This window comes from Streptomyces sp. NBC_01237 (assembly GCF_035917275.1).
GTDB lineage: Bacteria > Actinomycetota > Actinomycetes > Streptomycetales > Streptomycetaceae > Streptomyces.
Window position 1 is genome coordinate 57,672 of the sequence record NZ_CP108509.1, and the last position, 57,671, is coordinate 115,342.

Sequence of the window (57,671 nt, forward strand, 5' to 3'; positions counted from 1 at the left end):
TGGCTGCGGGACTCCGCGCTGATGGCCGAAGCGCTCCTCGCCTGCGGATACATCGAGGAAGCCCGGGCGTTGATCGGCTGGTTCCAGCGGGTCCTCGACGATCGGCCGGAGCACCTTCAGATCATGTACGGGGTCGGCGGTGAGCGCGAGCTGCCCGAGATGGAGCTCGACTGGCTGCCCGGCTTCGCCGGCTCCGCTCCCGTCCGGATCGGGAACGCGGCGGCCGGACAGCTGCAGATCGACGTGTACGGCGAAGTGGTCGACGTCCTGTTCAAGGCTCAGCTGCACGACCCGGGGCTGGCACCTGCCGCCACGTCGCTCGTTACCGGCCTGGTCGCCAGTCTGGAGACGCTCTTCGAGCAGCCGGACATGGGGATCTGGGAAATCCGTGGCCCTCGCCGGCACTTCGTCCACTCCAAGATCATGGCCTGGCTCGCCTTCGACCGCGCCGTCCAGCTGGTCTCGGCCGGACACGGTGACGGCCCCGTGGAACGGTGGCGGCGGACCCGTGACGAACTGCACCGCGAGGTCTGCGAGCGCGGGTACGACCCGGTGCGCAACACCTTCACCCAGTTCTACGGCTCCACCGAGCTCGACGCCGCGCTGCTGCACATCGTCACCAGCGGATTCCTCCCGCCGAGCGACCCCAGGATCACCGGCACCGTCGAGGCCATCCAGCGAGAGCTGTCCACCCAGGGCGGCTTCCTGTTGCGCTACCCCACCGAGGGCACCGACCTCGGCGTGGACGGCCTTCCCGGGGACGAGGGCTCCTTCTTGATCTGCATGGGGTGGCTGATCACTGCCCTGTCCGCGATCGGCCGCCACGAGGAGGCGGGGATCTTCAAGGACCAGCTCCTGCAGGTCCGCAACGATCTGGGGCTGCTCGCCGAAGAGTGGGACGCCGACGCGGGCCGGCAGTTGGGGAACTTCCCGCAGGGTTTCTCCCACATTGCCATGATTCAGGCAATTTTGGCGGCCGGCCCCGCGACGTCCACCGCGGTCACCAGGCAGAACGAGGTGATCGCGACGTGAGCGCCGGGCCCACCACCGTCGCCGGTCTCTTCCCGACGGCGTCGACCGCCAGTGCTCCGTTCCCTGTAGCGATCGGCTTGTTCTTCAACGTCCTCACGATGCCCGCCGACCTTGCCCGGGTCGTCTTCTCCCGCAGTAGCCGGTTACGCGGCCAGTACCTGGGAGCTGTCATCGCCGGCGATGGGGAGTGCACTCTGATCCTGCCGCCCGGCTCACGAGCCGGGATGGACTGGGGCCCGCTGGTAGAGGTGCGTGACCGCGGAGACTTGATGGTGCCTTCCGAAGCCGCCACCGCCGATCAGCAACTGCACTGGGCACGCCTCGGAAACCGGCACGGACGCGCATTCACCGCCCCGCTGTGGATCTGCCCCCTGGTGGGCGCGCAGATCGCCAGCGACAGCCGGAAGGCTGAGGAACCGACACGCCACGATGGCGGAGAGGCGAAGGCAAGGCCGCTCAAGGCATTGTGGTCGTCGTCCGTGCTGGGGCAACGCGATCCGGTGCTCGCCTTCGGCCCGGGGCAGCGCGTGGCCCCTGCGAGCCTTGGGGCTCTATCGGCTGTCCGCGTCCCGCCAGTAGTTCGCGAGCATCTCGCTGGGCCAGGCGGGCTCCTGGACCGGTCCGCGCGGGCCCATATCCGTGAACCAGGGGGCGATGTCGATGACGGGGGTGCCGTGGACGGCGTCGAGGTCGGTGACCAGCAGGGCGCGGCCGTCGACACTGAGCAGGCGCGGGTAGCTGATCGCGAGCTGGTTGGGTCGCCGATGGTTGCGGTGGACAAACGTCCCGGTCGCCGGCCACCGGTCATCGCCACGCGGACTGCGGGCGTGCAACTGCACGGCTTCGGGGCCGGACCTGCTGAAATGCCAGGTGACGGTCAGGTGGGAGAACTCCTCGATCCCCTGCAGCGTCTCGAGCGGGAAGTCCTCGCGGACCCGGATGATGGACTCGACGCCGCCCTGGTAGTCGTCCTGAACCTCGGTATGACCGCCGACGACGGTAGCGATCGGGGTGATCTGGATCGGTTGCTGAGCAGTCAACGCTGTGTTCTCCCTGCATCGATGCTCCCCAGCCCAGGGAGCTCCGGGCGGGGTGCTGATTCGTGGACGCGGTCAGCCTATGGTGCGCAACATCTCGCGGGCACGCTGGTGGAGTTCGGCGACCTGCCGCTCGCCACGGCCGCGGACCGGGGAAAGATCCTGCTGCATCTGGACAATGACGTTCCTGGTGCGGCCAGAGCTGATTCCGTCCATCGCGTCCAGGGCCTCGTTGTAGGTGCCGCACCCTTCGTCGAGTCCTCCTCGACGGATCTGGACGGAGCCGAGGTAGCCGAGGGTGACGCTGTGGGTTCGGGCGTAGATCTGTCGGCGGCGCGTGGCGACGCTCTTCTTGAAGTGGACTTCCGCGTCGCGGAGGTTGCCGAGGTCGCGCAGGGCGCACGCGGTCTCGTGGGACAGCGATGCATGGGCGAAGAAGGAGACGCGATCGGGGGCGTCGCCGGTGTCGCGGGCGAGGTCCCGTTCCGCGCGACTGATCGCGGCGAGGGTTTCTCGGCGGTCGCCGGTGGCGGCCAGTGCCCTGGCGTGGACGATGCCCAACAGGGCCTTCTCTCGCCAGCTGGCCTGCCCGTACCGGTCGGCGGCCATGGAGGCACTGGCGAGGTCGAGCGCCTGGCCGGGGTGGTTGAGATCGACGGCCTGGTGGGCCATGGCGCGCAGGATGTGTCCGGCAAGCGGGCCGTCAGCGGCTTCGGCGGCGAGCTTGGCAGCGAGAGTGAAGTAGCGCTGGGCGCGGCGGTGTTCGTTGGCGTCGAAGGCCATCCAGCCGGCGAGGTAGGTCATCTCGGCGGTGGCGGAGTACAGCTCGCGTCGCAGGTGTTCGCTCGGGATGCGGCTGGAGAGCAGCGGGGCGGCTTCCATGCTGAGGTGGGCGGCGAGCGCGGAGCGTCCGGCGGTTCCTCCCCGGCGCTGGTCGCGGGCGGAGAAGAAGACGGTGGTCTGGCGGATGTCGTCGACATCGGCCGGAGTGACAGCTCGGTGGGAGTGGACGCGCCGGGTCGCGGCCGCGGCTGGTGCATCCTTCCACCAGGAGGGGGCGGGGACTGCGAGGCTGGCCACGGAGTAGGCGGTGTCCGCCAGGATCTGTCGTCGGTGCAGCATGTCGAGGTCGTCCGTTCCCAGCTCGGTCAGCGCGGTCAGGGTGTCGGCGTCCCAGTCCATCCCGTCGGTGGCCCGGTCCTGTACTGCGGGAAGGCCGATGTCGGTTGGGGTGACAAGGCGGCCGAGCTTCCGCGTCAGCGTCTCGCAGAGGATATGCGGTGCCCGCCCGCTGGGCTGGGTTCCCATGATCCACATGGCGATGTGAGACCGGCTGACGACGGTCAGCTCCCGGGCACCGACCTCGTCGGCGACCCGGCAGAAGGCCGCCGCGGCTTTCGGCTGCGTCCAGCCGGCCTCGGCAATTCGCGCCGCCAGCGCCTCGTTGCGCACACGAGCCATAGCGATCCCCGACCTCGAAATGATCTTTGACGCCTTTGACGGGGTTCACCCCCCGCACAGGCTATCCACCAAGGGTAGTTGGGGGTTTTCTCTACGTAGCCCTGCTTCGCACTGGCCTCCCAGGTAGACATCGTCCCCCTGTTCGCGGTGCCCGTTTCCCTCTATCCGAAGGAGGTGGGCTGCCCGAACTGCTCAACGCCGTACCCGACTTCGCCCGTACTCCCGTGAGGAACTGATGATTCTGATACAGCAACTACTGGGTGGGGTGCTGCTTGTGGCTCTGGCCGTCGCCATCGCGGTAGCGGTGCGGATGCGTCGCTCGGCGATCCGGTCTGCCAAGGCAGCGGCCGAGGCCCGGGACGAGCTCGACCTGGCGGGGCGTGCGATCGCAGCGCGCGATGCGGAGGCGCGCCACTTGGCGGAGGACCGCCTACCGGGACTTCTGCTGGCCTGGCAGAGCGGTAGCCGGGCTCCGGAGGACGGCGGGCAGCTCCTGCAGCCGGGGGCGGCGGCTACAGCTACCGGGATCGCCTTCCAGTCCGTGGTCGATCAGGTCCGGACGATGCTGGAGGAGGCGGAGGCGCGGGCGGAGGGTGCGGCGAGGAGCGCTGTGCAGGCCACCACCCGGTCGCTGCAGATTCTTGGATACGAGTTCCAGGTCAAGGTCTCCGACCTGATCAGCAACGTGGATGACCAGGAGCTTCTTGCCCGGCTGATGCCGGTCGATCACCTGGCGAGTCAGCTCTTGCGCCGCTTGCAGGTGGTCGGGGTGCTGACGGGGATGTGGCCCGGGCGGCAGCACGGTGAGGCTCCGCTGCTGGATGTGGCGCGTGCGGGTGTCGGCCGGATCCGGGACTACCAGCGTGTCCAGGTTCCCACCTCGCTGCCGTACTACCTGGACGGCACCGTGGTGGAGCCGCTGGCGCTGCTGCTGAGCGAACTGATGGACAACGCCGCCCGCCACAGCGCGCCGTCCACGCCTGTTCAGGTCTCAGTCCGCGAGGTCCACAACGGGCTGGCCGTCGAGATCCATGACGCGGGGCCCGGCATGACGCCCGAGACAGAGCTGCGCGCCGAGCGCCTGCTGAACAGCGGGGAGAAGGTGCGGCTGACCGACCTCGGAAACCCCGCAACGTTCGGTCTCGCCGGGGTGGCCACGCTGTGCAACCGCTACGGATTCCACGTCATGCTGGATCAGCAGCACTCCTATGGCGGCGGGTGCCGGGCCGTGGTCCTGGTCCCCCGGAATCTACTCGTGGACATCCCCGCCTCCCCCGGCACTCTGCTGGAACCCATACCAGCAGCCTCAAAGTTCACGACGGCACCGCCTGCCGTGGGCTCACCGCCTCCGCCTGCTGAGAGCGGCAGTGTCGACCGGGCGCCGGACGGGCTGCCTCAGCGTCGCCGCACTGCGCGCACACCGAGGGAGCAACCGACTCCCCCTGCATCTCCGGCCCCCCGGCCCCCCGGGCAGTCCGCCGGCAACGCTCTGGCGGCCTTCGCCCGCGGAACCAGCAACCACAACCACCCTGATGACCGTGAGGAGCACACCAAGTGAACCCCCTCCCCGACATGAACTGGCTCTTGGACAACCTCGTCTCCTACCCCCACGCCGTTAACGCCGTGGTCCTGTCCGCCGACGGACTGTCCCGGCACCGCTCGAAGGGGGTGGATGACGCGCTGGCAGACAGGGTCGCGGCCCTTTCCTCCGGCCTGGCCTCGCTCGCGAAGAGCGGCGCTCGCTTCGTCACCTCCAGCCCCACCCCCTACGAGCTGACCATGATCCGCTACGGAGACGGCTACCTCTTCATCATCGCCGCAGGCCAGGGCTCCTTCCTGGTGGCCTCGGCCACGATCGAGGTCGATGTCTCCGTGTTCACCGACCGGATGACCCACGTCGTCGGGCAGATGCACACCGAACTCGGGGTCAGCGCAAGGCAGGCCGGACAGGGATGAGCGGCGTCGGGCGTGAGGGGGGCGACCACCTGGTTCGCGCTTATGTGATCACCGGTGGCAGAGCTAGGCCCTCCCGTAACCACTTCGATCTCATCACGCTGGTCGTCCTCGCCGCCCGGCTCAACCGCTCCGGCATCAATCCCGAGGCCTGTCGGATTCTCGACCTGCTCGCGCGGGAGGCCCAGTCGGTCGCGGAACTCAGTGCCGCTCTTGATCTTCCGGTGAGTGTGCTGCGTGTCCTGCTCGCCGACCTGATGGAGGCCGGGCACATCACCACCAACGGCAGGATCCTCGACTCCCGTGCCGACCGCTCACTCCTGGAGGCCGTCCGTGCCGGACTGCAAAAGCTCTGAGCCGCCGTCCCTGCGGGGCGACGAGACCACCGTGAAGATTCTCGTCGTCGGCCACTTCGGTGCCGGCAAGACCACACTCGTGCACGGGCTGTCCGAGATCAAGCCGCTCAGCACCGAGGAGGTCATGACGAGCGCCGGGATCGGAATCGACCACGACGAGACACCCGGCAAGACCACCACCACGGTCGCCATGGACTTCGGGCGCCTCCACCTCAGCGACGAGCTCGTCCTGTATCTGTTCGGCGCACCCGGCCAGATGCGCTTCCACGAGATCTTCGAGGACCTCGCCGTTGGTGCACTCGGCGCCCTTGTCCTGACCGGCACAAGCAGGCTGGAAGACACCTTCCCCGTCCTTGAACAGATCGAGTACTTGGGCCTGCCCTACCTGGTGGCGGTGAACACCTTCGACGGCGAGCCCCAATATCCCGAGGAGCGGCTGCGCGAGGCGATGGACCTCGCCCCGGGGACACGGGTCGTGCGCTGCGACGCCCGCGACCGGACCAGCACCCGTGACGCCCTGATCGACCTGGTCACCTACCTGCTCTCCCTCGAACCGGAGCCCGCCTGATGCAACAGCCCCAGCCAACCGCGTCCGCCGGGCAGTGCCCCGTGCGCCCGCCCGTCCCGCCTCCGGCCGGACCGCTGCAGATCTATGGGCCCGCCTTCGATCAGGACCCCCACGCCACCTACCAGCAGCTGCGCCAGCAGGGCCCCATCGCCCCCGTCGAGATCTCCCCCGGCGTGTACGGGTATCTGGTGGTCAGCTACTGGAGCGCCCTGTACGTCCTGCGCAACACCCCGCACCTGTTCGCCAAGGACTCGCGGCTGCACTGGACCGCCCTTCGCGACGGCCAGGTACCGGCCGACAGTCCCGCCCGGATGATGATGCAGCCGAGGGACAATGCCCTGTGGAAGGACGGTGAAGAGCACCAGCAGCTGCGCGGCGCGATCACCGGCGCCCTGGCCCGGGTCGACACCTATGACCTGGCCGCGGCCATCACGCGGATCGCCGACCAGCTAATAGACGCGTTCGCCGGCGACGGTCACGCAGACCTGGTCACCCGGTTCGCCGATCCGCTGGCGATGATGACCGTCACCGAACTGTTCGACGCCCCGCCCGAGATCGGCTCCCGGATCGTCAAACACGTCACCACCCTGTTCGCCGCCGGTCCAGACGCGGCCCAGGCCAACACGCTGCTGGAGGCCGCCTGCCTGGAACTCGTCCACGCCAAGCGGACCCGGCCCGGCCGCGACGTCGTCACCTACCTCATCCAGGCCGGTCTCACGGACCCAGAGCTCGTGCAGACCCTGCTGCTCCTCTTCGGTGCGGCGGCCCCGCCCGCCGCCAAGGCCATCGGCCGCACCACTCAGCGCTACCTCACCGACGCCCACCTGGCCCAGCACGTCCACACCGGGGTCCGGCCCGTGGCCGCGGCCTTGGAAGCAGTGCTGTGGGACGACCCGCCGGTCTCCAACTACAGCCCCCTGTTCGCGCGTTCCCCAATGCCGATCCACGGTGCCTTCGTCCAGCCCAGCTACCCGATCCTGATCAGCTTCGCCGCCGCGAACTCCGACCCCGGCCTCGGGCTCGCCCCAGCAGCACGCGCCGGCAACCGCGGCCACATCGCCTTCAGCGCCGGCGTCCATGGCTGTCCTGCGCAGGGCATGGGGCGGCTCATCGTCGAAACCGCCGTCGAACGGCTCCTGGACCGCCTGTCCGGTCTCGCCCTCGCCATCCCCGACAGCGACGTGCCCAACCTCCCGGGCACGTTCCTCGCCGGGCCCGCATCTCTGCCCGTGAGCTTCCGCCCCGCCGCACCCGCCCTCGGAAGGTGAACCCCATGACCACGCCTACCGGCCAGGCCCGCTGCCCCTACCGCATCGACGCGACCGGCTCCGACATCCACGGCGAGGCCGACGCCCTGCGCGCACGCGGTCCGGCGACCCGGGTCGTTCTGCCCGGACTTCCCGACACCATCCCTACCTGGGTGGTCACCGACCCCGGGCTCATACGCCGCCTCCTCGCGCACAAGAGCATCTCCAAGGACGCCTCCCAGCACTGGCCCGCCCTGCGCGACGGCCTGGTCCCGGCCGACTGGTCCGAGCGGGTCTGGGTCGACGTCACCAACGCCCTCGGCGCCTACGGGCCCGAGCACCGCCGGCTGCGCCGTCCGATCGCCGACGCGTTCCAGACCCGCCGCGTGCGCGCCCTGATCCCCCGGATCGAGGCCATCACCCACGACCTGCTCGACGCCCTCCAAGCCGGCCACAGCCCCGACGAAGTCACCGACCTGCGCCAGCACTTCACCGCGAAGCTGCCCCTGGCCGTCGTCAACATCATCCTGGGGGTCCCCGAGGGCCAGCACGACGCCTTCCGGAAGGCGGTGGGTAGCCTGTTCACCACCACGGAGAGCGGCGAGGAAGCCCAAGCGACGGTCAAGCGGGTCTACGAGCTCATCAGCCAGCTGATCGAGCACAAGAAGCAGACGCCCGGCGACGACATCACCTCCGCCCTGATCGACGCACACCAGCGCGACGAGCTCACCGCCGGGGAGCTGGCGGACTCCTTGATGCTGCTCATCGGCGCCGGGCACGAGACCACCGTCGGCCTGCTCACCCACGGCACGGTGAACCTCACCACCCACCGCGACCAACTCGACCTCGCCATCCACGGCCAGATCCCCTGGCCCGACGTGGTCGAGGAAACGCTGCGCCACCAGGCCCCCATCGCAACGATCCTGCCCCGCTTCGCCGTCGACGACGTCACCGACGACGTCACGGGCCACACCTTCCCCGCGGGCGACCTCATCGTCATCCACTACGCCGCCGCAGGCCGCGACCCCGCCGTGCACGGACCGAACGCGGGCGCGTTCGACATCACCCGCCCCGACCACCGGCACCTGGCCTTCGGCCACGGCGTCCACGTGTGCCCCGGTGCCGAACTCGCCCGCCTCGAAGGACGCATCGCCTTCGCCGCCCTCTTCGACCGCTTCCCCAACCTCGAACTCGCTGTCGACCCCGCCCGACTGAAGCCCTTGCCCAGCTACATCTCCAACAGCCTGCAGACCCTCCCCGTTCGCCTGGGGCACCCGCAGGGCGCACGCCGACCGGCCGAGGGGCACCGATGACCGGCCAGAACTGCCTCGTATCGCTGCCCGCAGAGCCTGTTTCTGCAGCCGCCGCGTCGGTCACCCGGGCGATGAGCTGGCTCATGGGCGAGCGCACCCAGTCCCTCCCGTCGGATCGTGCACTGGCGCAGCAGCTGGAGAAGACCGTCCCTTGGCTCGAGGAGTCTCTGGAAATCAACAGGGCATTCCTCTACCACTGCGCGGAATTCCTCACCCGACAGGTCGACATCGACCAGTTCGTCACCCTGAGCGCGGGCCCCTACCGGCCGTGGCCCGGCCGCCGCACTGACCTCCAGCCCCCGTGCGGTGCCGTGCCGGGTTCCGTCGTCGTCCACGTGCACACCCCTACCGGAACGGGTGAAGCAGGCCCGTCCTGCAACCACCCACACACCTACGCGGGCCTCGATCAGATGCTCTCGCTGCTCAGTACACCTGCCCTGGAGGCACTGGACCACCGCCGACCGGTCGGCGTTCTGATCGACGACCCGGGCGCCTGGACGGACAGCGATCATCTGGTGCTCGGGCTGGACAGGCTGCGTGACTGGCTGCCGCCGGGCAGCGCGATCGCGCTGACCCACGCCACCACCGACCTGGCGCCCGCCAAGGTCCGGCCCCAGGAGGACCACGCAGTGCGCCTCCGCGCCGAGGCGACCGGCCGCCCGTACCAGCCTCGCACCCGTGCGGAAATCGAGAGCATGCTCGCTCCGTGGCCGCTGGCTGGCGAGGGAGTCGTCGCGACCGGCGGCTTCTTCCCCGACCACGCCCACGCCCAACTGCCCGAGCACCATTCCAGTGCCTACGCAGCTGTGGCCCTGCATCCCCTCCAGGCGGACCGGCAGGCTGGCCCCGGCACCGCGGCCGTACCCGCGAGCAACGCTTGCGGGGTTCCGTGACCCGGAAGAACACGGCGCGCCTGATGGTGTTCGTCCTGGCCATCGCCACGATCACCATGGCCGCGAGCTTCCCACCCCTGCACTGACAGAAATACCCGCCCACGCGCAGTCACCCATCCCCCGCCGAAAGGAGCGACCGTGCCGATCCCCGGGACCACCAGCAACTCCGAGACTCAGGCCGAGGGTGTCCTGGACCAACCGTCCCCGAGCCGGCGGGAGAACCGGCCGTCGCGGCTTCGGAAGCGGACCGACAGGACCACAGACATGGATCACTCCACACCCACGCCGACCGACGACCTCACCATCTGCGAACCGGGCCCCTGCAAGCACTCCCCCAGATGCCCTGACGCCGAGGCCCCCGACCGGTACGCCGCGAAGATGGTGACCGTCAACCACGTGCAAGGCTGGGGCGTCCTGTGCAACGGGATCATCGCCTTCGAGGACACCAACCGGCTCAACGGAGCGGGCGTGCCCGCCCCCGCTACGCGGCCCGGGACTCCGGCAACGAAGCAGACCGGAACCGCGCGGACGGAGGCCGTGTTGTGACGGCCGGCATGGGGGCGACCCTCGCCGTCAGCGACACGGTGGGGCATATGGCCAGTCAACGCGAAGCCCGGGCTCGATGGCAGCGCGACCAGCTGCAGACCCGCTTGCGGGCGACCATCTCGAACTACCCGTACGGTGCCGCCCTCCCTGCGACCCCTGACCTGGCGGAGCAGCTCGGAGAGCTGCCCGAGCACGTGCGGGTGGCGCTGATGGCCTTGGAGACCGCTGGCGAGATCGCGCGATGCGGAGGCAGAAGGGCGTACCGCTACCGGCTGCGGCCGGAGGAGACGCATCCGCAGGACGCCGATTTCGACCGTGCCGTGCGGGCCGGGATTGCCACCGGCCGCTACGCCCCCGGATCTCCGTTGCCGACCGGGCTGCTCCGCGGCCGCCATGGGGTGGCGTCCCTCCATGTGGCTCGCGCCTGCCGACTGCTGATCGCCGACCGACTCGTGACCTTCCGCAGGGGCCACGCCGGGCCGGGCTACTACGTCGTGAAGTCCCCCAACATCGCCTCACAGGCAGCTGCCACCCGGAAAGAAGAAGGCAAGAACCGTGTCTGAGCAGGAACCGCCTACCGACGCGGCAGCTACCGACGAAGAGCCGCCCGGCACCCGGAACACCGCGATGCCGTGGCCGCCACGCGTCTATGACTTTCTGACCGGCGGAAGCGAACACTTCACAGCCGACAAGGTGTTCGGGCGGCAGATCGCGGAGCAGGTGCCCTGGGTGCAGCGTTCGATGTGGATCAACAAGGTGCATCGGACGAAGGCGGCTCTGGTCCTGGCTGAGGAGCTGGGCATCACCCAGGTCATCGATCTCGGCTGCGGGTACCCCTCCTGCTGGGGCACCATGGGCGGGTCCGGGGTGCAGGAGGGTTGCGAGCACATTCCGCCGCACACCTTCGACGTCGTGGAGGCGGTCCACAAGGCTCATGCCCGAGTGGTGTACGCCGATAACGATGGCTACGTGTACGGCCACGCGAAGACACAACTCGACGAGTTCCGGGGCACGAGTGCGGTGAAGGCGGACGCCCGGGACATCCCCGCGCTGCTCACCGACCACGGAGTCATCGAGCACCTCGACCTCGACCGGCCGGTCGGCGTCATCCTGCACGATGTCCTGCCCTGGCTCACCGGCGACGAGGCGGCCCTCACCCTGCGCAGCCTCCACGAGCTGCTCCCCCTGGGCAGCGCGGTCTCCATCACTCACGCCACGGGCGACGACGACCCCACGACCATGTCCACCCTCGCCGGCGCATACGCCGAGAAGGGCCTGGACTACCGGCCGCGGTCCAGGGCCGCCATCGAAGAGCTCCTCGGCCCGTGGGAGCTGCTTCCTCCCGGGCTTCGGCCCACGGGCCGATGGCGCGAGGGCGAGCCCCCGCACATTCCGAGGCACCTGCGAACCACCTGGAACCTGCCGGCCGACGCATCACATGCGTACGCGGCCGTGACCGCGCCCAAGACGACCCGGCCCGAGCCGACGACCGTCACCGGCCTCCTGGCCCGGGAGCCCGCACGCGCACCGGGGCTGCTCCTGGTCGGTGCCACGCTGAAAGCGCTGCGCGAGCACCAGGGCGTCGCCCTGCCGGCGGCCGCCGGGCGTATGTCCGTGCCGCCGCTGGCTCTCGGTCTGTGGGAGTCGGGAAGCCACCGGCTGGACGGGCGGATCAGGCGGGTTCTCGAGGCGGTGAGCCTGGACGACTACCCTGCCCAGCGTCTTCTCGAACGGCTGCTGCCCTCCGCGGAGGGAATGTGGTCCTCCGGACTGCCGTGGGAGCGGGAGGAGTTCAGCGACCCCTACCCCGGGAACACGGACCGGGCGAACGCCGCGCTGCGGGCATCGACCGGCGTGCGCACGTTCGCGCTCGACCGGATCCCCGAAGCCTTCCAAACCGCCGAATACGCCAGCCTGTTCCCCCGCGGGCACCTCATCGGCCCCGTCACCGGATCTCTCCCCCCGATCGCCGCCCCCCAGGCACAGGACACCGATTCGCGCACCTGGGAGCTCGTCCTGGACGAGTGTCTCCTCGAACGCCACTACGGCCGCCCCGAGGTCATGGCCGGGCAACTGGATCACCTGCTCTTCCTGGACACCCTCCCCCACGTCACTGTTCGGGTGCTCCGCCTCGACACCCCCTTCGCGATGCCGGTCGCCAGCATCACCGAGCACACTCTCACCGGCGGGACGTTGTGGCGGCTGAACGGGTTCGCCTACCGCGGTCTCTCACGGGGCGATGCGTGCCGCCTGATGCTCGACCGGGCACTCGACCATTCCGAATCCGAGACGATGAGCCGAACCCTGCTCGAACAGGCCCGCGGTAAGGCCCTCAGCACCGTGGAGTCCACCATCGGCGCGCCGTCTGCTCCCACCGAGGAGGCGAGCGATGCGTAGCACGTCCGGAAACCCGGTCCGTCCGCCCCGTATCCCGCCGCTCACCCCAGGGAACACACCCGCCACGCCCTCCCGGGCTCCGCGCACGATGAGCGCACCGCCACCACAGCGTGAGGAAAGGGATAGGCCGCATCCCCTAGGCGAGCGCCGCCCGCAGAGCCCTGGAGAGAGTTCCGCCGGTCCGGTCTGCCCCGGATCCACGCACCTCCACGCCCCAACCCGCACGATATGTAATGAATTGGGATAGTCATGTACCGCTTCGCTGCTCAGGCAAGCCCGGTGACGCACGCGCCACCGTCCAGCGTGCCGCCTCGCTGCGATGCTCCCGGCCCGCTGGACACGGCCCACACCCCCTTCATCGCCCTCACCGAGGGCGAAGGACGCCTGGACACCAGCGGCCTGGTGACCGGACCCGACGGATGGATCGACTACAAGGAACCGGGGCCCTACGACCGGTACCCCGACACGGAGTTCCTCCTCGCCCGCACGGCCGGCACAGCGCCGTCCGGACGACCCGTCGCAACAGTGCTCTGCCCCTACCGGCAGGCGCACTGCATCCTCAACCGCCTGTGCCAAGGCTGCGGCGCCCCCGCAGCGCGCAGCGAGCACGGCATCCTGTACGTCCTGCCTGCCCGTCGGCGCGACGGGAGTGCGGCGGCTTTCAGCGGTCCCAGTGACATGCCGCCTTCCTGCGCCCGCTGCGCGTTCCACTTCTGCCCGGTTCTGGCGGATCAGGGGCGGAACCTGCAGTGGGTGAAGCAGAGTGAGCTGATCGCGGTGTACGGAACGGTCTTCCCGCCGCCCGGCGCGGGCGGCCTGCGTATGCTGCCGGAGCAGCAGGTGCTCCTGGAGGACGAGCAGACGCTGTCCGCCACGGTCGTGACCCGCCTCGTGTGTGATCTTCGGCAGATCACCCAGGCCGATCCCGGGCATCTCCTGACCCTCGCCCGCCAACCGTTGCCCAACGCGCGGCCTGCCCCTGCGGAACCCCGCACCCAAGACGATGCCGCGATCTCCGGCAGCGGGCCGTCCACTGTGCGCGGGAGGACGTCATGAGCACCGAACTCCCCTTCACACCGCGGGAGACGGAAGTCGCCATCCTGCTCGCCGAGGGACTGAGCACGCAGGAGATCGATCACAGGCTCGGGATCAAGTCGTCGGCACGTCTTCTCCGCAACGCGAAGCACAAGGCGGGCGTCACCACACCACGCTCGCTGGTCTACGTCAGCCTGGCCCGCCAGTGGATACCCCGGCCGCCGGTCCGTGAGGCACCGGCGCAGCTGAGCGAACTGGAGGAACTCTTGTGGGCCGGTCTGCGCATCGACGTGCCCGACGCGCAGCTTCCCAGGGCGCTCTCCCAGCTGGCACGGACATCGAAGGGCCGGGTCAGCAGCATCCTGGAGAACCTCAAGGAGCGTCACCAGCTGAACTACTGCGGGCTCATCACCCGCGCCTTCGCGGTCGGCCTGCTGTCCGGTCGTGAAGGCACACACCTTTCACGGTCGGCGGGCAGCGTTTCCGCTGCGGCGTCGACATCGGTGGCAGAGCCTCGGCAGGTGACTGGGGCGCAGAACGGCCCGTCGCGCAGCAGCAGGTGGAATCTGACCGAGCGCCAGCAGTTCGTGCTCGACGTGCTGCCCAGCAGCCGGAGCATCGAGAAGGCCGCCGAGCAGCTCGGCATCAGGTCGAAGAGCGTCCGCAGGCATCTCCAGACCATCTCCCGGTCCGTCGGCGTCACCTCACTGCGCGCGCTCACCCACCAGGCCCTTGCGAACGGTCTTCTCGACCCTCCGGAACTGCGCCCGGGCCCCGAGGCGACGGCGGAGGTCGCGGCCGTGTGGCGCAGTGTCGTCCTGGATGTTCCCGACGCCGAACTGCCGGCCGAGATCGCGGCGGTCAGTGGGCTGCCGGGCGAGCGGGTGCGCTCGGTGCTGCAGCAGATGCGGGCCGGAGGTGAAGCGGACTGGCAGCTGGTGGTCCGTGGTTGGGCCAGCGGCGTCATCACCGCGCAGGACGTCATCACGCGCCCCGGGCGGCGCTCTGGACGCCGCCCTTCCAGCATGCGGTCCACCTCGTCGTCGGCCCCGGCCGGGCCCGCCCCGCTCGCACTCATCCCTCCCGGCATGACCTGGCGGGACCCCTTCCCCCCGTCACCCGGCCCGCACCCTCTCCACGGGACCGTCAGCGGAGGGGACTTCGCCTTCCTCATCGTGCAACCGGAGGTCTGCCGCGCCTTCCTGCACCGTGTCGGAGCCGAGCAGTGGGGGCCCGTGCTCGCCCGGCCCGAAACCGGCACCGCACTGCTGATCGCCCACGCCGACAGCATCCCCACCCGGTGGCGGACCCCCCGGGGCCGCCGGGCCGCCGCCCACACCCGCATACACCTGCCCGGCGAGCACACCCCCGGCCGCGACGGCAGCCACTGGGCCGTGCCGCCCGCCGCACCTCTGTGGACCACCCCGCGGCTCCACTGGCTCCTCGACGAAACCCACCCGTCCGCCCCGGAAGGCCACCATGCGTAACCGTCCCGGCCCGGCCGGCCGCTCCCGGCCCCACACCCGCTGCGGAACGGCCGCCGCCACCCCGACCCCGGCTCCCCACGCACCGGCCCGCCCTTCCCTCCGCAGGAACGCCGAGTGCTGCTCATGACAGACAGCAAGCCGCACCACACCGCAGCAGTCCTGGGCGCGATCCTGAGCGACGCGCGCCGGCGACGGTTCATGCTCCTCGCGGAACCGGCCGCCCTCCTCGGCGTGAGCCCGGACACCGTGGCCGCCATCGAGCACGGCACCCACCGGATCAGCCCCGCCGCTCTCGCGGCCCTGGCCGTGCTCTACCGGTGCGGACAGGACGCATGGGCCCTGCAATGTCTCCTGGTGCCCGGCACCCCGGACGACCCGGCGGTCCAGGACAAAGAGCCGGGCCACGCAGCACGTCTCGCAGCCTGTACGCGCCAGGCCGGCCGCGTGCGGTGGCTGTCGACCACACTGCTCCCGCCCCCCGTGCAGACCCCCCGCTACGCGCGGAACGTCGCCGAGCCCTCCACCCTGCTCCCCGGTGCCCCGCTGGACCCGCCCGCCGACACCGTCTACATCCTCGACTCACGCGTGATCGAACGCGGCAGCGGGACACCCGCCGTCATGGCCGAGCAGCTCCACCATCTGCTGAGCCTGGTGGACCACGGCACCTCGATCCGGATCGTGCCGGCCGCCCACCCCATCCCGCAGCCTCCCGGCCACCACGTGGAGATGACCCTGCCCGGCGGGCCCGTCCTGGCCCGCCCGGGACCCGACTGGGTGGACTACCAGCCGCCCGGCACCTGGTCGGACCGGACCGACGGCGTCCTCGGCACCACCGATCCGACGTCCTCCCGAGCCCTGCTCGAACAGGCAGCCCGGAAGCACACCTGGGCCGCCCGGTCGGTGCACGAACCCGGGACACGGTGATGTCGCGCCCCACCCGCACCCAAGTCCTCGCCCATGTCGTGACCGTGCTGCTCGTCCTCGGCTCGGTCATCACCGCCGCGACTGTCCGCCCCCGATGAGAGCCGCTTTCCCCATGACACCCACCGTCCCGCCCACCGCAACGCTGCGCTGCGACCCGGCCGAGGTCCCCCCGGCAACGACCGGCCCCCAGCCCCCCTACCTGGCGGCCGCTGCCGAGATCCGCGCACGGATCGCCGACGGCCTCTACACACCAGGCGCCCGCCTCACCATGGCCCACCTGACCGGCTGCACGGACCATGCCCCCGCCGACCTGCACAAGGCCCTGGACCACCTGGCCCACCTGGCCGACATACACGCTGTCCATGCCGTCAACGGACGGTGGTACGTCCGGGACGACCGCCCGTCCGGCCACACCGCGCGCCGCGCCGCGCACCTGCTCGGCACCGTCATCGGCCAGGGCGCCTACCCGCCCGGCACACGTCTACCCGTGCGACAGGTACTCGCCCGGATCCTCCTCGCCACACCGGCCGACGTGACCCAGGCACTGAACCTGCTCGCCGATCAGAGAGTCCTGCTGCCCGGCCGCGCCCGCCCCCACGTCGCCCAGCCACCGGGCGGCCTTCCCCCCGAGCAGTGGCCGCAGCGCCTGCTGGCGATCACCGGCCAGGACCCGACCCGGCAACAGGAGAGCGCGCCCTTCAGCCGGCCGGACATCCAGGCCACCCTGGACGCCGCGCTCCACCACTGGCAGCACGGCACCTGCCTGCCCGCACGCGACATGACCCTCCAGGAAACCCTGCAGCACGATGTCCTGGCCCGCCTGGCCCGCAACACCTACAGGCGAGCGGCCACACGGCCGCTGGAACACTCCCGCCTCCGCCAGGCCGCCGCCCGGGCCACCGCATGCCGTCAACTGCCCACCGTCGCCGTGCCATTGCACGAACGGCAGTACCGGTTCACGGTCCTGGAGACCGCACTCGCCGACCTCGCCCACGAACTCACCGAACCCACCCGGCCCGGCCGGGACCCTCGCCGGTGACCCCACCGGCATGCTCGGCGCCACCAACAGTGGCGCACCCGGCCGCCCCGCCCTCTGCCCGCCACGAGGAACAGACCATGCCCGGCTTCACCGCTGACCGCAGCCGACGCTCTCAACGTCGCCGTCACAGCGCCGCAGAGCGTTGATGCCGGTTCCCCTTTCGCCGCAGCCGTACCCGTCCGTTCCTGACCGACCCGCCCATCCGTAGCAGCCCCGCCCGCCATTCACCAGCGCTTCCAGCGCGCCTTCACGACCACTCACACCCGCCTGCCCGCCGCAGGCAGGCCAAAGCAGGAGAACTGACCGAGATGACCGAGCTCACCGTCCTCGACAACACCGGAAAGACAGGAGAAGTGCACGACGATCTGGTCGGACGGATCAGCGAGTCCCTGGCCGAAGCAGCACCCATGGTGAGGGATGTGACGAAGCTCGGTCTGCCCCGCGCCACCTACGATCTCCGCGACCGCTCCGGCTGGGTTGCCGAATACGGGAGGCGAGCCAGGGGTGCAGCAGAACGGGATTCGGCGCACTACGAACTGTCCCGATTCCACAAGCAGTTGGCCTCCGGAATGCCGCGTGTCGCCACGAGGATCGCCGACCGGGCATGGACGCTCGCCGATCCCGAGCCGGTGGTCGACAGCCAGTACAAGCCGACCATCCTGATCTCGGTGGACGCCCTGGAGCACCAGGGCGTACTGGAGAATCCCGCGGCCCTGACCGAGCGGCTGATCCGCTCGCTCGCCCACCTTGCGCAGATCACCGCGAGCCGAGGCGTGGTCGTCCCGCCCAGGATCTGGCCGCCCCACGCCTCCCACCCTTCACGGCCGGCGCACCGGCTGATGGACGGGCATGCCCAGTGGGTCGTCGATGCGGTGGCGCCTTCCCTTCTCGGCCAGCCCGACGAGCGGCGACGGCTGAAGCCGTCAGCCCGCCATCGCCGTCAGGCGTTCCTGACTCAGTTGTTCGACTGCGGCCGGACCGAGCGCCGCGCCCGGCAAGGAGCCCGCTTCGTCGCGCAGGCCATTGCCGGGAGTGGCCACGCCGAGTTCAACGCGGTATGGCGCAATGCGGGACTGGTACCGACCGAGCGGGAACTCGCGCGCCCCGACGAGTGGCTGGGCCGCAGGGCCACCCTGGCCGCGGCTCCGGGCGTAGAGCCCGCGGCCGTACACCCGCCTGAGTAGCAGCCGCCCCACAGACGTGCCGCGCCTTGCCCGCCCTGACGCGGCTCTGCGCACGGCGAGACCCCAGGACGTGCCCCGCTACTGGGCAGCCCCCAGAACGACACCCCAGCTACATCCCCGTACGCCCGGCTTGCTCCCCTCCGGGACCCGCCCCGCAACCCTGACCCGAAGGACCGGCTCCATGGCTCCCGCACCAACCGACAGCACCACCCTTTCCCGCACCGCGGAGATCCTGCAGAAGGTTCACCAGCAGCTGGCGAGCCGCAGACCCGGCGACGCGGTCCCCGCAGGACTCATCGCGCACCGCCTCCGAATCAGCCACACCGCTGTCCTGGAGGCACTGGCCGAACTCGCTGACCGCAACGTCGTCGAGCACCTGCCCAAGGGGCCCCACGGCCCCGCCTACTACATGCCCCGCACTGCGATCGCACCGGCTCGTCACCGTGCCGAACACGGACGGAGCACGCATGTCCGATAGTGCCGTTGTGCGGCCGCGCCAGCAGACATATTCCGCTGCCGCATCAGAGGTACTCGCTCCTTCTTGGTGGTGCGGAGACCGGCATCAATCAGACCTCGCCAGAGATAACGGTGACCTCAGATGTGCAATGTCCGAGCGCCGAACCGGTCGATCACAGCCCGAAAACCAGGAACACGTCACGCAGGGCGTTGCTTCTCGTGGGCCCATCCGGGCGGCGACCAGCAACTGCGCGGCGGGACCGAGCTTCCCGGCCTCCCCCACCTTTCTTTCTCTTCGTTGGTCACGCACCAGGAGCACAGCATCGTGAGTTCTCAGACCACCCGGGCCATATCCGCGCCCGCGCCTCCGGATCAGGCCAAGCACGCGTTCGTCCTGAGCCACGCGACACCCAGCCTTCCCGGAGTCCGGTGGGATGCACGATGGCGTCTGCCCGTATACCGGGGGCGGCGTCTTCCTCGTGCTCTTCTTCCGTATGCGGCACGGCTGCACTCGCTGGAGTGGCTGGTCGAGGACATTCTCAACGGGCGTATGCCACCGCCCCCTCCCGTAGAGCGTGAGCGTCCGGCTCTGCGAGACCACCAGGTCCAGCCGGTGCGGCTGATGGCACAGGCGCATGCGTCCGGGGCGCCGGGCTTCCTGCTGGCCTATCCGACGGGGTCGGGCAAGACCGCCATGCTCATCAACGCCACCCTCGACCTCCCGAAGGTGAAGGCCGTGCTCGTGGTGACCAAGCTGGACGTGGTCCCCGCGTGGCGCAGCGCCATCAGCTACTTCGGCAGCGGCGGCAAACGGTGGGTGGTGATCCACTCCGAGCAATTGTGGCGGCTGTTCGATCACCCCGTGCGGCAGCTGAACTCTCTGCCGGCTGACAAGGCCGCCGGGTACGCGGCCGAGGGAGGTATTCCGCGCGTCCGGTTCGACGCCGTCATCGTGGACGAGTCGCACATGATGGTCTCCCCCGACTCCGTGCGCTCCCGGCTGATCGACCGGCTCGTCCTGCCCGATCGCGTGACCGGGAGCCGCCCGTGGTTCGCACGCGCCTCGGCCTCCCCCTTCTCCAGCCCGGAGGAAACGGGCTACGTGAGCGATCTGCTGGCCCACGTCGCTGAAGTTCCTGCGCCGGGCCGGCTGAGCATGGCCGAGCACAGGACGTGGCTGCAGAAGCAGTTCGGCTTCGCGTTGAACACCGGGCAGGACGGGCGGTGGGACCACAGCGTGAGCGGGACCGACGTGAAGAGCATCGAGTCGCTGCTGTTCTCCGGGGCGGTGGGCACGACCGCGACCGCCGAGCAGATCGGCCTTCCCACGCTGACTCGGGAACTGCGCCCGGTAGAGCTGTCCCCGGAGGACCGGGACCGCTACGAAGCCGCTTGGACACAGTTCCGTGCGCTTCACGGGCTGGAAATCGGGGACGGCACGGCCGACGACAGGTCCCCCGCCCTGCGTCAGGTGCAGAAGGCGTCGCTGCTCAAGGCGCCGAAGGTCGCCGAGATCGTGGCCGGGCTGGTGGAGGACGGCTATCAGGTGGTGGTCCCCGCCTGGTATCTCGACAACGTCTCCGCCCTTTCCCGTCTCACCGCGGCGGCCCTGGCGGCGCGCGGGCTGCCGGACCGGGTCGTGGAGATCACCGGGGCCTCGCGGGGGCTGCGGGAGATGAAGCGGCAGGCGTTCCAGGCGGGGCAGGCGCTCGTCGCGGTCGTCAACTCGCTGGAGGGCATCAACCTGCACGCGGGTGAACGCGGTGGCGCGGGCAAGGGCAAGGACGCCACGAAGACGCCCCGGGCCTGCGTGATCGCCGACGTACTGACCGGCGGGAAGCGCAGCCTGCAGGCGGAGGGACGCACGCAGCGCGACGGGGAGCGGTCGCTGACGCTGTACGTCTACGCCGAGGGCACCACCGAGCAGCAGTGGCTGGCCCGGATGCTGCGCGCCACGGCCGGAACACAGGCCCTGGTCCAGTCCCCCGCGGAAGCTCAGGCTCTGCAGGATCTGGCGGACCAGCTGTCCGTGCAGCAGGAGGAGGCGGAGCACCAGTGACGGCTACTGCGGCCACTGCGGCGTTCCGCCCGTCCGTGAGCCTGGCCGAACTGCCCTTCATAGAGGTGGCGTACCCGTGCGGGAAGCTGGCGCTTCTGTCGCTCGCGCAGGTTCTGGAACAGGGCGACCGGGTCCGTCTCGTCACCACCGACCCCTTGTTGTGGGCGGCGACGGTGCGGCTGCTGCTCGCCGTCGCCTACGCGGCAGGATCCGCGCCTTCGGGGAAGCAGCAGTACCGGCACCAGGTTCTCCACGGGCTCGACCTCGAACCCGCGGCCCGCTGGGTGCGCGCCCACGCCGGTGATCTGGACCTCTTCGATCCCCACAAGCCGCTCTTCCAGGACGGGTCGCTGCACGCGGTGGCAGAGGGACGGCCCGACGCGGCGATCCCGGTGCTGTACCTCGATGTGACCGCGGCGGTCCGGCGGCCGCTGCTCTCCGATCATCGCCATCTGCACGCCTCCGTTCCCGTGTCCGCCGCCCGCGCGGCAGGTCTGATTCTGGTCCAGCAGATGTGGTGCTTGAGCGGTCGGATCACTGGCAACGAATCCGTCTACGGCAAGGGGTCCACCTTCGGGTCCCGGTCTGCGGCGTGCGGCGGGCTGGTCATCCAGCCGGACGGCACCGTTTCCCAGGTGCTGAGCTGGCGGCTGATCCCTGTCCTCGGCAGAGGGCCCGGCACAGCGCACTGGACCTACACCTCACGCCCGGCGCGCGGGCAACGGCAGGCACCCGCCAGTGAGAGCGGTGCGCTGACGTGGCATCACCGGCGGATCCTGCTGCTGGCGCAGGATGAGGGCACCGTCGCGCGGGTGCTGTTCGCCCAGGGCAGGCGTCCCGGCAAGCAGACTGCCCCTCTCACCGACCGGCCCGGCTGCCGAGACCTCCTGACAACCGAGTCGGGGGCTCCGCTGCCCGCGAGGGCGGTGACCGGCGAAGAGGACACCGCCCCGCTGCTGCACAGCTGGTGGACCGCGCCCGCGGGCAGCTGGGCACACACCGCCCGCCGCGCCGCTGAGGCTCTCGGCTGTCAGCCGCCGGACGTCCGCGTCACCGGCCTGACCGTCAGCCTCAAGAAGATCGACAACGTCCGCCACGTCTTCCTGCCGGGCTCGCTGCTCGGCGACTTCCGAGGGAAAGGCGCCGCCGCCCACGTCATGAACACCCGCGCCCAGGCCGCCGAAGCCCGGCCGGGTTTCGGCTCCACGCACCTGCACCAGGAGACTTTCATGCGCTCGTCCGACACCGAGCGGACCACCGCGCTGCTCGACGACCTCGCCGCCGGCGACCTTGGCCTGTTCGTCACCGCAGACACCCCCCGCCGCCCGGCGGAAACGGACGACCCGGTCGACGTACTGACCCGGAAGCTGGGTACCTGGGCGCGCAGCCACCGCACCCGGGCGCTCATGGCTGACCTCGCCGCCTGGGCAGCCGAACCGAACCCGACCAACCCGGCCTACGCCTCGGTTACCAGGCTCGTGCCCGAGGAACTCCACGAGGCGGCCATGCTCACCGCCGCCCTGTTCGCCGCCCACCGCCGGGCCGCCTCCAGCGCACCGGTGTACGGAAACGCGCCGATCGCCCGGCTGATGCGGGCGGGCGGCACCGGCCGCCGGCGCGGCCCCGGACACCGCGCCACCCGCGCGTCCGTGACCCTGGTCCTGGACGCCCAGTGCCTGGAGGACCTCCGGGCCCCGCTCCTGCATCTGGTCCGTGATGCCGCGAGGGGCGGTATGACGCCGGACTGGACCTGGCTCCTGCACGACCTCTCCCACTGGGGGCCGGCTGTCCGGCAAGCGTGGCGAGCGCAGTTCTACACCGCCAGCCCTCTGCCTCCCCGCCGCGAACAGCCCGCCTCCGCCGACGAAGGACACCTCGCCGCATGACCACGCGCGCCACCGACCTCACCCCCCGCCCGCTGCCCGACCGCGGGCAGCCCACCGACGTCACCGACAGCCCCGGACCGTTCGTGGTCGTCCACTCCCTCACCTCCCTGGTCGGGATGAACCTCAACATGGACATGGACCACCTGCCCAAAACCCTCCGCTACGGGGGAGCGGAACGGATGCGGGTCTCCTCCCAGTCCCTCGCCCGGGCCGCCCGCGAGTACCTGCGCACCGACGGCACCCAGCAGCACGCGGGCGCCCACGCTCTCTCCACCCGGTCGCTCCCGACGGCCGTGACCCAGCAGCTGGAAGCGGAACACGGCGTCGACGCCGCAGACGCCCACCCGCTGGCGGCCCTCGTCGTGGCCGCCAGCGGCCTCAGCATCAATCCGTCCAGGCCCGGCCAGACGAAGGTCATGGCCTACGTCCCGGCCGACGCCCCCGCCCGGCTGGCCCGGATCGTCATGACCCACCTGGACGACCTCGACGGCCCGCGGGAGGCCATGGAGGACACCATCGCGGAGTGGGTGGCCGCATCCCAGAGCGCAGGCACGTCCCGCGCCGGCGACAGCGACCCGGGGACCCCGCTCAGCGGCCTTCCGGTGGCACTGGTCACCGCGGCCCAGGATGTCCTGGCACCGGGGACCGTGGAGGAGATCGCCCTCTTCGGCCGACTGCTCACCGAACTCCCCCGTCCAGACAGGCGGATCTTCTCCGCCGCCCATATCGCCCACGGCTTCGGGGCCGACCCGCTCAACCGACTCACCGACGAGTTCACAGCCCATGACGACTACCAGGAGGGCGGCGTCTTCAGCAGGTCAGGGATGCTGGGCCGCCAGTACCTCGTCTCGGGCACCCTCTACCGGCAGGCCGCACTGGACCGGCACCAGCTGCGGCAGACGCTGGCCCTCTCGGGGCGCAGCGGGGCGGACGTCGAAGCGCTGGCCCAGAGCGCCGAGCGCCGCTGGACACGCGCCATCGTCCGCAGCCTGCCCAAAGCCAGACGCTCACGCCACGGATCCGCACCCCGCCCGGCCCTCGCCGTCGTCGCGACCTGCGACGAAGCCCTGACCGCCGGCCCCGCCTTCGAGGAACCGGTCACCTCACAGCCCGCGGGCCCCCACGCCGCCGCACGCCTGGCCGCCTACCTCCACCACCTCGGCCTTCGGCAGGGAACAGCCCTGTGGCAGCCGCCGGCCGGCGAGGCCCCTCCCGAGCTCCCGGACGTACTGACCGTGAAGGGATACTGACGTGGAAACCGTGCTGCTCCGGCTCACCGGCCCCATGCAGTCCTACGGGACCGCAGCACACTGGGAGGAGCGCGGAACCCGGCGACGCCCCACGAAGAGCACGGTCATCGGCCTGGTCGCCAACGCCCTCGGGCTCGCGCACGACGAGCCTCTCCACCACCTCGCCAGCATGACGTTCGCCGTGCGGGCCGACCGGCCCGGCCGGGAAATACGGGACCAGCAGACCGCCGGTGGCGGGCATTTCCCTCCGGCCGGCGAGAACACCCCGGACTCGGAGAGCCGGTACGGTGCGCCGCGCGACCCCGGCCTGAACCGGGACGGGACACTGCGCCCCTCCCGGCAGAAACGCAGCCGCGATCCCGTCCTGATCACCAAGCACTACCTCGAGGACGCAGGGTTCCTTGCCGGGCTCAGCACCGACGACGCAACTCTCGCCGCCGCCATCGACGGCGCCCTGCGCCGGCCCGCCCGGGTGCTCTTCCTCGGCCGGCGCTGCTGTCCGCCCGCACAGAGCGTCGCCCACGGCATCACCCCGTACGGCCCGGGCCAATGGCCCGGCCGTGTCCCCCTGCTGCCCGAAGCCACCGCGGCCGAGCCCACCGTGTGGACCGAAGCGCAGCAGCCGGCTGCCGGGGCATGGCCCAGTCCCGAGAACCCACTCCAGTTCTCCACCCGCACCTACACCAATCTGTTCCTGCAGACCTCGACCGTCCTGCCACCCGCTCCGGAGCTCTCCCGATGACCATCCGCCCCGCGGCCACGTTCACCACACTCAGGTCCGCACTTACCCTCACTCCGCGCGAACAGGAACGCTGCAACAACGTGCACCACCTCCATGCGCTGGTCCTCTCCGGATTCCCCCTCCCCGCCCCAACCGGAGCCGCTCCCACGCCCCGCAGGGAGAACGTGCTGTATGCCGCACACCGCGGTGATCCCCTGACCGACCGACAGCACCGACTCCTGGCAGCGCCGCCCGAACGCGTGCTCGTACAGGCCCCCGTCCAGCCCGACTGGCAACCACTGATCAACGACGGCCGCCTCACCAGAGCGGACGTGTTCCCGGTCGAACACCATCTGCGCGCCGGTGAGTTCATCGCCATCAGGGTCATCGCCAACCCCGTGCTGAGGAACCTCGAAACCGGAAAACGACTCAGTCTCACCGCGCCGCACGACGCCGCAGACTGGATGCACCGCCACTTGACGCGCATCGGACTGGACACGGCCCCCGGCGACATCACAACGAGCCAGCGAGTCCGTATCACCGGAAGCCGCAGAGGCAGACCCCTCACCGTGATCTGCAGGGACACGGCCGCCCGCGGCCGCGTTCGCGACCCCGAACTCCTCGTACGGGCCCTGACCACCGGCATCGGCCCGGCAAAGGCCTACGGCTGCGGGCTGCTGCGCATGCGCATTCACCTCACCGAACAGAACGAGGAAGACAAGATCGCGGTTCTCGTCTAGGGTCGTTCGCGAAGAGCATCGGCCTTCCCTTCCTCACATGCGTGAGGCTGCACCACGCGCAGGGAGATCGAGACCGGCCTTACCGCCGACTCCCCACAGCGGTGGGGCAGCCGAGCTTCTTCTCGCCCTTCACCTCCCGGGCCCATTCCCCGTCCTCAGACCGTCGCGACGCACACTATTCCTCCCTCTCCTCACCGTTGTGAGGCTGCACCTTTCGCAGGGAGCTCCAGACCGGCGTGACATCCGGCTCCCCACAGCAGTGGGGCACGGGCGCGGAGGCAACCTCTCAGCGCCCCCCGCTTCGGCCTTCCGGTTCCCGATGCGTACGGATGCACCGGAGCCGGAAGGCTGGGGGCACTCAGCCCTCCCCCGCCCCGGACGACATCCACGCGATGTGCCGCGGCGCCCGCCCCGCAGCGGCGGAGTTGCCTTCCCGCCACTGACCCGGCCGGTCACCACGCCGACGCGCCCACGGGCCGGGCGCACCGGGACTTCCACCGCTCTCCTTACTTCAACCTGTGCACAGAACACCCGAAATGGATAGAAATGCGCCATTCCTTGCCGAAGGCGGGTCAGGCACCCGCGCCGCGCGTGCCCACCGCCGAGACCACGCCCCCGGCCACCGGCCGTGTCTTCGCCGACTCCTCCGGCCCTACCGGGCAGGCGGGCGGCCCCGGCTCCGAGCGGCTGCCCGGCCGGCCCTTCAACCCGGCACAGCTCCTGCCGCGCGACCCCATTCGCCGCACGTCGGTGGCGGCACCCGGGGCCCTGGTCGTCGGGGTGCATCTGCTGCTCGAAAAGGACGGTGTGATTGCCCACCGGCCCGAGGGGCCCCACGGTTCTGCCTTCTACATTGCCGCGCGGCCGGGCATGGTCCAGCCCGGGGAGACTGCCCGTGTCTGATACTCCCGTTCTGTGGCCGCACCAGCAGGCGGCGTCCGATGCCGCGGCGGAGGCACTCGCACGCGGCGGGCGGGGAAGCGTGGTGCTGCCCTGCGGTACGGGGAAGACCCTGGTCGCGGCGGACGTCCTGCGCCGGACATCCGGCCCGGCTGGCGGGCCGGTGCTGTTCACCGCCCCGTATGTGCGCCTGCTCGACCAGACGCTGCGCGAATGGCAGTCCTATCTCGGACCGCAGGCTCTGGGCACCGTCGTGGCGGTGTGCTCCGACCGGCGGCTGCTGGACGACCACCGCCAGCTCTTCGGTGACCGCGTCCACGTCACGACCGACTCCCAGCAGCTGGCCGACATCCACCGCAAGTCCACGCGCATCACCATCCTGGCGACGTACCACAGCCTGCCCGTCGTGGCACGCGCCCATGAACTCGGTCTGCCACCAGCCGAGTTCATCGCAGTCGACGAAGCACACCGCACGACCGGGGCGGAGAACAAGTCGTGGGCCATCGTCCACGACGACAGCCGGATTCCCGGGGTGCGGCGTCTCTACCTGACGGCCACCCCCAGGATTGTCGAAGGCACGCGGACGATCAGCATGGGTGACACGGCCGTGTTCGGTCCCCAGTACCGTCTGAGTTTCGGCGAGGCCAAACGCCTGGGTCTCCTCGCACCGTACGAGGCCGTCGTCTCCGTCATCACGGACGACGATGTCCACGCGGCCACCGCACGCCCGGGTGCCGGGCTCTTCCTGGACACCGGCCCGCGGGCGGTGTCGCCCACGATGCTGGCCTCACAGCTCGCCCTGCTGCGGGCGGCCCGCGACCGCGGGCTCCGGAAGATCATCACGTTCCACACCCGGGTAGCCGACGCCCGGTGGTTCGCCACAACCCTCCCCGACGCCGCGGCCCTGCTGGACGGCGACCCGTACCCGGTGCGCGCCGACTGGGTGCAGGCGAAACAAACCCCGGCCCAGTGGCACGCCGCCCGCAGCCTGCTGGAGGACGACGGGGACGGGCTCGCCGTCGTCGCCAACGCACGCATGCTGGGCGAGGGCCTCGACATTCCAGCGGTCGACGGCGTGGCATTCATGACCCCGCGGAGCTCAGCGATCGACATCGTCCAGGCCGTGGGCCGGGCCCTGCGGCTGGGCGGCCGCAGGAACAAGGTCGCCTCCATCCTGATCCCCGTCCATCTCGCGGCCGGCGAGGACCCGCAGACGGCACTGGCCGCGTCGGCGTTCAACGAGGTGTGGCGGGTCGTGGCCGCGCTCGCTTCCCACGACGAGGACTTCGCCGGCAGGCTCCGCAGGCACCGCCATGACATGGGGGCCCAGCAGTACACGGGCAGCGGCCAACTCCCCGACTGGCTCAGCCTGTCCGGTGTGCCCGTCCCTCCCGGCTTCGCGGACGCCGTGACCGTGCGGGCCGTGCGGTCGCTGACCGACTCGTGGGAGGAGTTCCTCGGCGCCTGCTCCTGGTACCGGGACAAGCACGGGGACCTGAACATTCCGGACCACTGCGTCACCCCGTCCGGATATCCGCTCGGCGCGCGCATCGTCCGCGAGCGGCGCAACCAGCGCGCCGGGGTCCTGCGCCCCGAACGCAAGAAGCAGCTCGACGCACTCGGCATGATCTGGGACGTCATCCAGCACCGCCTGGACCTGCTGGTGACCGAACTGGAGGCCTTTCACGCTCAGCACGGGCACCTCCTCGTCCCGACCGGCACTCTGACCGGGACCAGGATCAAGGCACTGCGTCTGAAGCGGCGGTCAGACCGCCTGGACTCCGAGACTGTCAGGCGGCTGGACGCCATCGGCATGGTGTGGGAAATGGACGACGTCTGGCTGCAGTTCCTCGCGGACCTGCACACATACAAGGCCCGCTTCGGCCATCTGAACGTCCCCCGCCCCTGGATGACGGACGGCGAGAAACCCCGGCATCTCGGGGTTCAGGTGTCCAACCTCCGCCAGCGGTTCCCGGGCACCGCACCGCCATCAGTCGTGGCTCACCTGGACCGGATCGGGTTCATCCGCAACGCCAAGGATGACCGCTATCAGCATGCCCTCGCCGCACTGCGGGCCTTCCACACCCAGAACGGCCATGTCCGGGTACCCGCCGGGCTGCAGACCCCGCACCCACACCAGATCAGCCTCAGAACCTGGCTCCGCAACGCCCAACGCAAGTACCGGAACGGCCAGCTCCCGGAGAACCGGGTCGCCGATCTCCGGTCCCTGAGCGCGCTGCCCCCCGCACCGGACGCAGACCGGGGACAGCAATGAGCCACCTCCCGCTCCCCACCCCGGCACCGAGTGCCAGTCCGGCTGCCACAGACCAACACCCCACACCCACAACGAATCAGGACACCATGAGCCGCCGCATCGAGGATTACGCACTCATCGGAGACATGCAGACCGCCGCCCTGGTCCGCCGGGACGGCACGGCCGACTGGCTGTGCCTGCCCCTCTTCGATTCGCACGCCGTCGAGTCCGGGGACGCGGAGGGACCGCTGGAGCGGTGGCGCGAGCTGCGCGACGACATCCACCGCGACGTCTGCGAACAGGGCTACGACAAGGAACGCAATACCTTCACCGAGTCGTACGGGTCGAAGGAGCTCGACGCGTCCTTGCTGCTGATTCCGCAGATGGGCTTCCTGCCGCCGGACGACAAGCGGGTCATCGGCACGATCGAGGCGATCCAGCGTGAGCTGTCCACGGAGGACGGCTTCGTCCTGCGCTACCCCACGGCGGGGGACGCCGCGGGCGTGGACGGCCTGGAGGGCGACGAGGGCGCGTTCCTGGCCTGCTCGTTCTGGCTCGCCGACGACCTCACGATGATCGGCCGGGTCGATCGACGACGAGGCCCGCCAGCTCTTCGAGAAGCTGCTGCCCCTGCGCAACGACCTGGACCTGGAAGAGCCCGCCGTGCTGTTGACCTTCCTGCGCACCGTGGCCCGCGTGATGCGTGCCACGCCGGGCGGCCCGCTCGGGCGGCCCCGGCAGCCCGCCTCGCGCCCCATGGAACTCCTGCTGGAACACCAACGGGCAGGTCCGCGTCCACCCCGGCCCACAGATCCCACACAGCCGCCCGCCGGCTCTGTTCATTTGAACCCGGAGGTACTCGACCCATGTCCGTTTTGCGGGCCCCCTTCACTGTCAGCATCCCCGCCGGCCCTCCGGATCCGCCACCTGACTGGTGGCCCAGCAGCAGCCACCATCAGGCCCTGAAGGGTCTGCTGCAGGGCCTGAGCGATACCGCGTACGCCGAGCAGCAGCAGCTGACCGTCAGCACCGTCAGGGACTATCGCCGCAGCTGCCGCGGCGGGTACTCCGTGGGCACGGACCGGGCCCTGGCCCATCTTGCAGTCAGGGACGGCCTGATCACCGTCGTGCGCCTGCCCGAAGGCGGGGCGGATGATCTTCCCACCGAGGTTCTGGAGGTGTGGCGGCACCTCGCATTCGATGTACCCGACAGAACCCTGGCAGCCGCCATCGCCAGAGAGACGGGCCTGTCCAGGGACCAGGTCGAGTCCGCTCTGTCGGTGCTGAGATCCGAGGGCGAGAGCGACTGCGCACTGATCGCCCGCGGCTATGCCTGCGGGGCGCTCACCGGTCGCGAGATGACAGAGCCCAGCTTCCACACCCGTACGGTGCGCACCGAGTCGCCGTCTCGCCGCCCTCGGTCGGGTGCGCCTCCCGTCCGTCGGCCCCGCGGCATCGACCCTCTCCGTCTCGTGCCCGACGGTGTGCCGTGGCCGCCTGACGGGATGGGAGTGCTGTCCGGCGATGTGGTCACCGGCCTCGATGTCGACGTGGTGCGCGCGACCCCGGACGCCTGCCGCACCGCGTTGAGGACTCTGATCCACGCACATGGGCAGTCGTGGGGGCCGGTCCTGGGGGACGTGGAGGGCGGCACCGCGCTGTTTCTCGTGCAGCCCGGGGTGCTGCCTGATGGGTGGCGCAGTTCCGGAGGGAGGCTGTGGCGACGGGGCGCCATCCTGCGACGGATTCCCGCGCCATGGGTCCGGGGCGGATCCGGGCTGTACTGGGCCGTTGAGGGTCAGGGCAAGTACTGGCGGCCCGATGTCCTCGCCGACGCGCTCGCCCCGCCGACAGCCGCGGCCGGCGGGAGATGACCCGGGCCCGCACCTGACGTCCTGCTCAACCCGGCAGCGTCCGCACGCGATCCCCAACGACCGCAACCGATCCCCCGGGCCGTCGTCCCGGGGGTTGTCTGCCTGACTCCCGCCCACCTCGGTACCGCAAGCACCGTGCCGGCCTGTCTGCCGCACCGGCCACGCCTGGCCCCTGCTGAGCGCCACTGCCGAGTCGGGCCCTTGCCGGTCTCCGTCACGGCCGAGTCCGCCCCCATGCCCGAAAGGCACACGTATGAAAACCACGATTACTGCAGTGAACTGGAATATGGAAAAGGGTCTCAACTGGGAAAAAGGGGCTGCCTGGATCAGATCGCAGCTCCCCGACATCTACTTTCACCAGGAGGTGCAGCCGGGCCAGCTCGACCAGCTGTCGGAGCTGCTCGGCATGGACGGATACATCGCCGTGCCCCTGCCCGGCAGCTCGAACGACAACGCGATCTTCGTCCGTCGGGGCGGGCCACTGGTGTGTACGGAGGAGTACCCGCAGGCATGGGCGCCGTGGCACGCACCGGCGAACATCGCCATCAAGCTCCGTGACCCCGACGGCACGCTCAGCCCCCGCCAGATCAGCTGCGTCAGCATGCACGCCTGCTACTTTTCGCCCGAGCTGCGGATCGTCGAAGCGCGCTGGTGCACCACCCTGGCCAAGGCCGGCTGGCTGGCCATGCTGTTCGGCGACATGAACAGCTACCGCGACGGCACGAGCATCGCGTGGGAGGAGTACACCGACCTCGCCTTCGTCACCAACCGCACCTACGAGTACGACAACCGCCTGCACACCGACGTGCGCCCTGACCGCGTACTCCTGGCCGCGGGGTTCACCGAGATGGCCCGCCACGCAGCCCAGAACCTGCAGCAGCCCAATGCCATGGCCGCCACATCCGGCTACCGCGACTACCCCGGGCGCCCCTCCGGCGCCAGGTACTGCATCGACCGCGGATACCTCAGTGCGGAACTCGCTCCAGCCCTGACCCGCTTCAGCGTCTGCGACACCCTCGACCTACGTCGACTGTCCGATCACCTGCCCCTTCGGGCCGAGTTCGACGCGACGGCACTGCGCACGATCCTTCACCGCCCCGCACAGACGTATCAGCCGCACGACAACCGGCACGCCGGAAGCGGGAACCAGGCCCCTTCCCCGGTCAGCCGAGTCCAGCCGTCCCCCATCCCCGAGGCGAGCCGGCACATGCACGGGGAGGGGATGTGAAGGGACGCCTCACTGCCGGCCAGCTCCGGCCCGTCACCGGGCCGCTCGCCGCCCGCCGTCCGGGACGGACGCACCCCACGGTGATCGAACACGCGGAAGGGCAGTACCCGGTGCTGTTCCCGCCAACCGGCGCAGTCACAGGTCGCCGGAAGGACCCCAGCGGCCGTCCCCTCCGCGACCGGTCCGTACACCGCCTCCCCCCGGTGGCCGCCGTGGCGCCGGCCGGACGGTCCCGGGATCTTGGCTCCGAAGCAAGGTCGTATACCGCCGCTCACGGCGGCTCCGCCGATCTGCTCTTCACCGTTGACCGCACACCGAGTCCGCCTGCCTCAGAAAGGAACAAGACCAGACGTGCCCCAATACATCACGCCTGAACCGCCATTCACTCTTCCCGATACCGAGCTCACGCGGCACCCTGAACGCAGTGTCAGAGTCAACCGCATCGCATCCGTTCTCACGGTCCTCGGCAGCAGTGCACTGCTCGGTCTGATCGCCGCCAACGTCATCAGCATCGTCTACGTGCTCGTGACCGACTCCAACGACTGGCACGACACGCTGGCCTGGTGGGACCCGGCCATGACACTCACGTGCCTGATTCCGGCCGCCGTCTGCGCCTGGCGCTGGAACCGCATCAAGGCCGCCTGGCACTTCCGGGGCTACCACCTCGGCGACGAAGAACTGCACATCCGCACAGGACTGCTCACCCGCAAACTCACGGGCCTCGCCTATTCCCGAATCCAGTCGGTCACGGTCCACTCCGGCCCCATCCAGCGGCGCTTCAACCTCGCCACACTGACCATCCAAACCGCCGCCGGGAGTGACACCATCGAGGACCTCGACCCGCAGGTCGCACATGACCTGCACAGCAGGCTCACCGAACTCGGCCGAGTGCGGGGGCCTCTGGTATGAGCCAGTCCCTCGAAGGCCGCCTCCATCCGGTCACCCCGCTCCGCCACAGCTGGGCTGTTCTCCTCGCCCTGGGTACCCTCGTCTACCAACTGCGCGATCTTTTCAGTGTCGGCACTACCGGCAGCGAAGAGAAGATCGACATACCCGCTTGGGCAGCATGCGTCACCGCGGCGCTCGCAGTCGCACTCGTTGTCGGCCTGTTCGCTACTGCCTGGCGGCACAGCCACTACAGCGTCAACGGAAACACCCTCGGATATCGCAGCGGCCTGCTCTTCAAGGTCCGGCACCAGTGCGACCTCCACCATGTTCAGAATGTCGACATCCTGAGGCCGTTCCTCGGAAGGATCATCGGGATCTGCACCCTCCACATCGTCATGTCAGGTACGACGATGTCCCTGTCCTACCTCACCCTCAACCAGGCCCGCGCGCTGAGGGCTCGCATCCTGGCCGAGGACACTGCTGCCCAAAAGCTCTACCAGGTGAAAACCAGGGACCTTTTCATCTCTCTCCTTCTCGACCTCGGTCCCAACCTCCGATCAGTCGTCCTGGCCACCATCGGCCTGCTCCCGTACATCCTCTCCGGCCGGACCTTCGCTCTGTCGACCCTGATCGCTTTCACCCCCAAGGTCTGGGGCCTCACGGGAAAGCGGCTCTTCGTCTACAGCGGATGGACCGTCACCCGCAATGCCGAGGGCAGCTACCGCGCCGACTTCGGCGCGGTCGATGCGCAACAGTGCACCTTCCGCGACACCCGGGTCGCCTCGATCGAGCTCCATCAGCCCCTGCTGTGGCGAAGGTTCGACTGGGTCAGGGTCGAGGTCGAGGTGGCCAAGGTTCCGAGAGAACTCGGCCTCAAGGTTCCGAGCGAGCTCCAAGAGCGCGCCTTGGGGCGGGGGCTCGACTGGGTCCTTCACAAACTTGCCGGTGGTCGCACCAATGATGTTCTTGTCCCCGTCTGTCCGCGCGCTGTCGCCGCGAAGCTGGTGCTCCACCTCCTCGGGCCGGATGCTGTGGCCCACCTGCACGAGCCGATCCCGGCACCGCCGGAAGCACGCAGGGCCACACCCTTCCACAGAGCACTCGGGTACCGTCTCGAGAACGGATACTTCACCGCGTGGTCCGGAACCTTCTTCCGAAGCACCACTGCGGTATGTCCCGCCGCACGAGTCCAGACCCTCACCGTCGAGCAGGGCCCGTGGCAGCGCAGACTCGGCCTGGTCACCGTCAACGCCAACATGGCGGGCGGCACCAGGGTGCAGGCCGCCCACCGCACCACCGCCGAAGCGGCGGACCTGGCGCCCCACCTGTACATCCAGTCGATGCGACAGGCCCGTGCCGCCGAAGCTTCGCCGTGAAGTGCTGGGGTGGCCCACCAGGTCATCACCACACACGCAGCCCAAGGTCCGCAGGCTACCCATCAGGCCGCGGGTGAAGCAGCTCGCACAGCGCAGGGCAGCTTTGTTCACGTCGCAGAGCAGAGACGGCATCGTCCCGGAGACCGCCCAGGTCCAATTCGGCGCGGCCGAAACGAACCGAACCGGAGCTCAGACACCCTCGGCGGGCCGGCACCATCCCTTCCCGCCCGCACCGCGCCGTCCGGCAGTGGTACGCGCCGCCGGACCGCCACGGCGCAGCGGTCTGTCTGCTGCGCTCCCCAGCCGCAGTACCGGACGCGCCCCACCCGGTGAGCCAGGACACATGACCACTCGGTGCCGGTATCCACCACCCGTCAGGAACACCCGACGTGGTGGACGTCGGCACCGGTCCAGTACGCCACCGGCGTCCACCGCCGGGCCGGTCCGCACACACGGACCGGAAACGCCGCCGGACCATGTCCGGCCGCCCGCACCCGCACCCGCTCCGTCTGAAAGGCCCGTCGTGTCATTCACCCCCGCCGCCCCGTCCGCAATGGACTACGCGCATCCGACCAGCCGTCCCTACGACAACACGCCGCCCGGCGCCAGGACTTCTGAAACGCCTGGTGCGGACAGGCACTCGCCCGCTCGCGGCAAGCTGCGTGCCTTCGCCTGGCTCGGCCACAGCCGTACCGTGGAGGAGCGGCTGGCGGGCACGGGGTCCGAGGACCGGTTCGATGAGCTGGCCCGGATGGCCGTGCAGGAGCCCTGGGAGATGCCCATGACGGCAGAGCCCGGCTCCCTCGGGATTCTCAAGTACTACGTGACCTGGACCTTCGAGCAGGCTCTGCTCACAGAGGCCGTCCTGCCGAGCCCCGACGCCGACATGTGCGTCTTCAACACCGGGCTGATCACCCGGCAGCACGAGGACATCTACGGGATCTTCCGGCCGAACCACCGGCCCGATCAGCAGGACTGGATACTGGCCGGCTGGCTGGTGGCGGGCGCACCTCAGCTGGACGTCTTTCCCGAGCTCCCGTCGGCAGCCGTGTATTCGCAGGACCCTCTCTCCTACGTCTACGACTGGGACCTCCCCCTGGACTTCTCCGCCCGCCAGCTCATCCCCTTGATCTCCGGCCTTCTCCCGGCCGGGCTCAAGGAGTTCTCCCTCGGTCTGGAACTCATGCTCGCCGGTGCGGTGAACCGCGCCCGCGACATCGCGAAACGCTATCCGGGTACGGCGGTACCCGCGTGGCAGCCGGGCGGAACAGAGATACAGCTCCTGCTGCCTCTCTACCTTGCTGATCCCGCGACGCCGGACGCGGCACTGGTGCTATCGCGCGGTGACACGACCTACCGCTGCACCGCCATCGTGTCGCCCGCCCAGGGGTACAAGGAGGCACGGCTCATCACGCGGCCGACCGCGCACTGGCTCGATTCCCTCACGTAGACCACCCAGCAAGCCGTGCCGAGTTCCCCGACGACGACCTGTCGGACCTGCGTGACCGGCTGGCGGAGCGCACCCTCGTCTGAGACGAGGGGCGAAGGCCGGACCGCCGGGGCACCCCGCCGGCGCCCCGGCCTTCGCCGCTTGCTGTGTCCTCATCGACCCTGCCCGCAGGTTTGATGCCCGTACTTGGACCACGTCCGACAGGAGCCCTGCTGTGCCCGACTCCGGAGCGAGTATCCATGCATGGCACATCGACGAACGGGACCATCAGCGCCATACGGAACGGCGCGGACGCCGGTTCGCCTACACGAGCCTCGATCCCGCACGTACGGCGCTGGTCGTGATCGACATGGTGCCGTTCTTCGTCGATGCCAACCCCTACGCCCGCGGCATCGTCCCGAACATCCAGCACCTCGCCGACCGCCTGCGGAGCGCCGGCGGTACGGTCGCCTGGGTCCTGCCCGCGCGCACCGAACGCACTGAGACCGGCGACGAATTCCACGGCCCCGAAGCAGCCGAAATGTTCCGCACCGCCGGCGGTACCGGACCGCTGCGGGACCGGCTCTGGCACGGCCTCACCCCCGGCACCGATGACCTCCTGGTGGAGAAGTCCGCACCCAGCGCCTTCTTCCCCGGCCGCTGCCCGCTGCCCGAACTGCTCCGGAAACGCGACGTGAACACGGTTCTGATCACCGGCACGGTCACCAATGTGTGCTGCGAGTCATCGGCCCGCGACGCCTGGACCCTCGGCTACCGGGTCATCATGATCGCCGACGCCAACGCGACCGGCCGCGACCAGGACCACAACGCCACACTGCGCACGGTCTACCGGTCTTTCGGGGACGTCCGGCCCACCGCAGATGTCCGCGCCCTGATTGACGCGCAGACGTAAAGGCGACAGGGGGCCGTGCGGCAGCCGTGATGGCTGGTCTGCGGGAATCCGTGTACTGCGACGCCACAGTGCCGACAGCGGGTCTGCCACCGCCGGACCCCCTGTTCCGGCCGCAGTATCGCGATCGAGCTTTACGGGAGCGAAGCGCCCGCGATAAACCGAAGAGAAACCGCATCAGTGACGTCACACCATTGATGGGAGCGGCCCGTTTGAAGACACCCCACAAGGAACACACCATGAACCCTTCGACCAGCAGGACCGTTTCACCGCCGACCGACACCGACTGGCGTGCTGATGGGGTGAATGAAATACAACAACTTCCACCCGGCTTGCGGAGCGATCTGCGATATTTTGCCTATTATCTGGGCAACGGAACTCTACTTTGTCCTGTCTATGACGAGCTCGATTACGACGAGGTCATCACGCGTTATGACGACACGGTGGGGCGGTTGTTCGCGATCTTGCTCGATAGCTATGACCGCCCGCTGGACGACGATAAGGTGGATTCGTTCGCTGACTACGACCGGGTGAGGGCGTGGCTCGCGGCTGAGTGCGACCAGGCGCGCTACAAGGCACCCGCGTTGAGTGATGCCGAGCTTCGTCTGTCGGATTTCGACGAGAAATGGAAAGACGCGGTCGTGGCGTTCGCCTGCAAGCTTGGAAGCGGCACTCTTGCCCCGAAGGTGCTGAAGGGGATCGACTATGTGCCGTATCTAGTCGAGGGCGGTTCCCTCCCGGAGGATGTCGTCATGGTGTTCGCCAACGTGCTGAGGGTCACTTCGGACGGAACGCCGACCAATGCAGGGCACGCCGAGCATCGAGCGGCGCAGAAACTGCGGGAGTGGCTTGAGCCCGGCTACCAGCCGGATCCGCCGATGGAGATCTGGGAGTTCAACCTCGTCTAACCTCGGGCTTTCACGAACTGGGCGGTCCGCAACTTGACCACAGCTGGGAGAAGTACCCCTGACCAGCGGCATCGGCACTTGTCGAGCGTCCGGTTGGGTGCGAGGAGAGAAGCACCCCTCAGGTGAAGCGGGCGTACGATCTTGCCCCGAGCGCTCCCCGATCGCCATCGCGTGTCCGTCTATGCGCGCAGTGATGAGGTCGCCCGCACGGTATAGATTGGGACCCGGGGTGCGGTCAGGGTCGTTTGCCTCATCACCATCGCGTGATGGAATCCGCGTAGCCAACTTCGCGGAGTCTCCTGATCACGTTGTCCGACGGCTGGTCAGAAGAGCGGAAAATGCCCCTGCCCAGCAATAATGCGGATTGTCTAGGCCCTCGTTCCCGCGCCCGTCGGAGGCACTTTCCAGGTGAGTAGGCGTATCGGGTGGTACCCGCGTGTCCGCGTCGAGGGCGGTGGCCGCGGGACGGTTTCTCAGGCGGGGGCGGTGCTGCTGGTCGAGACGGTCCGCACGTCCGGCCTGGACACCGCGGTATCGGCGGCAATGGCGCCGTGGCGCAAGCCGCGAACGGTGCACGATCCGGGCAAGATCCTGCTGGATGTGGCCCTGGCCGTCGCGCTCGGCGGCGACTGTCTGGCCGACATCGGCATGGTGCGGGCCGAGCCCGACGTGTTCGGCCCGGTGGCCTCCGATCCGACGGTCTCCCGTCTCGTCGATGCTCTCGCCACAGCCGGGCCGAAGACACTCGCTGCGATCCGGTCGGCGCGGGCAGAATGCCTGCTCGGCGAGGCAGCGGGCCTCCTCACCCCGACCGCCGGCCAGGGACCGGCAGCCGGCTTCCGCCGCTCCGGCATCCTTCACGGCCTCCACCTCGTCCGCGCCAGCATCGGTGCCCGCGACATCGAAGCCACCGCCCACTGGATCACCACCCTCTCCACCCACATCCCTCACGTGCAGTCCATCCGCTGCCGGGCCCTCCTGTCGGTCGTGCGTAACAAAGCGGGCAGTCAACTGCGCGCAGCCCACCGCACAGATGTACTCGACGCCATCAGCAGGGCACTATCGAGGGCATGACGACCCAGCTGCTCCCGACTGCGGCACGAGCGTGGACGATGGCCGCCGTCTCCTATGACAGTCCGGCTGCACGCGAGCTCACCCAGGCCCTTCAGCGCGAACAGCATGGGATCTACGGGCGGGCCGATGACCCCGAGACCACGGCGGCCGCAGAGTTCGAGTCACCCTGCGGCGTTTTTCTGGTCACGGAACGCGCGGACGGAATCGCTCTGGCTTGCGGCGGATGGCGCACCGTCGGACTCACTACTGCTGAGGTCAAGCGCATGTACGTGGCCCCGGCCGCCCGCGGACAGGGATATGGGCGGCGGCTCCTGGAGGCCCTGGAACAAGACGCGTCACGCCATGGCATGACCAAGGTGATCCTGGAGACCGGCGTCAGCAACCACGTAGCGCTCGCCCTGTACAAACGCTGTGGTTACACCCTGGTCGAGCCCTACGTCCTTGGCCGGGACCCAAGGATCAACCGGGCGCTGAGCAAGGATCTGAGCCTGCCGTGGGAGGTTCAGCCGGAGTACGGGACGGAACGGCTGGCATTGCCGCACAAGCTCAATGATCCGGACTCGACTACGGGGCCGAGCTGGCTGCCCTTGCGCGTTGGGCGGCTCAGCTGATGCCATCGCATCTTCGGCATCTGCTGACGATCACACCACCAGGATCAGGATCATCTCGTCGGCCACCAGGAGCATGAACGCGTCCACGGTCGGCACGCGGGCCACTCAGGCGACGGCGCGCCCGATGACAGCCGTGCACCAGGTGTTCCCCCGCCGGTGGGCAACAGCCTCCATCGCAGGGGGAGCAGCGGGTCGAGCGGTCCGGCGCTCCGCCGGACGGCCTCCGCGCGGACCTGGTCGTACAAATCCCGGGACGGCGTGCCGCGGTACCGGGTGCCGGGAGTGGAGGCGCGACGCGGCGCAGCAGGAGCGGTCACGGCTGTCGGACGTGGCGAGACAGTCGGCGTGAGCGAGGCCGGGGCGCGGTGTATGGGTCGAGGCCGAGGTCGAGGCCTTCGGCGCGTGCGATTCTCGCCGCTGTACGTGCGAGCCGGCGGGGACGATCTACGGCCACCATGGTCGATCGCTAGCTGCGCTGTGCCTGGCTGCCGCGCGAATTCACCGGTATCTGCCAGAGTCCCGCAGCGTCGGTGTCAGCCGCTGATGTCATCGGAAGCCGGTCGTCCTCACGGACTCTCGCCCGTCGTTGCCCCGCCGCCCGTGTCACCCTTCTGCCGGACGGCCCTGCGCCGATCCTTGAGGTGCCGAATGATGAGCCAGACACCCCCGAGGGCAACGACGGGGCAGAAGATCCGGCCAAAGACCGTCGCGCTGGTGAACGCTCCAGCGATGCTCCCGGCAAGGAGCACTGCGTAATAGACCAGCATGGTCGGGTGTTCAGCGTGCTGATCGCTTCTGACGGTCATGGATCCCCCCTGCGACCACAGTATCGGTCTGATGAACGCCTCATCCGCACCGGCTGCGCCAGACGCACAGCGGCTTCGGAGATGACCAGGTGCGGCAGGCTCGAAGCCGCCGGCGTCCACCTGCGCTACGGCCCCGACGGCTGCCTCGCCGGCGTCACCCTGCTGGAGCGGGGCTGCCTGATGTCGGCCGGCCTGGGCATCGTCAAACTCCTCGAAGGACGCCGGGGGCAGACCTACCCCGACATGGAATGGGAACCCAAGGCCGCCTTCGCGGCAGTGGCGCAGCGGTATCGGAGATGACAGGCCAGCGCCGGTCTACCACCGCCGCGACCTGCGGGCCAACGGCGTGTTGTACCTGTGCGGGTTACTGATGCCGGGCGTCGCCGGCAACTGCTGGTCGATCGCGGAGGCAGTCGGACTGGACCGACCGTATCGCCCGCACCACCTGCTCGACGCGCCTGCTGGGAGAAGGACGGTGCGAGAGACGTGGCGCCGCGTTCCTGACCCGGCACCTCGGCGCCGACGGCGGGGCCCTGATCTTCGACGAGACGGGGCAGGCGAAGAAGGGGACGAAGACCGCGGCCGTGGGTCGGCAGTATTCCGGCGCGATGGACCGGGTCGAGAACGTGATCGTCTCTAGCCGTTGTTGCGGGTCCAGGTTTCCGCGGAGCAGCTGCCGCTGGAGCTGCATATGGCCACCCGGATGCCGCTGCCCTGGCTTCCGTACGCGTTCGGATATGTACTGTCCTCGTAGAAATCCTTGTTGCAGCGGCCCCAGGTACCCGTGACGGAGATCGCACATTCGCCCTGGCGGTACAGCTGCCAAGAGCTGCCGTTCCACAGGTAGTTGCTCCAGCGGGCGTATGCGCCACTCGTGTTCGCGACCAGATAAATCCCGTCTCCGTACATCTGGAAGCACGATTCACCGGCGCTGGACTCCGCACAGGGGCCCGTGCTGTAAACGGGGCCACCGAGCACCGCTTGATCGTATTCCGTTGCCGCAGCCGACACGCCGGCAACGGCCGACGCCGTATCCGAATTCGCCGCTGCGGGGCTTGCCGAGGTGGCCAGGCCGATGGTCATCAGCACGGCCACGACCGCTCCGAAATTCCGTGCTCGCTTGATGGTGTTCCGTAACACAAACCCTCCTTCGCTGGCACCAGCGTCCACGCTGTCCGGACGGTGGCGCTCAAGGCTCCCGAAGTGCATGAAAGGACCGTCGGATTGGCGGGAAGTCGGAATTTCTCCGCACCGAAGACCCCCGTCCCCCAAGGTGCCTCGTAGTTCAGGCACCGGCATGTCCGCAGACGAGCATCGCTCATGACTCGCCGAGCCGTCCAGGAAACAATGAGCCAGCCTGACGGCTCATTCGTGGGGGCCGGTGGCGCATCCGGACTGTAATAGTCGTAGGACGCCGTGTCGATCAGGTAGACGCCGAGGTAAGTGGCGATCCGGCCCGGATCATGCCCGGTCCCACGCGAGACTGGTTATCCGGGGGTATGGCGCAAGCTCACCGGGGCGCTGGTCGGCTTACCGGTAGCCGCGCCGACGCGGCGAGTGCGCTGGCCCAGGCCCGCCGCCGCGTCGGAGCGAAGCCGCTGCGGTGGCTGTTCGGCCTGCTACGCGGCCCGGCCGCCGGCGTCGGCACCGCCGGTGTGTGGTGGCGGGAGCTGCTGGTGGTCGCACTCGACGGCACCATCCTGACCGTGCCTGACACCTCCGCCGTCTTGACCAGGTTCACCAAACAGGCGGGCAACCACGGCGGGACCGGATACCCGCAGGTCCGCCTGCTCGCCCTGGTCGCCTGCGGCACCCGCACCCTCATCGACGCGGTCTTCGGCCCCACCACCTCGGGCGAGACCACCTACGCGCCACCCCTGCTGCCCAGCCTCCGGGCTGGGATGATCCTGCTCGCTGAGGTTGATCCCGGGGAGTGGACACCGGATTTCATGCGGCGAGTGAAAGCGTACGTGATGTGATCAGTTGCTGTTCGAACTCGGCTGGTGTGAGGTATCCGAGGGCGGAGTGCCGCCGGCGCCGGTTGTAGTACGACAGCCAGCGGAACACCTCAAGCCGTGTCTGCGCCTTCGAGGTCCAGCGTCTTCCGTGAAGCAGTTCTCGTTTGAGGCCCTGGAAGAACGACTCGGCCAGGGCATTGTCGTAGCTCGAGCCGATCCGGCCCATGCTGCGGCGGATGCCGTGCCGGCGGCAGACGTCGGCGAAGGAGGCCGCGTTGTACTGGGCACCCCTGTCGGTGTGGAAGACGACGCCGTCCACCCGGCCGCAGCGGGCAGCCCCCGTTCTCCGGAAGGCGCAAACTTGGTCCGTTCCTGCGACTTTCCTGCTCCATTTCTGGTTCAGAAGTGGTATCTACGCAGGTCGGAAGGCCCCCAGCAGGTCAAGAACCGTGCGGTGGTAGAGGGCGTGAACGAGCGGGAGGTCAGTGAGCCGGGCGCACTCGTCCGTGCCGTGCAATCCCTCGTACCTTGTCCCGAAACCGGCGGTAGCGGGCACGTTGTGCCCGGCAAGGAGATTGCCGATGTTGGAGGGTCCCGCCGTCTTCGCCTTCACCCCGGCCCCAAGGACGTCAGCGCTGCGGAACATCGCCGCGGCGGGCTCCTGGTCGGGCCCCAGGCGGAAGGGCGGCCAGCACGCAACCTCCACGACCTCGGTCGGCACCGGCGGTGGCAGCTGGGCATCGAGCTGCGCGACGACGTCTCCGACCAGGGCGGCGGCCGCGGGCCCGTCGAGGGCCGGCGTCAGCCTCACGTCGACGTTCAGGTCGACACGGTCCGGGGTCACCGACCACCCGGACCCGCCCGCGATCGACGTCACCGAGAGCTTCGCCGGCAACGGGAACCGGTAGTCGGCTCCGGGCAGTTCAGCGGAATCGAGCAGCTGGACAAGACGGGCGGCCCGGGAGACCGCGCTCACCACGTTCTTGCTGGAGCCGGAATGGCCGGCGGGGGCGTGCACGGTGACGACCGCGCGCCACAGCCCCCGCCCCCCGACGACAACGTCGTCGAGCCCCGGGTATCCGATCATGACACCGGACGGGCGCCGTGCGTCCGGGTCCGCCAGGAACGCCCGCGCACCGCCGAACTGGCCCGTGTGCTCATCCACATCAAGGAGCACACTCAGCCCGCCCGCAAGCCGGCCGGACACCCTCTGGACGTCCTCGGCGACATGACAGAACACACTCGCCGCGAGCTTGCTGTCCGCCGCTCCTCTCCCCCGCAGCCAGCCACCGACCACGTCCCCGGCCGTGGGAGGGAAACTCCACGCCTCCTCGTCGCCGAACGGCGCAGTGTCCAGGCACGCGTCCAGCGTCCACCACGAACCCGGCCGTCCCCCCTCGATCTCCACCAGGAGTCCCACACACCCGGCATCCGGTCCGTAGAGGCGGCGGTAGGGAAGCGACCTCTCTCTCAGCCACAATTCGACCCGGTCCAGGACCGGCCCGTAGTCGTCGAGGCCACCACGGCTCGGCAGCCGCACAAGGTCCTGGGCCAGACGGACCACCGACTCCGCCCTCTTCCCGGCCAACTCCACAAAGTCGAAACCGTTCACGTCTCTCCCAGCAACTCGGGTCCGGATCGTACGGGCAGGCGGCGCAGGGCGTGGAGGGTCTCCACGGGCCGCGCTGACGCACACGCTTCCCGGCCGTGCTGGACCAGCCCAATGGCGGCTTCACTCCCCAGCGCCACACCGCAGTCGAAGCCGTCCGCCCCATGAAAACTGGGCAGGGGAATCACGGCCGCGTTCTCCGATGCAACGAAGTGACGCTCCAGCGCAAAGGGTTTTTCCACGAGCCCGATGTGCAAGGACTGCACACCGTTGCGGCGCTCCGCCGGATCACGCAGAGCAAGGAGCCGCGCGAGATGCTCCCGGAGCTCCCTGTGCCGCGGCGGCCCGTACAGCACCCGGTAGTGAACCAGATCCGGAGTCCGGGACAGGACGCTCTCGATCGCCGACAGATATCCGGGTTCACGCGACCGTGCCCCTGTCACCACGAGCTGTTCCTTCGCTCCGAGGACAACGTCGATCATGGCTCCGACGAGGTCGACATGTCGCGTCAGAAGCCGGGTGACGTTTCCGGTGCCCATTTCGGCGAGGCTGGTGGTTGCCTCCTGCCCGTCCTGGTGCGCGAACAGCACACGGGAAGGATGCCCGAACAGCTTGCACAGCGCCTGCCGGCTCTTCGGCCCCGTCCGCCTCCGCCCCGTCTCCCAGGCGCTCAGCAAGGTCGGACTCGTTGCTCCGCCCGAGATCTTATTGAGAAGGTCGCACACTTCCTCCAGCGCGAGGTTCAGATCGAGCCGCGCCGCTTTTAAGGCCGATGGCTTCATGCCGACCAGCGTGACAGGAGAGCGGCCCGCGTTCACACCCCATTCAGCAACTCGCAGAGTCCAGCCCGAACGCACCGATCAGCACATCTGCCCTGCCCCTACCGGCCGCGACCGCACCATGCACCCGGCTGCCGACCTCGCCCGGGACGGGGCAGCGCAGGTTCCGGGGCTGGCAGCGTCGAAGTGCGCTGTCAGTGATGGGTGGTGTACCCGGGCGGAATCGTCCTACGAGATGGGTCTCTCTGGCCGGGCAGGCAGCGCAACGCTGGCCCGCGGCGCCACTGGGCGCCCCCGTCGTCCGTGGGTAGGTCCTGTGCAGGTGGTCCTGGACGGCGGGGCCGGGGACTTGACTCACATGGCGGCCATGCGGGTTCTGACGGCGAGTGCGTCTCGGAGGTTGCGGGCCGACCCGGTGTCCTGGGCGATGGTCACGGCCGCGTTGATGACGCTGTCCGCGGCTTCACGTTCACCGGAATCGAGGTAGATGGAGGCGGAGGACGTCAGCATCTCCGCGGCACCGCGGACTGAATCCGTCGGCCAGGACGCATGGGCGAAGTCGAGAGCCTCCCTGCCCCGCCGGAGTGCTCCCGGGGTGCTGGTTCCCAGGCGGACCATGGCGTGTCCGACCCATTTCTGGATCTCCGCCATGTCGAGGTATCCGATGTAGGGAGGCATTTCGCCGTCGTCCGCTGTCTCCAGCAATTTCCATGCTGCCCGGATGTCGGTGTCTGCGGGACGCACATGTATCAGTGCTGCGTGATGGTGGGCGCGCACCGCGTGGAGCCAGGATCTGACGGCGGGGTGGGCGAGAGTCCCTGCGACATGGAGGGCACGGTCGGCGATCGCGAGGGCTTCGGTGAGGCGGCCCGGTCGGCGGCGACGCGGCTGTACTGACCCAGGAGGTTGGCGGCCACGGAGAGGTCACCCGCCGCCTGGGCGTGATCGGCGGCGGTGAGGTAGTACCCGGCCGCCATTTCCGTCATCCCCTGGTCGTAGGTGAGGAAGCCGACGAAGCCGCCGGTGTCGGCGGCGAGCGCGGCGATACACGCCCGGTCGGCCGAACTCGTAGTGCGGTGCAGCCAGTTGATCACCTGACGGTGGTGGTCGCATGCCTGTGCATAGACGGATGACGCTCCGCAGAGGTTGTCCATTCGTCCCTGTGCCGCCCGGATGGCACGGTGAGCGTTCATGAGGTCGTCGTTGCCGGCCAGGAGCCCGTCCTTGCCGGGGATCAGGGTGGTGCTGTTCATGACGAATATTCCCGCGCCCGTTTTGAGTAATGCTCGTCGATGCATGTCGTCCCCTCCCAGGTGCCCGCCGGCTGATGCCGTCAAGGCTGCGTCCTTTCGCTCTCTTTGTTCAGCTTTTGCCAGTGCTGTCAGTGTGCCGTCCGCCCCCAGGGCTGCGTCCAGCGCGTCCGCGATGGGGCAGCTGGGGTGGCGACGGCCGTTCTCCAGGTCCGACACCAGCGATTTGCTGCATTGGGCTCGCCTGGCGAGCTCTCGGTAGGACAGGCCTCTCTGACTGCGGAGTGCGGCCAACTGCCGTCGGAAGGACGTTGTTTCACTCACGGTGGGCTCCTTCGTGTCCGCAACGGGGTCTGCGCCGACTCCGGCCACCAGCAGACACCATCGGCGACCTGCGACGCAGGGGTCTCCGCAGTTTTGCGGACAGTCTGCGGACAGTTTGCGGACACCCATGGTCTGCCGGTCGGGGCCTCCGGTCTGCATCATGGGTGTCACGAAAGCCGACGGGGCCGAAGCCCCAGGCACGGCGCACATCCGACTCACTGCATGCATGCACACAAGGGGGACTGCCATGCCCAGATTGGCCTTGCACGGGAGACCCGGCGCGGGGAAATCCACGCTGGCCGGGATGCTCGTGGAGGAGTTGTGCAATGCCGGGGCGCAGCCGTTCCGGCTGAAGGTGGGTGCTCCGCTGTACGAGTTGCAGGCACTGGTCCGCGCAGCGGCCGGACGTCCGCTGCTGAACAGGGACGACCAGGACGGCGAACTGCTGAACTGCCTCGGTCTGCAGATGCGGCGTATCAATCCCGCGGCACTGACGGACCAGTTCGTCCTCCGTGTGAAGCAGGCGGAACAGCTTTACCCCCGTGCCGTGCTGCTCTGCGACGACGTACGGGGGCCGGACGCCGACGTGGTTTCCGGGCTCGGGTTCCGGATGGTGCACGTCGCCGCACCGGACGAGGTGCGTCGGGCCCGCAAGGCGGGGCGTAGGGACCTGTCCGCCGGGGACGATAATCATCCGACGGAGGAGCCCGTCACGGCCGGCTCCTGGCGGTGTGTCGAGAACGACGGAGACCTGGACGCGCTGCGAGCGCGGGCGAAGTCCCTCGTCGCGGAGGTGCTCCGGTGATCCTGTCGGGGCCTGAGATCATGCGCCAGCGGGCGGCGAATGCTCTCACCATCGAGCCGTTCGACGAACGACAGCTCAACCCTGTCTCCTACAACTACCGGCTGGGTGGCACCCTGCGTGTCCACCGGTCGCAGGTGCTGGACACCCGGGCCCAGCACGGGCTGTCGGAATTCGAGATCCCGCCGGACGGTGTGGTTCTGCGGCCCGGGCGGATCTACCTGGGTACGACAGCCGAGGTGATTGGCAGCGACGAATTCGTGCCGTGGCTGATCGGCCGGTCCTCGGTGGGACGTCTCGGCATGTTCCTGCAGTTCAGCGCCGCACTGGGCAACCGGGGCTCCTGCCACCGCTGGACCCTGGAGATCAAGGTCGTCCAGCCCCTGCGGGTCTATACCGGGATGACGGTCGGCCAGGTGATGTTCATGACCGCCCGGGGGGCGCCGCACGCGTACACCGGATTCTTCGGACACATCAGCCAGGCCCTGCCACCGGCCGCAGGCCGGCTGGCAGGTCCCTCTCCGCTGGAAGGAAGCGCACCGTGATTCTGACCGGTCCCGAGATCATCGGGGAACACAAGGCCGGACGGCTCCACGTTGAGCCGTTCGACACGGCGCGGGTGCAGCCCAACTCGTACGATGTCGCCCTGGGCCCGACCCTTCTGCGGTACACCGAATCGCCCCTCGATGTCCGTGCGGCCAACGCCACCGAAGAGATACTGATCCCGCCGGAGGGCGTGCTGCTGCAGCCGGACCGGATCTATCTGGGCTCCACCGTCGAAGTGATAGGCAGCGACCACTACGTGCCGATCCTTCACGCACGGTCCGGCGCGGCGCGGCTGGGGCTGTTCTGCCACGTCACCGCCGATCTCATCGACGTCGGGTCGAAGGGGCAGCTGACGTTCCAGCTGCACGCCGTCGAGCCGTTGCGCGTCCACGCCGGGGACGTCCTGGGCCAGGTCACGTTCATGCATGTGCAGGGGAGGCGCCTGCTCTACACCGGGAAGTACCAGGGATCGGTCGGCCCTCAGGCGTCCAGGAGCCATCTGGACCGTGCGAGGGAGCTGGTATGACGCGCGTGGTCACCGACCCTGCCGCGGGGGTGTCCGACCGGCGGGCCGCAGCGCTCGTCACGGTGGCTTTCGACACCATCAGCAGGCGGTACGTGGAGGACCGGCATCAGATCGCCGCTGCGCTGCTCGACGCGGACGGCGGTGTTCACGTCGGGCTACACCTTGACGCGATGGTCGGCCGGGCTGCCGTGTGCGCCGAGGCGGGCGCCCTGTCCGCGGTCCGCCTCGTCACCGGGGCGCCGCTGCTGATGATCGCCGCTGTCCGCTACCCGAAGCCCTCCGAGAGCGGCGGCGCCCGCATCGTTCCGCCCTGTGGCCTGTGCCGGGAACTGCTGCTCGACCACGGCCCCGGCCTCCACGTACCCGTCCCCGCTCATGGCGGCACGGTACGGCTCGTGGCACTGTCCCAGCTCCTGCCGGCCAAGTACGTCGGCACGAAGTGGCCCGCCCCCGTCCTTCCCTCCGCAGAATTCCTGACCGAGGAGACCTCATGACGCAGCCCGACTTCCGCACCCCCGAGCTGGACGCCCTGGCCGAGCGGATCATCCCCGCCACCCACTTCGAGTTCCCGACCGAGACCGCCCGCGACCGGTTCTTCCACAACACCCGAATGCTCGACGTCAAACAGCACGTGCACAACGCCTACCGGACCAACCCCCGGTCCATGGTCGACCACATGATCACCAATCTGCAGCTCTCCGGAACGCAGGACCTGCTCGACCTGGGATGCGGCAACGGATTCATCCTGGAGCACCTGCGGCCCCACCTCGCCGACGGCACCATCACTGGCCTCGACAACGCCCCCGCCGTCCTGGACGCAGCCCGCCGGCGTCTCCACGGCACCGCCACCCCGTGTTCGTGGATCGAGTCCAGCGCGGACGACCTGACGATGCTCGCCGACGACTCCTTCGACCGGGTCATGGCCAACTACATGATCCACTACGTGCCCGACCTCGACCGGTGCTTCACCGCCATACGGCGGGTCATGCGCCCGGGCGGCATCTTCCAGCTGACCACGGACCGGGCCGACAGCATGCTGGAAATGTACGACGTACACTTCGAAGCGCTCCGCGCCCTGGACGCGCCCGACGACCTGTTCAAGGCCACCCCCAAGGGGCGCCTGTCGCTGGACACCGGAGCCGCGCAGCTGGCCGAGTACTTCGAGCACGTGGAGAAGGTCACCTGGCAGGACCAGCTCAGGTTCACCGACCCGGCGCCGTTCATGCGGTTCTACGAGGTCGGGCACAACCACTGCTGTGCCTCATCCGTCCCCGACTCCCGGTTCGACGACGGTTTCTACGCCCGGCTGCGCGGTCTGGTGGAGGCGGAGGTCGTCCGCCGGATTCAGGCCGACGGGTACTTCGCGGTGACGAAGTTCACCGGGAGTTTCCTCTGCCGCTGACGCGTAGGCGGTGTCGTGTGGCTCGAACGGTCGAGTGCCCTGCCGGTCCCGGTACCTGTGGCGGCCGGGGTTGGTAGCGTCCCCGTGCCGTGCCGGTTCTGGTGTGGCACTCGACCGACAGAGAGGGCCTCATGGCCACCACGATCCGCCGGGCGGTCATTCCCGCCGCCGGCATCGGCTCCCGGCTGCTGCCGCTGACCAAGGCGATCCCCAAAGAGATGCTGCCGGTCGGCGACAAGCCGGTCATCGAGCACACCGTGTGCGAGCTCGTGGACTCCGGGATCACCGACATCACCATCGTCGTGTCCGCGGGCAAGGGGCTCATCCAGGATCATTTCCGGCCTTCCCCAGCACTCGCGGAGCAGCTCCGGGCCGACGGGAAAGACCGATTCGCCGACGCGGTGGACCAGGTCGCCGAGCTGTCCCACAAAGGGCACATCACCTACCTCGACCAGCACGGCCCGTACGGGAACGGCACTCCGGTGCTGAACGCGTCCCACAATTTCGGCGAGGAGCCGATGTTGGTGCTGTGGCCCGATGACGTGTTCGTCTCCGAAGTCCCCCGCGCCCAGCAGCTGATCCGGGCGTACGAGGCGACGCGGTGCCCGGTGCTGGCCCTGATGCCGATGGACCGGTCCGAGTCCCACCGTTACGGCGTCCCTGTGGTGAAGGAGGACATGGGCGGCGGGATGCTGCGGATCACCGGGCTGGTGGAGAAGCCGAAACCGGCCGACGCACCGTCCGAGTTCGCGGCCATCGGCGGATACGTCGTCACCCCCGGCGTGGTCGACGAGCTGCGCGAGCAGACCCGCCGCTGGTACGCGGCCGGCGACACGACGGCCGAGGTGTACCTCACCGACGCCATCAACGCCTACGCCTCGACCCGCGCGGCCTACGGACAGGTCATCCAGGGCCGCTGGTTCGACACGGGAAACCCCGCCTCCTACCTCGAAGCACAGTTCGCCACCGCCCTGCAGCACCCCGAATACGGTCCGCGCCTGCGCGAACTGGCGCGGAGCATGGACACCCCCAACAGCTGACCGCTCCCTTCGGGCCCGCCCCTTGGGAGAGGGGCCGGCCCGAAGGAGAACCGTGAAGCCCCAATACGAACCCGTCATCGATCAGCACGACACCTGGCTCGCCGTCAACCCGGTCCAGGGCTGCCCCAAAGACTGCTCGTACTGCTACCTGAAGGACCTGGGCCTCACCCTCGCCAAGCCCGCCGAGCTCGCCACCCCGGCCGACACCCTCACCCAGCTCCTCGCGAGCCGCTACTACCACCCCCGTCTGATCCTCGCCCTCTACACCTGCACCGACGCCCTCGCCACGCCCCGCACCCGCGCCCACCTCATCGCGCTCCTCGACGTCCTCGGCGACTCACCGGTCCGCAACCCGGTCTGCCTCATCACCAAGTGCGCCGTCACCGACGACGTCGTCGCCTGCATCCGACGCAACCAGGCCAAGGGCCTGCGCGTCATCGTCTACCTCTCCTACTCCGGTCTCGGGCCCGACATCGAACGCGGCATCGACCACGGTGCGCTGAAGGACAACTTCCCCCGCCTCCACGCCGCGGACATTCCAGTCATCCACTACTGGCGCCCGGCACTGCCGCAGAACAGCACCTCGGCCGTCATCGAATCGGTCATGGACCTGGCCTCCCGGTACGCGCGGTGCTCGGTCGCCGTCGGGACCAAGGTCAAACCGACAGCGAAGGATCAGATCACCGCACTGTGGCCGCAGCTCGCCGACCCTGCGCTCGACCCACAGGCAGCCGACTCCGTCTGGCCACGGACCACGTGGGACTGGCTTCGCGACCGACCCCGGCGCTACGACACCCACCCCGTCTACCAGACCAACTGCTGCGCGCTGGCCTACGTCCTGGGCGAGCCCGACCACGGCGGTATCTGGAACTCCCCCACCTGCCTCAACGCCAACCACTGCCCGCCCGAGCAACGCAACCGGTGCGCCGCCCCCGTTCCCTCCCAGCAGCCGGTGACACCAGCCCAGATCAGCGAGCGGCTCCGCGTGATCGGGCTCACGGATCTCCCCCACTCCTACGACCGGCGGACCCGCACGCTGGTCCTGAGCGACCCGGTGCCGCTGCGCGACCAGCACAACCTTGCCCAGGTTCTGCGCATCAGCGTCCGCGCTCCCCAAGCACCCGGAGAACGGTACTGGTCCGGCCGCCTGGCAGGAGGAACACCCCTCATCGTCGACGCCTCCTGACCAGCCGCCCACTTCACCTCACCGGAGAAATCCATGGCACCGACATCCCGCCCCCTTTCGCTGGACACCGGAGTCCTGTTCTGGCCGCGCGGCGGCAGCGCACAGGTCATCCGCTATCTCCTGCGCGAACTGAACAGCCGGGGCTGGACCACCACGCTCCACGCCGGATCACTCGGCAAGCCCGGCGACCCCTCCCACGGCTCCACGTTCTACAAAGACCTGACCCTCCACCCCTACGACTACAACGACGCCCAGCACCGGTTCCTCACGGGCCGGAACCCGCAAGGCGGCCCCCGCCCCTTCCACCCCTCCTACGAAGACCGCGGCCACTGCCCCGACCCCCTATTCCCCGCGGTACCCCCGAACGACGCCGACCGCATCACCCGCGCGTGGACCGACCACCTCACCCGCCACCGCAGCCCCGACACCGGCATGCTCCACCTGCACCACCTCAGCCCCCTGCAGACCGGCGCACGCAGCGCGTACCCGTCCGTCCCCCGCGTCACCACCCTTCACGGCACCGAACTCAAACTCATCGACGGCATGACCAGGCGCCTCCGCCTCGTCCGGTCCGCCGGCACCTTCCCCCAGGACCTCGCCCGCACCCTGCACACCGACAACCCCCACCGCACCGGTGAAGCACACCGTCTGGCATGCACCGCCCGCCTCGACGACACCGACACCGAACTGCTCACCACCACCGACTGGCAGAAATGGGCCCACTGCGAGTACTGGCTCACCCGGATGCGCCAGGCCGCCCACCACGCCGGCGACCTCGCGGTCGTCTCCGACCAGGACCAGGAACTCGCCCAGCGCCTGCTCCACCTCGACACCCCGCCGCCGGTCATCCCCAACGGCGTGGACACCACCGCCTTCCAGCCGCACGGCCTCACCCCCGACGAACGCATGCGACACCTCCGCCACTGGCTCGTTGCCGACCCCCAGGGCTGGGCACCGGGACAGGCCCCCGGCAGCATCCGCTACACCGACCGGGACCTGAAACGCCTCCTGGACCGCCACGGCCGGCCGCGGCCACTGCTTCTCTGGGTCGGCAGATACCTCGACTTCAAACGCGTGCCCATCCTGCTCCAGGCATTCGCAGCCCTGCGCACCCGGCTGGACCCCGCCCCGGCCCTGCTGATGTGGGGCGGATACCCCGGCGAGTACGAAGGCGTCCACCCCGCCGACATCGCGGCCCACCGAGGCATCCAGAAAGACGTCTTCTTCGCCGGCTGGCGCGGACACGACGAACTGCCCACCGGCCTGAACTGCGCCGACCTGCTCGTCGCCCCCGCCGTCAACGAACCCTTCGGCATGGTCTACCTGGAGGCCATGGCCTGCGGAACCCCACCCGTCGCCACCGCCACCGGCGGCCCGCTGCGCACCATCACCCCCACCGGCCCGACCGCGACCGGGTGGCTCGTCAAACCCGACGACACCAACGACCTCGCTGACACCCTCACCACCGCCCTGGCCGACCCGGCCGAACTCGCCCGCCGCGGCGCCAACGGCCGCACCCGCACCCTGACCACCTACAGCTGGTCCCACACCGCCGACCGCTACCTCGACCTCTACAACCACGCCCGCACACACGCATAGTCCACCCCACCACCACAGAAAGGCCCCGACCATGCCACCCATCAAGGGCGTCCTGTTCGACATGAACGGCCTGTTCCGCATCTGGAACAACACCGGCGCCGCGCACAGCGAAGCCCTGGCCGAACTGCCTCCCGGCACCATCGCCCGCTACGCGTACGACCATCCCGCCTACCGCACCGCACGCGTCGGCATCATGACCGACACCGAGTGGGCCCAGGACGTGGCCAGCCGCCTGGCAGCCGACTTCCATCGCCCGCTCAACGACATACGCGAAGCACTGGTCCCCTGGCGGCAGGACCGAGGCACCCCCGTGTCCACGATGATCGCTCTCCTGAACGAGGTACGCCGACACGTGCCCACAGGAGTCCTCTCCAACTGCACCGACGCATTGGCCACCGACCTCCAACACCACGGAATCACCTTCGACCACATCTGCTCCTCCGCCGAGCTCGGCGTCGACAAGCCCTCCCCCCATGCTTTTCGCCTCGCAGCAGACCGCATGGGACTCCCGCCCACGGCGCTCGCGTACTTCGACGACGAGCCCACCTTCGTCACCGCCGCCCTCAGTACCGGACTGCACGCCCACCTATACCGCACCCCGGAACGGACGGAACATACACTGCGGAGCATGGGGCTCCGCCTGCCGATAGCGACCACCCGGCGCGTGAACCCAGAAGCATTGATCCAGGAGTGACGACCGCCCCGACGAAGCATCAGCGGCGAACGCGGACCGGACCATGACCGCTTTCCCAGCGAGCAGTTGTACGACGGCGGGCACCGGTTCCCCCTTTCCAGAAGAGATCCTCGGGTGCGGTGGCGTCGGCGAGGACCGCCACCCCGACACCCTCACCGAGGCGGAACAGCTACGCCTCAAGGCCGTTCTGGTCCACTGCCCCGAACTGGATGCACTCACCGGACACGTCCGGTCCTTCGCCGAGATCCTCACCGAGCGGCAAGGCCAGCGGCTGCCCGAGTGGCTCGACGCCGTCCGCAACGACAACCTGCCCGGCCTCCACACCCTCGCCGCCGGCATCGACCGAGACCGTGACGCTGTCATCGCCGGTCTCACCCTGCCCTGGAACTCGGGCGTCGTAGAGGGGCACGTCAACCGGATCAAGATGCTCAAGCGGCAGATGTTCGGCCGAGCCGGATTCCTGCTCCTCCGAAAGCGAGTGCTGCTCTACAGGTGACCGACGCGTCAGGACGGCTGTCCCACTGGCTCGTACCCCTCATCGATTCGGCGAGGAGCCACGCCGAGAACCAAGTTCTCCATGGCGTGAGGCATCGGTCCGAAGCTGGCAACCCAGGTCTCGACGAGATAGATCACGCCCCCTTCATCGATGCCCAGGAAAAACCGGCCGTGGTCCAGCTCGCCGAGCGGGTAGAGATGGCGCCCGATCGCTTCGCCCCACTCCGTGAATCGGTCATCCTCGCCCCAGGCCAGCTCGGGGTCCAGCTCGAACGGCGTGCGTGCACAGCTGATCCCTGGTCCGCTGACGTTCACAGTCAAACCGCCGAACTCTTGCAGGAAGGCTTCCGCAGCGTCGTGCATCGCGAGGTCGACTGCTTCGAACATGTATCGCCAGCGGGCCGTGTCTACCTTCCGTCCAGGCGTCCAGCCCGACGCCTCCAACACCTCATCTACCTCTCGCGACCAGCTACTCATCTGGGGCCCCGACTCCTCAGCTATGGGTGAGCAGTGATCATCTCAGCGGCCGACGTCACTGAACAGTGTGTGAGCGCCTCACGGAAAGCGAGCCAGAACCCGAGTTTGACGGCGTTGCGGTTCTTGCCAGGTCAGCAGCGTGATGCTCCTGGTGAAAGACGCTGGGAAGGTGGGAGAATAGGCTGCGCTGGCCATGGATACGAACGCCGAACCCGAGCAGACCCGGCACACCACGAACGCTGCTGGTCCGCCGATCCGGCGGCTGTTCCAGGACGTCATCGCCGACCGCATGCAGGGCCCCCGGCCGCCCCAGGCCGCGATGCTGTTCGACGGCGAGGTTGACCCTTGCTGGGACGACCGGAGCCTCCTCGGCGACTTCTATGGCGAGATCCTTCACCAGGACACCTGCCAGCCGTCCACTGCTGACGGCCTCGCCCTGGTCACGGCCCTCGCAGTCGACGACCGCGTTCCCGCCCGACACCGGTTCCAAGCCGTCGACCTGCTGTTCAGGGCTGCCACTGTCGCTGAGCGCCATCTCGCCGAGACCTGGCCGGCCATCCCACAGCATGCCGATCCCGACAGTGAGGCCCGGGCCCGCAGCGCGGTCCAGGCTCACGTTCCAACTCTGCTGGCCCGCTGGTCGGCCGAATGCCCAGCGGTTCGCCTAGCTCTCGCCGGACTCGCCGTGATCATTCCGACGGACCGCACCCTGCCCGCCCTGACACCGCGCCTGCGGACCTTCACGCATCAGCACCCCCAGGGCACCGACATCGGCGACTACGTGCGCTTCGTCCTCGTCCTGGCCACCCAGAACGACGACCAGATCCTCACGGCGACGGAGAAGCTCACTGACGCCTACTGGACGGGAACAGCGCGCGAAGTGCCAGCCCGGCCACGAGCCCTCCACCTCCTCGGCCAGATGCTGACGAAGGTCGGAATCGGACTCACCCGAGCACCCGCCAGGCAGTGACGCACCGCGCGTCTCTGATGCTGCTATTTCTCGTGAACATTGACGGGCCTCAAGATCCGCAACCGCTGCCCAAACTGGCGGACAAACGCTGCCCCTAGAAGTGAACGAAACCACACCGGGCGAGGTTGTCCCGCAGTGACTGGGCGGGGATCGACAGCACGAGGTAGTCCGCCCCGGCCAGCGCGGCTGCCGCGTCGGTGGTCGCGGTCAGTGAGGCGGGCAGGGTGACGTCCGGCCAGTACGCCGGGTTGCGGTGTGTCCGGTTGATGCCGTCGGCGATCTCGTCCCGGCGGGCGTGGACGATGACGTCGGAGCCGGCGTCCGCGAGGATCTTGGCGACGGCTGTTCCCCAGGACCCGGCCGACAGGACCGCCGCGCGGGTACGGTGCTCGCTCGCTGCGGGGCCTCTCGGTGATGACGGTCAGGCTGGCGTCTTCGGGGTGGCGGCCGGGCCGGGCTATCGTATCGGCCGCCCGCGTACCGGGCCGTCGCAGTGTCAGCAGGACCGCCCGCCGGTCTGCTGGTCCCGGTAGAGCACGTCCCGCTCGACTACCTCGTCAAGGGCGTGGAGCAGCGCTTCGTTGCGGGTGTTGCCGCACGCCGGGCTGGTGCTGGTCGCGCGCAGCAAGCCGGGGCTCCACTCCGGGCGTTGCATCCGGCGGCGGACCACGTCGGCCGACACCAGCGCGCTGCGGCCCCTGACCAGGCCGGTGCCTGTTCTCCAGTCCCCCACACCAGCGCGGGAAGGGCTGGTTCGGGAAGCCGGGTGGCTAAGTTCCTGACGACGGTCAGCACGGAGGGCACGGACGGCGGTGTCGGCACGGACGGCGGTGTCGGCGCTGCACTTCACGATGCGGCGGGTTCGAGGAACGTGGGTACTCGTTGAGCTGTCGGGTAGTCAGCGAGGCGTGGTGCACGGTCCTGAACGAGTCTCGCGCAGCTGTGCGGCAGCCCGTGACCCTCCCCGTGTACGGCAGGCCCTCGGTCCGTTCCCTGAACGGCGACGCCTGATATGGGCAGATGGAGTGCTCTACGGCGAGATGCACGATGCCCAGTCGCTCGTCGGCCTCGTCAGCAGTCGGGTAGGGGCACCATGCTCGGCGGACTCGACGACGGGCCTGCGCGGACCGGTCGAAGCGCCGGTACGGCGGTCGGCGAGCCATCCAAGCGTTCCCGCCAAATCTGGCTTGTCGGCAGCTGTGTTCTACCCCCGGAGCCACCTAATGTCATGTTCCGAACATTCCTGTCCGGTTCGGCTTTGGGGGATGAACTGTCGTGCTGAGAACTGGTTTGACCACGGCTCTGACTGCCGCGGTGCTCGCTCTAAGCGCCCTCAGTGCCTCAGGGGCTCCAGCGCAGGCAACTGCTCCCACGCCTTCGGTGGTGGCCGCGACGATCCCCAGGCCACCGCTTCCGCCGGTGGACACCGGCCCCAAGTCAGGGCCCGGGGCGACGGTGCACGACAGCTGCCGGGACCTGCCCGCCGCTCTGGCCCGTGCCAAGCAGGCAGGGCGTCGCACCTTGTCCTGTTCCAGGACGGGACTCCCGCCCAGCGCGGCCGCCAGAGCAGCAGCGGCGCAGCGCACCGTCTCCACGGCGGCACCTGCGCAGCGGGGTGGTGCGGCGTCACTCTCACTGCCGCCACCGAGCTGGTGTTTCGAGTCGGAACACCAGGATGGGCACTGGTGGTTCACCCGTGAGGATGCCTGCGCGTGGACAGAGGGGCTTCATACGCTCTACAACGTCAACACCGGTCTGCCTATGGGGACGATCGAGTACCACACCTTTGAGTACACGTGGGCGCGCGCGGTCGCGAATCTTCGCTCGGCGTACACGGTTTCGCTCACGCCGTGGCGCGTGACCGGCGTCGGGATTGCGGGAACCACTCTTCTGGCCAGGGGAACCTGTGAAAGCAACTGTGTGGTCGAGCAAGCCCCGCCTGTTCGTCAGCCGTTGGCCATGAACGTGGAGACGACCGCGGGTCTCAACATGCTTGCCACGACGACGGGCAGAGGCGCAAGCGGAGATGTCTGGGCGCGTATGAACCTTCAGTTCGACACGCCAGGAGGTGCGCCCGTCACCACGCGTGATGTTCGTTCGCTGGGCCTGCGCTGTGACAACGCCCTCCCGGGAAACAACACCAGCCCCGGCTGCGTGTTCTCCGGCTCCCGA

The 57,671-nt window shown here is 69.2% G+C and carries 55 protein-coding genes and 6 pseudogenes (2 of these 61 cut by a window edge); 48 read left to right on the forward strand and 13 right to left on the reverse strand.

The window, feature by feature from the left end:
* Positions 1-1,032 carry the 3' portion of a glycoside hydrolase family 15 protein gene (locus tag OG251_RS36575; protein WP_326682743.1) on the forward strand. The gene continues 816 nt to the left of window position 1, outside the view, so 1,032 of the gene's 1,848 nt are visible here — the last part of the coding sequence; its start codon lies off the left edge, out of view; the stop codon is at positions 1,030-1,032.
* A gap of 551 nt (positions 1,033-1,583) precedes the next feature.
* Here OG251_RS36575 and OG251_RS36580 read toward each other — a convergent pair.
* Together OG251_RS36580 and OG251_RS36585 are read right to left on the reverse strand one after the other, a co-directional pair.
* A complete protein-coding gene (locus tag OG251_RS36580; RefSeq protein WP_326681580.1) occupies positions 1,584-2,072 on the reverse strand; it encodes an SAM-dependent methyltransferase in 489 nt (162 codons plus the stop codon).
* 72 nt (positions 2,073-2,144) lie between these two features.
* The gene (locus OG251_RS36585; protein ID WP_326681581.1) at positions 2,145-3,530 is read right to left on the reverse strand and encodes a Tat pathway signal protein; all 1,386 of its coding nucleotides are present in this window, start codon (positions 3,528-3,530) and stop codon (positions 2,145-2,147) included.
* Positions 3,531-3,765: 235 nt separating this feature from the next.
* On the opposite strand from OG251_RS36585, the gene OG251_RS36590 reads away from it, so the two are divergent.
* From OG251_RS36590 to OG251_RS36750, 33 genes and pseudogenes are all read left to right on the forward strand, one after another.
* Positions 3,766-5,088: an ATP-binding protein gene (locus tag OG251_RS36590; RefSeq protein WP_326681582.1), complete on the forward strand. Its 1,323-nt coding sequence runs from the start codon at positions 3,766-3,768 to the stop codon at positions 5,086-5,088.
* Entirely contained in the window at positions 5,085-5,486 is a 402-nt protein-coding gene (locus OG251_RS36595) for a roadblock/LC7 domain-containing protein (RefSeq protein ID WP_326681583.1), read from the forward strand. The genes OG251_RS36590 and OG251_RS36595 overlap by 4 nt, the downstream gene beginning before the upstream one ends.
* Complete coding sequence (locus tag OG251_RS36600; protein ID WP_326681584.1) at positions 5,483-5,839, forward strand: DUF742 domain-containing protein; 357 nt, start codon at positions 5,483-5,485, stop codon at positions 5,837-5,839. Before OG251_RS36595 ends, OG251_RS36600 begins: the two co-directional genes overlap by 4 nt.
* On the forward strand, positions 5,817-6,407 hold the full coding sequence (locus OG251_RS36605) for a GTP-binding protein (RefSeq protein ID WP_326681585.1): 591 nt from the start codon (positions 5,817-5,819) through the stop codon (positions 6,405-6,407). Before OG251_RS36600 ends, OG251_RS36605 begins: the two co-directional genes overlap by 23 nt.
* Positions 6,407-7,675, forward strand: coding sequence for a cytochrome P450 (locus OG251_RS36610; protein WP_326681586.1), 1,269 nt, complete (start codon positions 6,407-6,409; stop codon positions 7,673-7,675). The genes OG251_RS36605 and OG251_RS36610 overlap by 1 nt, the downstream gene beginning before the upstream one ends.
* A 5-nt stretch (positions 7,676-7,680) precedes the next feature.
* Positions 7,681-8,967 (forward strand): cytochrome P450 family protein, encoded by a 1,287-nt coding sequence (locus tag OG251_RS36615; protein ID WP_326681587.1) that lies wholly within the window; start codon positions 7,681-7,683, stop codon positions 8,965-8,967.
* Positions 8,964-9,860, forward strand: a complete 897-nt coding sequence (locus OG251_RS36620) for an SAM-dependent methyltransferase (protein ID WP_326681588.1) — start codon at positions 8,964-8,966, stop codon at positions 9,858-9,860. The genes OG251_RS36615 and OG251_RS36620 overlap by 4 nt, the downstream gene beginning before the upstream one ends.
* 264 nt (positions 9,861-10,124) lie before the next feature.
* Entirely contained in the window at positions 10,125-10,406 is a 282-nt protein-coding gene (locus OG251_RS36625) for a DUF5999 family protein (protein WP_326681589.1), read from the forward strand.
* A 47-nt stretch (positions 10,407-10,453) separates the two neighbouring features.
* Positions 10,454-10,969: a hypothetical protein gene (locus tag OG251_RS36630; protein ID WP_326681590.1), complete on the forward strand. Its 516-nt coding sequence runs from the start codon at positions 10,454-10,456 to the stop codon at positions 10,967-10,969.
* On the forward strand, positions 10,962-12,803 hold the full coding sequence (locus tag OG251_RS36635) for a Scr1 family TA system antitoxin-like transcriptional regulator (protein ID WP_326681591.1): 1,842 nt from the start codon (positions 10,962-10,964) through the stop codon (positions 12,801-12,803). Before OG251_RS36630 ends, OG251_RS36635 begins: the two co-directional genes overlap by 8 nt.
* A 279-nt stretch (positions 12,804-13,082) precedes the next feature.
* On the forward strand, positions 13,083-13,859 hold the full coding sequence (locus OG251_RS36640; RefSeq protein WP_326681592.1) for a hypothetical protein: 777 nt from the start codon (positions 13,083-13,085) through the stop codon (positions 13,857-13,859).
* Positions 13,856-15,325, forward strand: a complete 1,470-nt coding sequence (locus tag OG251_RS36645) for a hypothetical protein (protein WP_326681593.1) — start codon at positions 13,856-13,858, stop codon at positions 15,323-15,325. The genes OG251_RS36640 and OG251_RS36645 overlap by 4 nt, the downstream gene beginning before the upstream one ends.
* A 123-nt stretch (positions 15,326-15,448) precedes the next feature.
* Entirely contained in the window at positions 15,449-16,249 is an 801-nt protein-coding gene (locus OG251_RS36650; protein ID WP_326682744.1) for a helix-turn-helix domain-containing protein, read from the forward strand.
* 112 nt (positions 16,250-16,361) lie between these two features.
* On the forward strand, positions 16,362-17,288 hold the full coding sequence (locus OG251_RS36655; protein WP_326681594.1) for a hypothetical protein: 927 nt from the start codon (positions 16,362-16,364) through the stop codon (positions 17,286-17,288).
* A gap of 308 nt (positions 17,289-17,596) precedes the next feature.
* Entirely contained in the window at positions 17,597-18,472 is an 876-nt protein-coding gene (locus OG251_RS36660; RefSeq protein WP_326681595.1) for a zinc-dependent metalloprotease, read from the forward strand.
* A gap of 181 nt (positions 18,473-18,653) precedes the next feature.
* Positions 18,654-18,950, forward strand: coding sequence for a hypothetical protein (locus tag OG251_RS36665; RefSeq protein ID WP_326681596.1), 297 nt, complete (start codon positions 18,654-18,656; stop codon positions 18,948-18,950).
* 372 nt (positions 18,951-19,322) lie between these two features.
* Positions 19,323-20,987, forward strand: a complete 1,665-nt coding sequence (locus tag OG251_RS36670; RefSeq protein WP_326682745.1) for a DEAD/DEAH box helicase family protein — start codon at positions 19,323-19,325, stop codon at positions 20,985-20,987.
* A complete protein-coding gene (locus OG251_RS36675) occupies positions 20,984-22,873 on the forward strand; it encodes a type I-E CRISPR-associated protein Cse1/CasA (RefSeq protein ID WP_326681597.1) in 1,890 nt (629 codons plus the stop codon). The genes OG251_RS36670 and OG251_RS36675 overlap by 4 nt, the downstream gene beginning before the upstream one ends.
* Positions 22,870-24,123: a type I-E CRISPR-associated protein Cas7/Cse4/CasC gene (locus tag OG251_RS36680; RefSeq protein WP_326681598.1), complete on the forward strand. Its 1,254-nt coding sequence runs from the start codon at positions 22,870-22,872 to the stop codon at positions 24,121-24,123. Before OG251_RS36675 ends, OG251_RS36680 begins: the two co-directional genes overlap by 4 nt.
* 1 nt (position 24,124) lies before the next feature.
* Positions 24,125-24,865 (forward strand): type I-E CRISPR-associated protein Cas5/CasD, encoded by a 741-nt coding sequence (gene cas5e, locus OG251_RS36685; protein ID WP_326681599.1) that lies wholly within the window; start codon positions 24,125-24,127, stop codon positions 24,863-24,865.
* A complete protein-coding gene (locus tag OG251_RS36690) occupies positions 24,862-25,584 on the forward strand; it encodes a type I-E CRISPR-associated protein Cas6/Cse3/CasE (RefSeq protein WP_326681600.1) in 723 nt (240 codons plus the stop codon). Before cas5e ends, OG251_RS36690 begins: the two co-directional genes overlap by 4 nt.
* A gap of 546 nt (positions 25,585-26,130) precedes the next feature.
* A complete protein-coding gene (locus tag OG251_RS36695; RefSeq protein ID WP_326681601.1) occupies positions 26,131-26,487 on the forward strand; it encodes a hypothetical protein in 357 nt (118 codons plus the stop codon).
* Entirely contained in the window at positions 26,480-28,759 is a 2,280-nt protein-coding gene (locus OG251_RS36700; protein ID WP_326681602.1) for a DEAD/DEAH box helicase, read from the forward strand. The genes OG251_RS36695 and OG251_RS36700 overlap by 8 nt, the downstream gene beginning before the upstream one ends.
* Before the next feature lie 200 nt (positions 28,760-28,959).
* Positions 28,960-29,389, forward strand: a pseudogene (locus OG251_RS36705) (glycoside hydrolase family 15 protein); the annotation flags it as partial.
* A 215-nt stretch (positions 29,390-29,604) separates the two neighbouring features.
* The gene (locus OG251_RS36710) at positions 29,605-30,612 is read left to right on the forward strand and encodes a hypothetical protein (RefSeq protein WP_326681603.1); all 1,008 of its coding nucleotides are present in this window, start codon (positions 29,605-29,607) and stop codon (positions 30,610-30,612) included.
* 274 nt (positions 30,613-30,886) lie between these two features.
* Complete coding sequence (locus OG251_RS36715; RefSeq protein ID WP_326681604.1) at positions 30,887-31,840, forward strand: endonuclease/exonuclease/phosphatase family protein; 954 nt, start codon at positions 30,887-30,889, stop codon at positions 31,838-31,840.
* 351 nt (positions 31,841-32,191) lie between these two features.
* Positions 32,192-32,749 carry a PH domain-containing protein gene (locus OG251_RS36720; RefSeq protein WP_326681605.1) on the forward strand — a complete coding sequence of 186 codons (558 nt, stop codon included), beginning with the start codon at positions 32,192-32,194 and terminating at the stop codon, positions 32,747-32,749.
* Positions 32,746-34,104 (forward strand): PH domain-containing protein, encoded by a 1,359-nt coding sequence (locus OG251_RS36725; RefSeq protein ID WP_326681606.1) that lies wholly within the window; start codon positions 32,746-32,748, stop codon positions 34,102-34,104. Before OG251_RS36720 ends, OG251_RS36725 begins: the two co-directional genes overlap by 4 nt.
* Positions 34,105-34,627: 523 nt before the next feature.
* Positions 34,628-35,554: a DUF3825 domain-containing protein gene (locus tag OG251_RS36730; RefSeq protein ID WP_326681607.1), complete on the forward strand. Its 927-nt coding sequence runs from the start codon at positions 34,628-34,630 to the stop codon at positions 35,552-35,554.
* A 214-nt stretch (positions 35,555-35,768) separates the two neighbouring features.
* Positions 35,769-36,446: an isochorismatase family cysteine hydrolase gene (locus OG251_RS36735; protein ID WP_326681608.1), complete on the forward strand. Its 678-nt coding sequence runs from the start codon at positions 35,769-35,771 to the stop codon at positions 36,444-36,446.
* Between the two features lie 236 nt (positions 36,447-36,682).
* Entirely contained in the window at positions 36,683-37,351 is a 669-nt protein-coding gene (locus tag OG251_RS36740) for a DUF7677 family protein (protein ID WP_326681609.1), read from the forward strand.
* Positions 37,352-37,759: 408 nt separating this feature from the next.
* Positions 37,760-38,125: pseudogene (locus tag OG251_RS36745) on the forward strand (transposase); the annotation flags it as partial.
* A gap of 296 nt (positions 38,126-38,421) precedes the next feature.
* Entirely contained in the window at positions 38,422-39,036 is a 615-nt protein-coding gene (locus OG251_RS36750; protein WP_326681610.1) for a GNAT family N-acetyltransferase, read from the forward strand.
* Between the two features lie 566 nt (positions 39,037-39,602).
* Here the strand turns inward: OG251_RS36750 and OG251_RS36755 are convergent.
* On the reverse strand, positions 39,603-39,842 hold the full coding sequence (locus OG251_RS36755) for a hypothetical protein (protein ID WP_326681611.1): 240 nt from the start codon (positions 39,840-39,842) through the stop codon (positions 39,603-39,605).
* 81 nt (positions 39,843-39,923) lie between these two features.
* Between OG251_RS36755 and OG251_RS36760 the strand changes: the two genes are divergently transcribed.
* Complete coding sequence (locus OG251_RS36760) at positions 39,924-40,142, forward strand: hypothetical protein (protein ID WP_326682815.1); 219 nt, start codon at positions 39,924-39,926, stop codon at positions 40,140-40,142.
* 336 nt (positions 40,143-40,478) lie between these two features.
* Here the strand turns inward: OG251_RS36760 and OG251_RS36765 are convergent, their stop codons facing one another.
* Complete coding sequence (locus tag OG251_RS36765) at positions 40,479-40,937, reverse strand: hypothetical protein (RefSeq protein ID WP_326681612.1); 459 nt, start codon at positions 40,935-40,937, stop codon at positions 40,479-40,481.
* A 404-nt stretch (positions 40,938-41,341) separates the two neighbouring features.
* Here OG251_RS36765 and OG251_RS36770 point away from each other — a divergent pair, with 404 nt between their 5' ends.
* Positions 41,342-41,821, forward strand: a complete 480-nt coding sequence (locus OG251_RS36770) for a hypothetical protein (protein WP_326681613.1) — start codon at positions 41,342-41,344, stop codon at positions 41,819-41,821.
* Here OG251_RS36770 and OG251_RS36775 read toward each other — a convergent pair.
* The 6 genes and pseudogenes from OG251_RS36775 to OG251_RS36800 all read right to left on the reverse strand — a co-directional run.
* Positions 41,790-42,131: pseudogene (locus OG251_RS36775) on the reverse strand (transposase); the annotation flags it as partial. The gene OG251_RS36770 and the pseudogene OG251_RS36775 sit on opposite strands and share 32 nt — an antisense overlap.
* An 81-nt stretch (positions 42,132-42,212) precedes the next feature.
* The gene (locus OG251_RS36780; protein ID WP_326681614.1) at positions 42,213-43,412 is read right to left on the reverse strand and encodes a M20 family metallopeptidase; all 1,200 of its coding nucleotides are present in this window, start codon (positions 43,410-43,412) and stop codon (positions 42,213-42,215) included.
* Positions 43,409-44,191 carry a helix-turn-helix transcriptional regulator gene (locus OG251_RS36785; protein WP_326681615.1) on the reverse strand — a complete coding sequence of 261 codons (783 nt, stop codon included), beginning with the start codon at positions 44,189-44,191 and terminating at the stop codon, positions 43,409-43,411. Before OG251_RS36785 ends, OG251_RS36780 begins: the two co-directional genes overlap by 4 nt.
* 351 nt (positions 44,192-44,542) lie before the next feature.
* Positions 44,543-44,866 (reverse strand): hypothetical protein, encoded by a 324-nt coding sequence (locus OG251_RS36790; protein WP_326681617.1) that lies wholly within the window; start codon positions 44,864-44,866, stop codon positions 44,543-44,545.
* A 71-nt stretch (positions 44,867-44,937) separates the two neighbouring features.
* On the reverse strand, positions 44,938-45,441 hold the full coding sequence (locus OG251_RS36795; protein WP_326682816.1) for a hypothetical protein: 504 nt from the start codon (positions 45,439-45,441) through the stop codon (positions 44,938-44,940).
* A 135-nt stretch (positions 45,442-45,576) separates the two neighbouring features.
* A pseudogene (locus tag OG251_RS36800) lies at positions 45,577-46,011 on the reverse strand (helix-turn-helix domain-containing protein); the annotation flags it as partial.
* On the opposite strand from OG251_RS36800, the gene OG251_RS36805 reads away from it, so the two are divergent.
* The 10 genes and pseudogenes from OG251_RS36805 to OG251_RS36850 all read left to right on the forward strand — a co-directional run.
* A complete protein-coding gene (locus OG251_RS36805) occupies positions 46,010-46,567 on the forward strand; it encodes a hypothetical protein (protein ID WP_326681618.1) in 558 nt (185 codons plus the stop codon). The pseudogene OG251_RS36800 and the gene OG251_RS36805 overlap by 2 nt on opposite strands.
* A complete protein-coding gene (locus OG251_RS36810) occupies positions 46,564-47,109 on the forward strand; it encodes a dCTP deaminase (protein ID WP_326681619.1) in 546 nt (181 codons plus the stop codon). The genes OG251_RS36805 and OG251_RS36810 overlap by 4 nt, the downstream gene beginning before the upstream one ends.
* Positions 47,106-47,636, forward strand: coding sequence for a dCTP deaminase (locus tag OG251_RS36815; RefSeq protein WP_326681620.1), 531 nt, complete (start codon positions 47,106-47,108; stop codon positions 47,634-47,636). Before OG251_RS36810 ends, OG251_RS36815 begins: the two co-directional genes overlap by 4 nt.
* On the forward strand, positions 47,633-48,130 hold the full coding sequence (locus OG251_RS36820; RefSeq protein WP_326681621.1) for a cytidine deaminase: 498 nt from the start codon (positions 47,633-47,635) through the stop codon (positions 48,128-48,130). Before OG251_RS36815 ends, OG251_RS36820 begins: the two co-directional genes overlap by 4 nt.
* Positions 48,127-49,038 (forward strand): class I SAM-dependent methyltransferase, encoded by a 912-nt coding sequence (locus OG251_RS36825; RefSeq protein ID WP_326681622.1) that lies wholly within the window; start codon positions 48,127-48,129, stop codon positions 49,036-49,038. The genes OG251_RS36820 and OG251_RS36825 overlap by 4 nt, the downstream gene beginning before the upstream one ends.
* 131 nt (positions 49,039-49,169) lie before the next feature.
* Positions 49,170-50,078: a UTP--glucose-1-phosphate uridylyltransferase gene (locus tag OG251_RS36830; protein WP_326681623.1), complete on the forward strand. Its 909-nt coding sequence runs from the start codon at positions 49,170-49,172 to the stop codon at positions 50,076-50,078.
* Positions 50,079-50,130: 52 nt separating this feature from the next.
* Entirely contained in the window at positions 50,131-51,264 is a 1,134-nt protein-coding gene (locus OG251_RS36835; protein ID WP_326681624.1) for a hypothetical protein, read from the forward strand.
* A gap of 33 nt (positions 51,265-51,297) precedes the next feature.
* Positions 51,298-52,863, forward strand: coding sequence for a glycosyltransferase family 4 protein (locus tag OG251_RS36840; protein ID WP_326681625.1), 1,566 nt, complete (start codon positions 51,298-51,300; stop codon positions 52,861-52,863).
* A 31-nt stretch (positions 52,864-52,894) separates the two neighbouring features.
* Positions 52,895-53,557, forward strand: coding sequence for an HAD family hydrolase (locus tag OG251_RS36845; RefSeq protein WP_326681626.1), 663 nt, complete (start codon positions 52,895-52,897; stop codon positions 53,555-53,557).
* A gap of 142 nt (positions 53,558-53,699) precedes the next feature.
* Positions 53,700-54,053 (forward strand): annotated as a pseudogene (locus OG251_RS36850) (ISL3 family transposase); the annotation flags it as partial.
* An 8-nt stretch (positions 54,054-54,061) separates the two neighbouring features.
* On the opposite strand, the gene OG251_RS36855 reads toward OG251_RS36850, so the two are convergent.
* Positions 54,062-54,529 (reverse strand): SUKH-3 domain-containing protein, encoded by a 468-nt coding sequence (locus OG251_RS36855; RefSeq protein WP_326681627.1) that lies wholly within the window; start codon positions 54,527-54,529, stop codon positions 54,062-54,064.
* A gap of 193 nt (positions 54,530-54,722) precedes the next feature.
* Between OG251_RS36855 and OG251_RS36860 the strand changes: the two genes are divergently transcribed.
* Entirely contained in the window at positions 54,723-55,499 is a 777-nt protein-coding gene (locus OG251_RS36860; protein ID WP_326681628.1) for a hypothetical protein, read from the forward strand.
* Positions 55,500-55,620: 121 nt separating this feature from the next.
* On the opposite strand, the pseudogene OG251_RS36865 reads toward OG251_RS36860, so the two are convergent.
* Together OG251_RS36865 and OG251_RS36870 are read right to left on the reverse strand one after the other, a co-directional pair.
* Positions 55,621-55,866, reverse strand: a pseudogene (locus OG251_RS36865) (NAD(P)H-dependent glycerol-3-phosphate dehydrogenase); the annotation flags it as partial.
* A 129-nt stretch (positions 55,867-55,995) separates the two neighbouring features.
* The gene (locus OG251_RS36870) at positions 55,996-56,349 is read right to left on the reverse strand and encodes a YcaO-like family protein (protein ID WP_326681629.1); all 354 of its coding nucleotides are present in this window, start codon (positions 56,347-56,349) and stop codon (positions 55,996-55,998) included.
* 911 nt (positions 56,350-57,260) lie between these two features.
* On the opposite strand from OG251_RS36870, the gene OG251_RS36875 reads away from it, so the two are divergent.
* Positions 57,261-57,671 carry the start of a NucA/NucB deoxyribonuclease domain-containing protein gene (locus tag OG251_RS36875; protein ID WP_326681630.1) on the forward strand. The gene runs 447 nt beyond the window's last position, so 411 of the gene's 858 nt are visible here — the first part of the coding sequence; the start codon lies at positions 57,261-57,263; the stop codon falls past the right edge of the window.

Coding starts and splice junctions, on each gene's coding strand:
- OG251_RS36665 (WP_326681596.1), top strand. CDS start 18,654: ATGGCTCCCGCACCAACCGACAGCACCACCCTTTCCCGCACCGCGGAG.
- OG251_RS36655 (WP_326681594.1), top strand. CDS start 16,362: ATGACACCCACCGTCCCGCCCACCGCAACGCTGCGCTGCGACCCGGCC.
- OG251_RS36855 (WP_326681627.1), bottom strand. CDS start 54,529: ATGAGTAGCTGGTCGCGAGAGGTAGATGAGGTGTTGGAGGCGTCGGGC.
- OG251_RS36770 (WP_326681613.1), top strand. CDS start 41,342: ATGGCGCAAGCTCACCGGGGCGCTGGTCGGCTTACCGGTAGCCGCGCC.
- OG251_RS36630 (WP_326681590.1), top strand. CDS start 10,454: ATGGCCAGTCAACGCGAAGCCCGGGCTCGATGGCAGCGCGACCAGCTG.
- OG251_RS36740 (WP_326681609.1), top strand. CDS start 36,683: ATGAACCCTTCGACCAGCAGGACCGTTTCACCGCCGACCGACACCGAC.
- OG251_RS36695 (WP_326681601.1), top strand. CDS start 26,131: ATGCGCCATTCCTTGCCGAAGGCGGGTCAGGCACCCGCGCCGCGCGTG.
- OG251_RS36725 (WP_326681606.1), top strand. CDS start 32,746: ATGAGCCAGTCCCTCGAAGGCCGCCTCCATCCGGTCACCCCGCTCCGC.
- OG251_RS36620 (WP_326681588.1), top strand. CDS start 8,964: ATGACCGGCCAGAACTGCCTCGTATCGCTGCCCGCAGAGCCTGTTTCT.
- OG251_RS36760 (WP_326682815.1), top strand. CDS start 39,924: ATGACCAGGTGCGGCAGGCTCGAAGCCGCCGGCGTCCACCTGCGCTAC.
- OG251_RS36830 (WP_326681623.1), top strand. CDS start 49,170: ATGGCCACCACGATCCGCCGGGCGGTCATTCCCGCCGCCGGCATCGGC.
- OG251_RS36755 (WP_326681611.1), bottom strand. CDS start 39,842: ATGACCGTCAGAAGCGATCAGCACGCTGAACACCCGACCATGCTGGTC.
- OG251_RS36650 (WP_326682744.1), top strand. CDS start 15,449: ATGACAGACAGCAAGCCGCACCACACCGCAGCAGTCCTGGGCGCGATC.
- OG251_RS36625 (WP_326681589.1), top strand. CDS start 10,125: ATGGATCACTCCACACCCACGCCGACCGACGACCTCACCATCTGCGAA.
- OG251_RS36750 (WP_326681610.1), top strand. CDS start 38,422: ATGACGACCCAGCTGCTCCCGACTGCGGCACGAGCGTGGACGATGGCC.
- OG251_RS36785 (WP_326681615.1), bottom strand. CDS start 44,191: ATGAAGCCATCGGCCTTAAAAGCGGCGCGGCTCGATCTGAACCTCGCG.
- OG251_RS36825 (WP_326681622.1), top strand. CDS start 48,127: ATGACGCAGCCCGACTTCCGCACCCCCGAGCTGGACGCCCTGGCCGAG.
- OG251_RS36585 (WP_326681581.1), bottom strand. CDS start 3,530: ATGGCTCGTGTGCGCAACGAGGCGCTGGCGGCGCGAATTGCCGAGGCC.
- OG251_RS36840 (WP_326681625.1), top strand. CDS start 51,298: ATGGCACCGACATCCCGCCCCCTTTCGCTGGACACCGGAGTCCTGTTC.
- OG251_RS36615 (WP_326681587.1), top strand. CDS start 7,681: ATGACCACGCCTACCGGCCAGGCCCGCTGCCCCTACCGCATCGACGCG.
- OG251_RS36645 (WP_326681593.1), top strand. CDS start 13,856: ATGAGCACCGAACTCCCCTTCACACCGCGGGAGACGGAAGTCGCCATC.
- OG251_RS36795 (WP_326682816.1), bottom strand. CDS start 45,441: ATGAACAGCACCACCCTGATCCCCGGCAAGGACGGGCTCCTGGCCGGC.
- OG251_RS36805 (WP_326681618.1), top strand. CDS start 46,010: ATGCCCAGATTGGCCTTGCACGGGAGACCCGGCGCGGGGAAATCCACG.
- OG251_RS36660 (WP_326681595.1), top strand. CDS start 17,597: ATGACCGAGCTCACCGTCCTCGACAACACCGGAAAGACAGGAGAAGTG.
- OG251_RS36590 (WP_326681582.1), top strand. CDS start 3,766: ATGATTCTGATACAGCAACTACTGGGTGGGGTGCTGCTTGTGGCTCTG.
- OG251_RS36600 (WP_326681584.1), top strand. CDS start 5,483: ATGAGCGGCGTCGGGCGTGAGGGGGGCGACCACCTGGTTCGCGCTTAT.
- OG251_RS36860 (WP_326681628.1), top strand. CDS start 54,723: ATGGATACGAACGCCGAACCCGAGCAGACCCGGCACACCACGAACGCT.
- OG251_RS36680 (WP_326681598.1), top strand. CDS start 22,870: ATGACCACGCGCGCCACCGACCTCACCCCCCGCCCGCTGCCCGACCGC.
- OG251_RS36790 (WP_326681617.1), bottom strand. CDS start 44,866: ATGCCTCCCTACATCGGATACCTCGACATGGCGGAGATCCAGAAATGG.
- OG251_RS36710 (WP_326681603.1), top strand. CDS start 29,605: ATGTCCGTTTTGCGGGCCCCCTTCACTGTCAGCATCCCCGCCGGCCCT.
- OG251_RS36820 (WP_326681621.1), top strand. CDS start 47,633: ATGACGCGCGTGGTCACCGACCCTGCCGCGGGGGTGTCCGACCGGCGG.
- OG251_RS36610 (WP_326681586.1), top strand. CDS start 6,407: ATGCAACAGCCCCAGCCAACCGCGTCCGCCGGGCAGTGCCCCGTGCGC.
- OG251_RS36690 (WP_326681600.1), top strand. CDS start 24,862: ATGACCATCCGCCCCGCGGCCACGTTCACCACACTCAGGTCCGCACTT.
- OG251_RS36845 (WP_326681626.1), top strand. CDS start 52,895: ATGCCACCCATCAAGGGCGTCCTGTTCGACATGAACGGCCTGTTCCGC.